Raw genomic sequence first — 56,941 nt, 5'->3', positions numbered from 1 at the left:
GTTTGGCGCATGGTTTCGATGACGGTATCGAGGCTCACCACATGCGTCCCATCACCCAGGTATGCGAGCTGAGCTGCGGTGACTGCAGTCGAGGCGGCTACGGCATTTCGTTCGATGCAGGGGATTTGGACCAGGCCACCAACCGGATCGCAGGTCAGCCCCAGATGGTGTTCCATGGCAATCTCAGCTGCATTCTCGATTTGTCGTGGTGATCCGCCCATGACAGCGCACAAGCCGGCTGCCGCCATCGCGCAGGCAGCTCCGACTTCACCCTGGCACCCCGCCTCCGCACCCGAGATCGAGGCATTCGCCTTGATGATCGATCCGATTGCGGCAGCAGTGAGGAGAAAGGTTCGAACGTCGTGAGCGCCGGCGCCCGTCGCACGTATGTGGTGATAGAGCACCGCCGGCACGATGCCCGCAGCGCCGTTCGTCGGAGCCGTTACCACGCGGCCACCTGCTGCATTTTCTTCGTTGACCGCCATGGCGTAGACGGTCAGCCACTCGCGTGAGGAGGGGTCGCAGTTACGTTGTTCCAGTTGAGTGTTCGCAGACCGTGCTCGTCGGCGAACTCCGAGACGCCCGGGCAATACACCTTCGGTCTGGGTGCCGCGTTCGATGCATGCGCGCATCGCGGACCAGATCGCGTCGATGCCGGTGAATGCTCGATCCTGGCCATGCATCGCGATTTCGTCCGACAGTGCCAGCTCGGCGATGGTTCCGGAGCCGCATTCCGCCAGTAGCTCTTTCGCGGTTCGATAGCGTGAGTTGATCGAATGCGCGCTTGCTTGCGTCTCCGTTCCGGCGCGCAGTACGAATCCGCCACCGATCGACAGATATGTACTCGTACAGACGATTTCGTTACCCTTGAAGGCTGTCAGTGTCATCGAGTTGGGGTGCCCGTGACGGCGAACGAGTGGCTCGAACACCATGTCCTCGCGAGTGAACACTACGTGTTCGAGTGAGCCACCGACGAGCATCACCGATCCGCCGTCCGACAGTTCGGCCCAGCGCCCGTGAACGTCGGTCGGCTCGCACGTTTCAGGATCCAACCCACGAAGTCCCGCAATCACCGCGTCGGGAGTGCAGTGACCTATTCCGGTGGCGGCGAGAGAGCCGTGCAGGTAGCAGCGAATTCGGTCGACCGACGCGGTCAAGCCGGCGGCGGAGAGCTCGCCGCCGAAAGTGTGGGCGGCGCGCATCGGACCGACCGTGTGTGAACTGGAGGGTCCGATGCCGATGGAGAAGAATTCGAGAGCGGAAACGTAGACGCCGGTGGTGCTCATTTGGCGCTCGTGACGGTGGTCGCTCCTGACTCGCGCTGGGCCGCAATCGTCAGGAGGTTGGAGCGCGAGTCCCCGGTTGCGGCTCGGATCACTGTGCGCGCCATTGCGATTGCTCCGTGCAGAACAGCTTCGTCGCCCGCTGCGGAGCGGGCATCAGCGGCAAACTCGATAGTGTGAGGAACTCCGGTGACGCCGCGCAACGCGATCATCGGGTGGATCGAGGGGACCACCTTCGACACGTTGCCCATGTCCGTCGAGCCGCCGGTCAGGGGAGTTCGGGCGGCCGCGGTGCGGCCCAGGCTCGCGATCTCCTCGTCCCAGATCGTCGCCAGCACGCGATGTTGAACAAGCTCCTCGTAGCGCGGTTCGGCGCGTTCGGTCGACCAGGAGCAGTCGCTGGCCACAGCTGCGCCCTCGAAGCAGGCGAGCATGCGACGCTTGGCGTCCAACAGCACGTCGAGTTCTGCGGCCCGAACTTCCGCTCGCACCAACGTCGAGGCCGGAATGATGTTTGTTGCTTCGCCGCCGTGCTCGACGTAGGCGTTGAGCCTGACGTCGGACGGAAGTTGTTGACGGAGAAGTCCGATGGCGACCAAGGCGATCGTGGCGGCGTCACCTGCGTTGATGCCCTTGTGTGGCGCAGCGGCCGCGTGTGCGGCTCGTCCGGTGTAGGTCACGTCGAACCGGTCGACTGCCTGCGTTCCGGTGACCGTGCAACTGACGTCTTCACCTGCAGCACCGTGGACCATGATCGACATCGCCGCGCCCTCCCATGCGCCACGTTCGAGCAGCAAGACTTTCCCGCCGCCATGTTCTTCGGCCGGCGTACCGAGAAGGACGACGGTCAGGCCGTGTTCCTCCGCGACCTCTCCGAGCGCGATCGCTGCTCCCAGTCCGGCAGCGGCGATGACATTGTGTCCACACGCATGACCGATGTCGGGAAGGGCGTCGTACTCAGCGCAGACTACGACGCGGAAGGGGCCGGAGCCTCGCACAGCTTCGAATGCCGTCTCGAGGCCGTAGGCGGCGCGAGTAACCGTGAAGCCGGCTTCCTGTGCGGCGTCCGCCAAGAGGGCGGACGCCCGATGCTCTTCGAATGCCAGCTCTGGGTGAGCATGGATCGTGTGGCTGACATCGATGAGGCGTGATGCCCACTTCTCGATCGTGCTCGAAACCGAGTCTGTGTGGGTGAGGGTGTCAGCGATGGACATGGGTATTGCTTCCTTTCAACATCTTTGGTTCTCTGTGTCTTCGGATCGCGGTGTCTTCGGTTCTCAGCGTCTTCGGGTGCAGTTCTAGTGCCAGAGGCCCAGCGCGAACTCCGCGACGACCACGGAAAGTAGGTAAGAGGCGAGGATCGCGACGATTCCGACGGGCACGATCTTCCAGCCGATCGTCTTGAGCAAGGGAAGGTCCTTGCCGAGGCTGAGACCTGCGACAGTCAAGGTGAGGGTGCAGATCGAGAGAAAGTCGACAGTCCCGACGGTGCTCGAGACGAAATCACCGATGGGGGACCACGGTGTTGTCGCCAAGGCGCCGATGGTGATGATTGCGATCATCGCCGCGATCTTGCCGCGCGTCAGGCGGGCCACGCCGACGCCCAGGAGCAACAATCCGGTGAGGATCAGGTAACCGACGATGATCGATCGAGATACGCCACCCGCTGCGATTGAGGAGACGATGACCCCACCGACGAACAGAATCGGAACGATGGTGGTCAGCGGCACGGTGACGCTCGGCGCAACCGCTCGTGGGGCAGTGTCGGCTTTCCGTTCGCTGGTCGTCTTCGAGCGCTTGGTGAGTGCGCCGTAGATTCGATCGGCAAGGGGGAGTGCGACATACATGCCGACATACACGCCGAGGAGGCCGGTGATGATGTTGGATGTTGCCGCTACGGCGAGTACCTGGTCGGCCATCTCGGGGTGCGCCGAAACGACGCTGGCGGCAGCGGCAGCCATCATCGAGCCGGATCCGACCCCAGCACCCATCGCCAATGCAAGGGGGTCGAAGATGTTGAAGGATGTCGCCAGCGACGCAATCAGGCTGATCAGCACGGCACCGAACAGAGTGCCGAAGACGTACATCGACAGGACACCACGGTACTGGTCGGAATCGGGACCGTAGCGTTCACTGACCATCGCGAAGGACCCCTCGCGGTCGATGGAGAAGGTGGCTCCGACGGTGGCCGGTCCCATCCGAAGGAGTACCGCCAACGGGAGTGCGAGAGCGATAGTGCCGAACAAGTGCCCCAGTTCCTGCAGTAGCAGGGCGGGGCCCGCCTCGAACAACAGTTGGATGTTCGGGCCGATGGTGAAAGACAGTCTCGCGCAAAGCAAGAGAACAGCCAGCCCCATGATTGCCGAGGCTGCGGCCTGAAGATCGAGGCCGAGAGGTTTCCACTTCTGACTCGAGACGGCACCGCCGGCAATCAGTCCCCACACCATGGGCAAGATCGTGATGGCGGCAGCGCCGACAGGAATCACTGCGGGGCCGATCAGTTGAGCGCCTGCCGCAAGCGCGAGGAGCAGAATCGCCACGATCCACAGCCGTGGCGACCTCAAGGCGAAAACGATCTTTTGCGTCGGGGTTTGATCGCTGACCGGAGAATCGTCATGCGAGACAGGGAATGCTTCGGTCATGTCGGTGTCTTTCTCGAGGGGGCGAACGAACGCAAGAAGCAAGCGTTCTCGAGGTTCAGGATTTGGTGGACTATTGATGTGATGAAGTTAGGATCGATGCGTTTCGATCCTGTTTCGGTGCAGCATTCTTTTGAAAGTGAGGTCCTCGGTGCAGGATCAGGTGCTCAAGGACGAAGATCTTCGGCTGTTGAACGCACTGCAGATCAGGCCGCGAGCCTCGTGGTCCGAGCTTTCACGCGCGATCGGTTCCGACCCGGTCACCCTGACCAGGCGTTGGGAGCGTCTGCACTCGCAAGGGATAGCGTGGATCGCTGCGTACCGTGGGGGTCCCATCGTGTCGGCGACCGCACTGCTCGAGATCGAATGCGCACCGGCACAGACCTTGAGCGTGGCCGAACAGATCGCGCACGATCCCGAAGTTCTCACAGTCGATCTCACAACCGGCAATCGGGATCTACTCGTCACGCTCACCTGCACTGACCTCGATCAATTGTCCAGGTATGTCTTGGAACGAACACGATCGCTGCCGATGGTCACTGCGATGCGAACTCAGATCGTGTCCTCGGCGAATTCCGACGCACGAAACTGGCGTCTACGTGCTCTCGATGCGGAAGAAATTGCCGCGCTCGAGTCGGCCCCGGCGGCGAAGAGTCGTGGGGTACGCGCCAGCGAAGAGGAACAGTCGAAGCTGTTCGACATCCTTTCTCGCGAACCACGAATTACCGTCTCGGCCCTCGCTGCAGCCCTCGGCGTCACGCCGGCTCGCGCCGGGGCGCTCCTTTCTCACGAGCTGTCGACGGGGCGCCTGGTCGTCCGCACGGAGATTGCTCGGCCCTACTCCGGCTGGCCGGTCTACGCCTGGTATTTCTTACGTCTCGAGGGGCGAAAGGAAGCCATTGCTCAGCGCCTTTCCCTCCTGCGTGAGGCGAGGCTTGTTGCTTCGACGATCGGCAGCTACGACATCGCATTGGCGGTGTGGCTGCGCTCGATCGACGACGTGCAGCGTTTGGAAGGTTATCTCGCCGAGCAGTTTCCGGGCGTATCCGTGGTGGACCGGTCGATCGTCCTGCGTACGCCGCATCATCTACATCGAACAATCGATGTGTCGGGTCGAAGCATGCCGAAGCACGGGTGATCCGTAACGCGTTCGCGCGGATCGGGTGCTCTCCGACTACTGGGGGATCGCCACGTCGACGATCAAGCCGTAGTGATCGGAACCTTCGATCTCGATGCGCTCGAGAGTCTTCGCCTGTGCACCCCGCAGAAGTACATGGTCGATGCCGACGATCGCGGGAAATTTTTTGTCCGCCGGGTAGGTGCGAACGATGCCGACTCCCAATTGGTCTGCGGTATCGGAGTAGCCGACGTCGAGAAGGTCACGGAATTGCTTGTGCGTGAAGGTCGTGTTGAAATCGCCACTGACGACGACGGTTCCCTCCGCGGCAGCGGCGTCGAGCGCGTTTCGCAAAGTGCTCAGCTCGGCAGTCCACACGTCGGGCGGGGTCACGTACGCCGGTCCGGGGTGAACCGCCAGAAGGGTGAACGGGGTTGAGAATCCCACTTCGGCAACAAGATTGGTAGGTCCGAAGCCGTTCAATTCCCGAGTTTCCGTCAGCGGATAACGACTGTAAATACCTGCGCCACCCCCGCCGGCCTCGTCCGGTACCAAGTAGTGATGCGGCAGCAGTTGCTCGAGCCCTTGATCTCTCAGAGAGCCTTCGAGTGATGTGGTCAGTTCCTGAACCGTCAGGACATCGACTGCCTTCTCACGCACCGTCGCAGTCAAACTGACGGGGTCTGCCTGCCCGAAGAGAAGGTTCGCTTGCATTACACGCAGAGACGGCCCGTCGATTTCGGAACTGTTTGCTACATACAATGGACTGATCACCGACGCGCCCACCGCTATCAGTACCACCGAAATCGCCAGCAGGATCCAGCGGCGAAAAACCAGGCATATCAGGGACGCTGCGAGTGTGACTGCAAGCAGCATCGGGACAAAGGAGGCCACGGCGATCAACGGGTTGATCGGCTTGGTGGAGTACAACGAGATCAGCGCAATGACACCGACGGCAATCCCACCCACCCCGGCGACCTGAGCGATACGGCGAGCCGGAACGTTGTCCGTCGTGAATCCCATACCAAACGGTACCTGATGCAGCTTAGGCTCCCGATTGCCTGGCGTTGTCAGTCGCCGGTTCGGGTGCGGAATGCGTTCACGGCCGCTTCGATGGTCGGGTAGAAGTGCGTCGAATCGAACCTGTCGCCGACCCCGAATCGGATGAGTCGATCCTTGATCGGACCTTTCATCTCCGCGAATGCCAATCGAATTCCTTTGCCCTCCAAAAATGTATCCAGATCGACGAGTTCGTCGACGGCGGTCGTGTCGAGTCCGGTGATCGGCTCGGCGGCAATGACCACCCATTCGACCGGGTCGGGTGCCTTGGCGACGACGGAGCGAACGTACTCGTCGAAGATCTCGCCGTTCGCGAAAAACAGTGGTGCGTCAAATCTCACCAACACGAGGCCGGGGATGCGATGTCCGTCCGGGTGGCGTTCGACGTCGTGGAATCCCGCGGGTTCGCCCGTCTCGACGAGTTCGGTTCGATGTGGCTGCCATACCTGCGCGATGACCGCTACGAAGGAGAGTCCGATCGCAACAAGGATGCCTTGAAGCACCCCGACCAGGGCAACGCCCAGAAACGCCGCGACGGCGAGGCCGAATTCCACGGTGCTCATGCGCCACATGCGGACCATGCCGCCCACGTCGATCAGTGCACACGCGGCGACGATGACGACGGCGGCCAGTGTTGCATCGGGCAGATATGCCGTCAGTCCGGGAGCGACGAGGACAAACACCAGGACGGCGAGTGCTCCGACGACACCGGCCAATTGTGTATGCGCCCCACTCTGTTCGGCTACCGGCGTCCGTGATCCGCTCGCCGATATCGGAAATCCGCCGAACAGTCCGCCGGCCACGTTCGCGACACCGATCGCCTTCATCTCGGTACTGCCGTTCACGTCCTCGCCGTGTCGGGCGGCGAAGGTGCGCGAGAGAACGCCGGTGTCGGCGAAGGCAATCAGCGCGATACCGGCCGCCGGTCCGATCAGGTGCCCGACGTCTTGCCAGGTGACTCCACCGAGAGAGGGGAGGGGAAGTCCTTCCGGCAGTGCGCCGACCATGCCGATGTCATCGGTGAGACCGGCGGCGGCGGACAAGACTATTGCCGCGACGACGGCGACCAGCACACCGGGTACAACAGGTACCCAGAGCCGGAAGACCACAATGACAATGAGTGAACCCACGCCGACGACGGCAGCGAGGGGATCGACATCTCCACCGGCCAGAGCCTTTCCGATCTCACCGATTTCACCGAGGAGGCCGGACGCGTCGACGGAGAAACCGAGCAGCTTGGGAATCTGACCGATTACGACGACGAGCGCGATGGCGTTGAGGTAGCCGAGGCGGATCGGTTTCGAGAGGAGTTCGGTCACGAAACCCAGACGCAGGAATCCGCCGATCACCAGGATGAGCCCGACAAGGACGGCGAGAACCCCGGCGAGTGCAAGCGCGTTCTCCGAATCGCCGACCACCGCCAGCGGTATGACTGCGGCGGCGATGAGCGGTGCCAGCGACGAATCAGGCCCGAGTACAAGAATCTTCGACGGTCCGACTACCGCGTACGCGAGCAACGGCACGATGGTTGCGTACAGACCGGCGTACGCGGGCAATCCGGCGGCCTCGGCGTAGCCCATCCCCGCCGGGATCAGCAGGGCCGTCAAGACGAGCCCTGCTGTGATGTCGGTTCGCAGCCATTCGCGGCGGTACCCGCGGGCAGTCGCGATCCCCGGTAGCCGACCTAGACCCTCCGTCCACGTCATCGTGTGATTGTCCCTCCCTCAGCGGAGTGACGGGCGCGCTCGGGGGCAACTGCAGTGGTCGCGGTGATGGCGACAGGTGTCGGTGAGAGGCGGCGGCGTCGGATCGCCTTTTCCAACTCGACGACAACCGGGATGATCAGCGACCAGCCTAGGCAGACGAGCCACTGGGCGCCGGTCAGTGAGGTTGTCATGAGGAGATCCTGGAGAACACCCGCCTCGACGGCAAATACGGTCACGACCGTGGGGATGGTCAAGATCTTGATGGCACCGAGAACCGGCGGAACAAGGCCGGACTCGGGATCACGCCGCATGGTCAACCCAGCGAATATCGAACCGAGAGAGAGCACTACGAATGCGGTGGTCATGGGGACATTCGCCTCAGTAGTGCTCATTTCGCCGGGTGCGAGAAGCATCGCTGCGAGTGTCACGGCAAATTGCAAGACGCCGTACGCGAGCCACTGAGCGACTGCGCTTCGATGTGCGATCGGCATCTTGGGATCGCGTGGCGGCTTGTTCATCAGATCCGGTGGCGGCGGGTCGAGCATGATCACGGCGACGGGGAACAGTGTGATGAAGAAGTGCTGGAACAGCACCATCAGCGGTGTCAGTGCCACACCCTCGTTGATGTTGAAGATGCTCGCGGCGAGGAAGAGGAGAACCAACGAGAAGAGTTTCGACATCTGGTAGCGGATGTACGAGACGATCTTCCCGTAGATGTTGCGGCCCAGGGTGATCGCGGTGATGAGGGTTCCGAAGTTGTCGTCGGTGAGCACCATCTTGCCCGCCTGTTTGGTTACCTCACTGCCCGAGCCCATGGCGACGCCGATATCGGCCTTCTTCAACGCGGCGGCGTCGTTGACAGCATCTCCGGTCATCGCGACCACGGCGCCACCGCTCTGCATGACATCGACCAAGCGAAGTTTGTCCTGCGGAGTGACTCGGCCGAACACGTGCAGGTTCGGCAACGCGGCCGAGAGTTCGTCATCGGTCATCGCTTGCAATTCGGCTCCGCCGACCGCGCCCGGGCCGAGTCCGAGTTCGGCACCGATCGCGGCGGCGGTGATGGCATGGTCGCCGGTGATCATGCGGACCTCGATGCCGGCCCGGTGTGCGGTTCGCACCGAATCGACCGCCTCCGGACGCAGCGGGTCGATGATGCCTGCCATACCGACAAACGTCAGGTCCTCGACAAAGGACATAGGGTCCGCCACGACAGCGTCTTCCCGTCCGTCGAGTCGTCTGACCGCGAATGCCAGCACCCGAAGACCCTTCTCGGACATGGACTGATTTGCTGCCGTGAGTTCGTCTCGGACTTCCTCGATCGGTACCTGCCGGCGGCCGGGGAGAAAGGCCGAAGAACAACGAGCGAGGACGACATCGGGTCCGCCCTTGACCAATCCGACGAACTGACTTGAGCCGTCGACTTCGAGATGGTGGTACGTGGCCATGAACTTGTACGCGGAATCGAACGGAACCGTCGCCACCCGCGGGTAGGTCCGTCTGGTGAGTGGGGCGTCGGCACCGATCTTTGCCGCGAGCACCACGAGTGCGGCCTCGGTCGGGTCGCCGACAACTTCCCCGGAATCGGAAACCGTTGCATCGCTGTCGAGACACAGTCCGTATGCGAGAAGGGTGAAGTCGGGCGGTGCCTCGCCGGCAACCTGCGTGATCCTTCCCGCTTTGGCGTAGCCTTCGCCGTCGACTGTGTACCAACGGCCGTGGACGTACAGCGATCGGACGGTCATCTGGTTCATGGTCAGCGTGCCGGTCTTGTCCGAGTTGATTGCACTGGTCGCGCCGAGAGTTTCGACGTCGGTCAGGTTCTTCACGACGGCCTTGGCGTCGGCCAGTTGACGGGCCCCGTAGGCCAGCATTGCCTGGACGAAGGTTGGCAGGCCGGTCGGAATCGCGGACACTCCCATCGCGATACCAAGGAGCAGAAGCGTTGTCAGGTCCTGACCACGAATGAGTCCGATGACGACGATGACGATCACGGCTGTCCACGCGATGATGCCGAGAAGTTTGGTGAGAGAGTCCAATTCTCGTTGCAGTGGCGACTTGCCAGGGGCGACGGCCGACAACATCGACGCGATCTGGCCGATCTGCGTCTGCATTCCGGTCTCGGTGACCACCATGGTCGCTGTGCCGCGGGTGACCGAGGTGTTCTGGAACACCAGATTGCTGCGGTCTCCGAGTGGAATATCCTCATTGCTCAGCGTTTTCGGGTCCTTCGGGATCGGCGCGCTTTCCCCGGTCAATGCGGCTTCCTGTGTCTCCAGGGTGGTCGAGGCGAGCAACCGCCCGTCGGCAGCGATGATGTCTCCGGCCTCGACTTGGACGACGTCACCCGGCACCAGTTCGGTAGCGTCGAGCTGAATCAGGTTCCCGTCACGAATGACCCGCGCTTGGGGTGTCTGCATCTTGGCGAGCGCGTCGACGCTGGCCCGTGCCTTCAACTCCTGTCGAGTTCCGAGGACGATGTTGAGCACGACGAGCACCGCCACCACGATCGCTGTCGGCACTTCACCGATGGCGATGCTGACCGCGGCCACGGCGACGAGCATCAAGTTCATCGGATCTTTCAGTTGCAACAGTGCGATCGACCACGTCGACGGCGGTGGCGTCGAGGTGATTTCGTTCGACCCGTAGCGTTGTCGACGTTGGTCGGCCTCACTCGATTGCAGTCCGCGCTGCTGGTCCGACTGCAGTACGGACACGACTGATTCGCCACTCTGCGCATGCCACGGCGTGGGGCTCATGACCGCACGTCCTTTCCTTGGCGATCGTCAATACCGGGTCGGAATCCAGTGAAGCGGTTGTTTGGGCGTCTGGTAGCCGTGGGCCTTCTGCCGTTTCGGCAGGGTGATGTCAGTGGATTGCACGGGCTCGTAGGGGATCTGACTCAAAATGTGACTGATGATGTTGAGTCGTCCGCGTTTCTTGTCGTCGTTGTTCGCGACATACCAGGGCGCCCAGCCGGTGTCGGTGAAGCGAAACATCTCGTCGCGGGCACGCGAGTAGTCGTACCAATGACTGAACGACTTCAGATCGAGATTCGACAGCTTCCAGATCTTTCGAGGGTCGTCGATCCGGCTCTGCAGACGTAAGAGCTGCTGTTCTTCGCTGACCTCGAGCCAGTACTTGAGCAGAATGACTCCCGATTCCACGATCGCGCGTTCGACGGTCGGAATGAGCTGGAGAAATTGATGAGCCTGTTCTTCGGTGCAAAAGCCCATCACTCGTTCGACTCCGGCACGGTTGTACCAACTTCGGTCGAAGATGACGATCTCGCCCGCCGCCGGGAGATGTGGGACGTAACGCTGGACATACATCTGCGAGTGCTCTCGCTCGGTCGGCGCCGGTAGAGCAACCACCCGGAACACTCGTGGACTCACGCGTTCGGTGATGGCTTTGATTACTCCGCCCTTCCCCGCGGTATCTCGGCCTTCGAACACGATGCAGACCTTGGCGCCAGACGATTTGACCCACTCCTGCAAAGCCACGAGCTCACCGTGCATCGGCTTGAGTTCGTGGCGGTATACCTTGTTCTTCATCGGTTTTTCTGCGACGAGTGCCGCGTCGTCGTGAAGAATCCGAGCGTTCTTTCCCACTTCCACTCCTTGGAGACGTGAGCGCGCGGGGCATCGTCCGCTCGTATGTGTATGCCCCGTATTCGGTCAACCTATTCTCTCCGGGATCGCGACTCGAATCGTGTTGTTTTCGAGCCCGTTTCGAGTCTTGACGGTGTCAGCGATCGGCGCGAGTATTAATTGATGACTGGCGACGAAGAGTTGCTCCACGTCGAGCGGGTGATCACTCGCCTGATTTCCCGGTATCCGAATGTTCCTCCACCGGAGATCGAAAACAGAGTGCGAACAATTCACCAACGTTTTGCGGGGTGTCGGATACGTGATTTCGTGCCTCTCCTTGTCGAAAAGGCGGCCAGACACGAGATCTCGAACCGGATGATCGTGATTCCGATAATGGATGAACGGTCCGCAGTGCTGAACCCTCTCGAACTGTAGCCGGAACGGACGTCGTCGGCGCATACTGAAATGACCTTGGACCAGGGAGTTTTGGCCGACTGCAGATTTCAGGCGCGGAATGTCAGCCTCCCGAACTCCTTATGTGTAAACCGAGTACAGGGAGCGTTGACATGGAAGGTTTCTGGGAATTCTTCTGGTTCATCTTCGTCTGCTTTGCCTTTGTGGCGTATTTGAGCGTGTTGTTCTCGATCATCACCGACTTGTTCCGTGATCACGAGACTTCGGGTTGGGCCAAGGCGTTGTGGATGATTTTCCTCTTCGTCATTCCATTCTTGTCCGCGATGATCTACGTGGTTGTCAAGAATGACGGAATGACTCGGCGGTCGATGGAGGCCGCTCAACAGCACATACACGCGCAGAGTGACTACATTCGAACCGTCGCCGGCAGGTCTCCGACTCAGCAGATTGCCGACGCCAGAGAGCTTCTCGACTCCGGCGCGATCAACGAAGAGGAATTCCAGGCAATCAAGGCAAAGGCGCTGGCGTAGTTTTTGTATCTTCTGCCCCAGGCCTGGCGTCGTCGGTTCCGGCGTCGTCAGGCCGGGCGTCCTGCGCGGCGGCGCGTGCGGGACGAACCAGCACTTCGAGAGCTACGAGTGCAACCAGCGCAATGATGACGATCCAACCCACGACCAGACCGGTGGGGTAGCGCCAGAAGAGCAGCAACAGTGCGGCGATGCCGATGATGGCGCAGCGCAGCGGAACACGAAGCTGATTGGCCCACCGCTCCACCTGATTCGGCGTACGGCCGCTTGAAGAATGCCGGACGAAGTCCAATGCCTGCCCGTAGCCTCGTCGAACGGCGATCGCCGACGACGACCCACCGACCAGGTAGGCCCCGAGCCCTATCACCACGCCGAGGACCGCGACCGCTCGCAGGCTCGTGCGCAGTGGTACCAGAACTGTGTCGATGACGGCAGTCGCGGCGTCTGGCGAGAGGATATCGGTGGGCACACTGTCGAGGTAGATTGCGCGTCCGATGAGAATTCCGATCGCGAGAACCAGCATTCCCAACGCAATCGACAGGCCGACCAGGGACAGTGCGCGGAGCCTGCGACCGGTTGGCGCAACGGCGACAGCGGCTGCCGCGCAAGCGATTCCCAACCACGGCAGCACCGCTGAGACCTTGTCGAGTGCCGAGACGGCTCGCTGAGCCTTCACCAGCTCGGGGGACTGGAAGAGAACAAATTCCTTGTCCACGGAGGGGATTTTGTCTGCGAAGGCGAAGCCGCGGTCGATCAAAGCTGCTTTGACCCTGTCGATGATCGTACTGAGCGAAATGCTGACGGTTCCGCTCTGATCGACTTCGACGGAATTGGGGCCGTAATCTCCGGTCATGACCGAGACCAGTGCGTTGTGCGCCGATCGGTTCGCTTGAATCCACAAGTCCTCGAACTGTTGTGACCGAACGAGCGAGCCCACCGTGTCATGAACAAAGCTCTTTGCCTGGCCGGCGATCACCGGTGCCAACCCCACTACGGCTTGATCCAGACGCGGCGCGTTGGCCGCAAGATTCGACACGTCGGTCAGTGCGGTGAGTGCGTCGGTGGTGAGCCCCTCGACGTCGACACGATCGAAGATCTCGTCGGTGATCTGATTCGTGATCTCGGCCTGAACGGCGGGGTTCTCGCCCAGTGGCGCGACCGTACTGACGTAGCGGTCCGTGTCGAGTATCTGACTACGGGTGAAGCGGGTGGTCACGGACAAGACGGCAAGGAGCGCGACCAACACCAGCAGTATCGCCACGGCAGTCCACCGCAGTCCGTGTCGAGGTGGCCGGGAGACTTGCTCGACGGTCGTTTCGCGGGCGCTGGGAGTCTGCTCGCGGAGCGTTGCAACCTCTTGCCGCAACCTGGATAGTTCGGCACGTTCGTCCTCCTGGAGTGGGCCGTCGTTCGTGCCGTTTGCCATCATGTTCCTCTCCGGAGGGAAACTGCTGCCGCACAGATGAAAACGCTGAATTCGATGGGTGGATCCGGAGTCGAGACCTCAGATCACGTCGGGATTCCATGTCGCGACAGCCCAGATGACGAATACGTCGAGCGCGATGATGGTGATCGACCACCACGGAGAGTGGGGTAGCCACAGGAAATTCGCGAGGATCGACAGCGAACAGAAGATTATCGCGCCTACCCGTGCCCACGTCGCGCCGGTGAAGAGCATGATTCCGACAGCGGTGACGAGCACGCCGAGTACGAGGTGAATCCATCCCCAGGAGGTGAGGTCGAATTGGTACGCGTATTCAGGGCCGACAACGGTCACATCGTCCTTGGATATCGCCGAGATGCCTTGGAGAATTTCGAGCACGCCGACGGTGACGAGAAGAACGGCTCCGCCCAGCGCGCTTCCTTTTGCCACACCTTGCTTGACCAGTGATTCCTCGGCCATGACCGCCCCTTGGTATCAAGTGCGAAATTGCCTGGCGTAACTCCGTATTGCGACTATTTACGGTGGTGAAGTATCCCGCCACGGGGCAAATCAAACATTGAGCGCTGGACATCCTCGCGATATTCGCTCGCTCACGAATCCGAGAGGATCTACCGTGACGGCATGGATGTGGAGGACGCAGGCATGACGCCGACGACTGCGCCGGTAACAATTCGGACGGATCGACTGGTGCTTCGTACCTACCGTCTCGGCGATCATCAGGACCTTCTCACCTTCTACGGGCGTAGCGACGTGTGCCGGTATTTGTTCAACGAACCCTGGAGCCCGGACGATGCGCGAGAGGCAGTGCAGACCAGAATGTCTCGCCGCGACCTGGCAGCGGGCGCGGTGGCTCTTGTTGTCGGATACGAGGGCCGGGTTGTCGGAAGCGTGAGTGCCTGGCTAGTCGAGGAATCGGGTTGCACAGCCGAAACCGCGCACACGGCAGAAGTCGGGTGGGCATTCTCGCCCGAGTACGGCGGCCGAGGATTCGCGACGGAAGCTGTGACCGCTCTGATCGACCTGGCGTTCGCAACACCCCGATTGCGCCGCGTGGTCGCGCAGATGGATGCGAGAAACGAATCCTCGGCGCGACTCGCGCGGCGAATCGGGTTGCTGCGAGAGGCGCATTTTCGGCAGAACGCGTGGATCAAGAACGAATGGACCGACACTGTGGTTTTTGCAACGCTGCGCAGTGAGTGGCCTTCAAGTCTCTGATCAGGAGGGCCGTGCTGCTACTTCGCAACCAGTTCGGTCAACTGGGGGACCAGCTCGTCAGTTGCCCATGGAACGCTCAAAACGCTGACGTACATTGTGGCGGCTGTCAGGCGATTGTCGGTGATCCACAAGTCCTTCCCGTTGGCGATAACCGGCCACCGTGCGAACAGGGTGTTGGCCAACGTGCTGTCGACTTCCGACTGATCGCTTGCCCATCCGAGATATACGTCGGTGTTGATCGTGTCGAGCTTTTCCATGCTGATGCCGAACAGGAACGAGTCGCCTGCAAAGTTCTTGGCACCGTTGACCACGTCGGGAGCGACTGTGAGTCCGAGGTTTTCGACGAACTTCACGCGCGGATCGTCCGGGCCGTAGATGGCGGTCTCGGTTTCGCCTTCGCGGATGTAGGACCCGAAGGCGAACGTGACTCCATTGAATTCAGGATGGCTGGTCTTCGACTCTTCCACCGTCTTTTCGACGGACTTGATCAAATCCGCGGTCTGGGCCGGGCGCCCCAAGGCCTTGCCGACATCGGTGGCGAGGTTTTGCCACGAACTCGGCTGGTACGGCTTGGTGTCGTAGGGGAGTGTCGGGGCGATCGAGCTCAGACGCGAATAGTCCTGCTCGGAGAAACCGGAGTACGGGGCCAGAATCAGGTCAGGTGCGGCATTGAGGATCTGCTCGAACAGAAGCTCACCGCTGTCGGAGTAGTACGGCGCCGGTGTGGGCAGCGGCTGGCCCGACTTCTCGAGTTCCGCGCGCGTCCAAGGGAGGAAGCCGTCGGCGTCGCCGGCCCACGAGTCCTTCTGCATTGCAATCGGAGTGACGCCGAGGGCGATGACAGTGTCGGCCGCTGCGGAATCGAGGGTGAGGATCCTGGTCGGTTCCTTGTCGATGGTGGTGCCGCCGAATGCGTGCTCGATCGTGACGGGGTATGCGCCGTCCTCGACAGCAGATGCCGACGAACTATTTTCCTGGGCGTCCGATGACGACTGCGTGCAGGCGGTCAGAGGCAGTGCGGCCGCCACCATCAGCGCAACGACAATTCGCCTCTTCCGTTGGGGACGAATTCTCTGACGGGCAGATCTGAACACGCGAAACTCCTCGGGATTGATCGGGGAAGTGCTTGCACGACTCAGCGCGGTACGCACATGAGAGCAGGCTTACCTAAGTGAATGTAGGGCGCGTGCGTGTAGCGAAGGGGCCAGCAGATGTCGACAACAGGTCAGGCTCGAGTCAGTTGACAGCGGCGAGCGCATTGCCAGGGGTGTAGCCGACCGTCTTACGAAAAGCGGCGATGAACGAGCTCGACGTCCCGTACCCGACTCGACGGCTGACGGCGTTCACACTCATCCCGGTCCCGAGCATGCCCAGTGCTGTGCTCATGCGAACCAGAGTGCGCCATTGCGCAAAACTCAGCGCAAGTTCCGCGGCAAAAATCCGGGTGACCGTGCGTCGGCTGAGGTTGAGAACGTGCGCCCACTGGTCGAGTGACCGATCGTCGGCGGGATCCGACAACACTTTGTCGACGAGTTGTCGAAGCCGGGGATCGCGGGGGATCGGTACGTCGAAGTGAGGTACCGATGCCGGGGTGAGGAGATCGACACAGACCTGCTGTGCCCGAAGGCGTTGTTCTGCAGGCATTCCGGTATGGGCGAGGTGTATCAGCAGTACCCGGGCTGCCTCACTCAAGGTCACGATGCACGGTTCGTTCCAGGCGGGAGTCCACAACTCGGGGGTGAAGAGAGTGGCGCGGAATGCGACGTGCGGATTGGCCTGACCTTCGTGGAGGACCCCGCGAGGGATCCACAGGCCGACGCCGGGCGTGACGGTCCAGAGTTGATTGTCGATGATCATGTTGACGACGCCGCGGTCGGACCAGATGAGTTCGTGCTCGGCATGAGCGTGCTGTGGCCACTGGGTGATGTGGTCGGTCTCGACGATGTACGTCGTCAGTTGGAACGGCGCCGGGACGGCGCGCGCCATCGGAGTGTGGCGGTCGGAATCCGACAGGTGGAGGCCACCGTCGATTTCACGAAGGGCAGGGATCGGCACCGCGGACTACCTCCAAAGCAAAGTTAGGTAAACCTTACACCCTGTTTGCTGGGCTCAGTGGCCCGCACCGAGTTCGATGAGAAGCACGCCTGCCGCGATAAGGCCGATCCCCACGATCATGAGCTTGGTCAGCGGTTCGCGAAAGAGAATGCGGGATGCGATTGCTGTTAGCGCCACCCCGCAAGCAGTCCAGATGCCGTACGCAACGCCGATTGTCAGGCCCGCGTCGAGTGCGAGCGTGAGGAAAGCGAAAGCGGCGAGGTACCCCACGGTGACAACCGCGAGCCATCGTTTGTCGCTGCCGTCCTGCGACGCCATCCGTAGTGACAACGTCGCGGTGACCTCGGAAATAATTGCAGCGATCAGAAATACGAAAGTCATGCCGGGTCCGCCGGCCCGCTGTCGGCAGCAACCTGGGAACCGAGTTCAACGCAGAGGACTCCGCCGATGACCAGGGCAATGCCGACGCCCATCGTGGCTGTCAGGGGGTCGCCGAAAAGGAAAGTCGCGAACACCGCGGTCAGGACAACTCCGGTTGCGCCCCAGATTCCGTATGCAACACCGAGTCCCATGCCCTCCCGCAGGACGAACGACAACGCGGTGAATGCTGCGAGATATCCGCCGACGACCACGACGTACCAGGCGGGGTGATCGAGGGCCGCGCGCAGAGACAGAGTCGCAGACACCTCGGTCAGGATCGCGGTGATCAACAGGAGCCATTTCTTCACGGTTCGGATTCTGTCAGGCTCCACCGATTCCGGTCGCGCACTACGGTTGAGACATGACGTGCGTGCTGCTCGGCGGAATCCGCCAAGGTGACATCCGCCACGATGTGTCCGGTGGCGATATAACCGCGACGCCGATTCTCGACTGGGGCCACGATGACGTGGCTCGCCTCTACGAGGACATTGCAGAAGGTGCGATCCAGTCGGCGCAGGAGTTCCTGGTGTCGGCGCATCGCAGCGTCGCTGCAAATATTCGGCCGGTGTACGGCCTCGACGACCGGCAACCCGTCTCGGTGACATTGAGCCGAGGACGCGGATCCTGCAGTCAGAGACTGGCTATCGTCGAAGCGTTGGCTCGCCGCCGAGGTATCGCCACCCGAGTTCGCGGTCTCGTACTTCGTGGGGAGTTCTGGTACCCGAGATTTCGGCGTCTACATGCGGTGATTCCGAAGTCAGTGCTGCTGGCGTGGCCGGAATTTCTGGTCGACGGACGCTGGCAGGACATCTCCGAGATCGTTTCACCTGCGGTGGTCTCAGCGCTCGAACCGTTCACGAATACCGGCGAGGAGACACTGTTCGACGCGATCGGACGCGCTCCGATCAGTTGGGGCAAATCAATTTCGTGCGATTGCTTGGACTTCTCCGAATTCGTCGACCGTGATCTGGGCACCTTCGAATCTCGCGACAAGCTCTTCGAGGAATTCGGACAGACGATGTCGACCCCCATCAGAATTCTCGTCGATCCGGTTTTCCGGAACTGGAGTGCATCCGGCTGACGCGCGACGCGAGGTCTAGGCTGTTCTGCATGTCTGTGCGTACCCCATTGGTCCCTGGAACCGTCTCTCCCGTCCTCGCTGTGCCCTCGAAGATCGAGCGGCCCGAGTACGCGTGGAAGCCGACCGCCAAAGAGGGCAACGAGCCCTGGGTTCAGACGCCGGAGACGATCGAGGCGATGCGCATCGCCAGCAAGATCGCTGCCGGCGCGCTGCAGGAAGCCGGCAAGGCTGTCGCTCCCGGTGTCACGACCGACGAGCTCGACCGCATCGCACACGAGTTCATGCTCGACCACGGCGCATACCCGTCGACGTTGGGCTACAAGAGCTTTCCCAAGTCGTGCTGCACGTCTCTCAACGAGGTGATCTGCCACGGAATCCCCGACTCGACCGTGATCCAGGACGGAGACATCGTCAATATCGACGTCACCGCATACATCAACGGAGTGCACGGGGACACCAATGCGACGTTCCTCGCCGGTGACGTGTCCGAAGAGAACCGCTTGCTCGTCGAGCGCACACACGAGGCAACGATGCGGGCCATCAAAGCCGTCAAGCCCGGCCGCGCGCTCAACGTGATCGGACGCGTCATCGAGTCCTACGCCCATCGGTTCGGGTACGGCGTCGTCCGGGACTTCACCGGACACGGAATCGGCGAGACCTTCCACAACGGCCTCGTGATCCTGCACTACGACGAGCCCGCGGTCGAGACGATCATCGAACCGGGCATGGTCTTCACGATCGAACCGATGATCAACCTCGGTGGTATCGACTACGAGATCTGGGAGGACGGCTGGACCGTCGTCACCAAGGACCGTAAGTGGACGGCGCAGTTCGAGCACACCTTGGTGGTCACCGAGACCGGTGCAGAGATTCTCACCCTGCCTTGAGTTCGGCGATGCGCGGCGCTCTGCTGGTAGCCGGCACTACTTCCGACGCAGGCAAGAGCGTTCTGGTAGCCGGATTGTGTCGCATGTTGGCGCGTCGAGGCGTCCGAGTGGCGCCGTTCAAGGCACAGAACATGTCGAACAACTCCGTGGTCACGCTGGACGGCGGAGAGATCGGCCGTGCGCAGGCACTTCAGGCGCGGGCATGCGGTCTGGAGCCGAGTGTTCGATTCAATCCCGTGCTGCTCAAGCCGGGGAGTGATCGCACTTCGCAACTGGTCGTTCGGGGCAAGGCGATGACCACGGTGGGTGCTCGCGATTACATGCAGCATCGGCAGTGGCTTCGCGCCGTCGTGGCCGAAGATCTCGAATCGCTTCGATCCGAGTTCGACGTCGTGATCTGTGAAGGCGCCGGTTCACCGGCCGAAATCAACTTGCGCGCAACGGATCTTGCCAACATGGGATTGGCTGAGGCTGCGCAGATTCCGGTCGTCGTCGTCGGTGACATCGATCGCGGCGGCGTCCTGGCCCATCTGTTCGGGACCGTTGCTGTGCTCTCGCCGAGCGACCAGGCATTGATCGCGGGATTTGTGATCAACAAATTCCGCGGTGACGTTGCACTGTTGGAACCCGGACTGGATCAACTGCGCAGCCTCACCGGTCGACCCACTCTCGGAGTGATCCCGTTTGCCGACGATCTTTGGCTCGACGCCGAGGATTCGCTTGGCGTCACCGGCAACGCCCCGGTAGGGCGCCCTGGCCCACCCGTCGGTTCGGCCTGGCTCACCGTTGCTGCGGTTCGGCTCCCGCGCATCTCCAACTCGACGGATGTCGAGGCGCTGGCATGTGAACCGGGCGTGGCAGTTTCGTGGGTGACCGATCCGTCGCGGATCCGCGACGCAGACCTCGTGGTGATCCCCGGTAGTAAGTCCACCGTGAGTGACCTCGAGTGGTTGCGGAGTACCGGCCTGGCTGACGAGATCATCGCCCGAGCGGGCCGCGGGCAGGCGGTGCTGGGAGTCTGCGGCGGATACCAGATGCTGGGTAATTCGATCGTCGACGAGGTCGAATCAGGATCAGGGATCACCGCAGGACTCGGTCTGCTGGACCTCGACATCGAATTCGCTTCGGACAAAGTGCTGGCGCAGGTAACCGGTTCCGCCGACGGTATCTCGTTGTCGGGGTACGAGATTCATCACGGACGCGTCGTGCACAACGGGGACCGTCCATTGCTGGCGGACTCGGGCGGTGTGCCGGAAGGCAGTGTGCGAGGGTCTGTTCGAGGGACACACTGGCATGGTCTCCTGGAAAGTGACGACTTTCGGCGCAGCCTGCTGCGTGAGATCGCGGTTCCCGGTTTTGTTGCTGCACCCGACACCTCGGTTGCCGCGGTGCGAGAACAACAACTCGACCTTCTCGCTGATCTCGTCGAGCAGCACCTCGATCAGGATCTACTCGAGAAACTGATCAACGGTGGGGCGCCGATCGGGCTTCCCGTCATTGCCTCCGCACTCGAAGCCTGAGAGCGCTCCCGCGGGCGTCGACGTGGACGCGGTAGAATAGCCAGGCCTCACTCCCGCGACGGCTCCCTAGTAGGAGTGTGCGCGGTGACAGATCAATTCGACGGCTTGCTTACCGACTTCAGTGACGAGGTGCTGGTCGACTCGGCAATGCTCGGCGATCATGCGGCCTTCGACGTCATCGTTCGCCGATACGGCCCGCACTTGTATCGATTTGCCCGTCGACTCGTCACCAGTGAGAGTGACGTCGACGACATCGTCCAGGAAACCTGCGTTGCCGCCTGGCGCCAACTTCCGGGGTTTCAGCGGCGCTCGAGCATCAAGACCTGGTTGTTCGCGATCTGCTCTCGCAAGATCGCGGATGTCCATCGAAAAGTCGGCTCCTGCGCCGCCGATGTGGACGGACTTCGGGACGAAGTCGATACTCGATTGCGCGATCCGAGCGAGGAAGTATGCGGCACAGCATTTCTCGACGCTCTTGAAGCCGAACTCGATCGTCTACCGCTGCGTCAGCGCGCCGCCTGGGTCTTGCGGGAAGTGGAGGGCATGACGTATCCACAGATCGCAGTTGTCCTGGAACTGAGTCCGGACGCGGTTCGTGGCCAACACACTCGGGCGAGGCGGAATCTGGGTCTCGCGCTCGACCGATGGCGATGACGACTCGGCGGTTTGCCGGGTTCTGTCACCGAACTCACTCTCCTGACGGCCCGGGTAGCTGGAAGAATGCTTCGTCGTGGATACCGCTTTCGACCCCAGAGGCTTCGACCCGAGAACCGAGGATTCGGTGCCGTCGGTAATGCCGGACGATGCGACGGCAACGGGTGCTGACGTCGCCGTCGAGGCTGCGGAAACTCGGCTGACTGCAAGCGCGGTCCGGGAGTTGCTGGCAGCGCTCGGAGGAAGTATCGGCGACGAGGACGAACTCGTGGTTTTGCTCCAGCGCGCCGTCGAAATCGCGAACGACGCCATCGAGGGCGCCGACAGCATCGGCGTCACCATCGATCTGGCCGGGCAGACCTACACCGCCGTTCATACCGATTCGCGGACTCTGCGTGTCGACATCGAGCAATACGACGCCGGCGACGGACCATGTCTGCACGCCGCTCGAACCGGTGAAACCGTTGTCGTCGATGCCGAGACCAGCGCGGAACGCTGGCCGCGGTTCGCGGCGGCGGCGAAGGACGAAGGGATCAAGTCGTTTCTCGCGGCGCCGCTCTTCACGCCGGATCAGCGACTGGGTTCGTTCAACCTGTACGGACGCGCCTCAGCGGCATTCGACCGGGTCGACGCGGATGTCATGGAGATTCTCACGACAACGGTCTCACGCGCGATCGGCGACTTCTCTCGTTTCAAGTCCGCCAAGGCGGTGGCTGATGCCTTGCAACGTGCGCTCGAGACCCGGGCGCCGATCGAACAGGCCAAAGGCATGCTGATGGCCATCCATCGGATCGACGCCGACACCGCATTTCACATGCTGCGCAAGCAGTCTCAGACGACGAATACCCGGTTGCGCGACGTGGCAGCCGAGATCGTCGAGACGTATTCGGCGCCGCCTACCGCTGTCTAGTTCGAGGGGACCGACGTACAGCCTCGAGCGCGACGACGACGCCCGCGGCGACAACCACGTGCATCAGCGCGAGCATGACCGTGCTGGCGGCGTCGAAGTCTGCGGCAATGGTCAGAGCGATGGTGCCGAGCGCCACGACTGCCCCCACGATCTGGGCGATGCGGATGATCGGCTCCCACTTCAGTGAGATCAACATTGCGACCGACAAACCGACCAGCAGTGGCACCACCGTCAATGTGATGACCCCACCAGGCGCGACGCTCGCCGGCTTTCCCTGATCTGTCATCTCGAAGGATCCGCCCAATGCGAGGCCGATCAACCACAGGATCAGATTGACGACGAGAGCAATTACCGTGGCGCCGAGTACGGCACGTGGCTTGGTGACGTGGAGGTTGTGTGCGGTTGACGTGATTGCAGACATGGTGTTCTCCCGGCTCGATGCGATGGTCTTGTGACGTCGCTCTGGTGAATAGACCCGCCGGCGGGCAGAAACTCATCGCTGAGGTTGACTATTGCCCGTTGACGACGGGCACTGCGGTGCCGGTGACCGAGATACCGCCGTCGACTGGGATGTCGACCTCGAGCACACTGGGACGCCCGACGTGTCGGCCCTGGTGGATGGTGATCCGCCGCGGAGTGGCCGCGGGTTCGAGTTTGCGCAGGTAACCGCCGGTCGACGCCGCTGCGGACCCGGTTGCAGGATCCTCGACGATGTTTCCCACCGGAAACAGATTTCGGGCTTCGAAGGTGTTGTCGTCGAGGGGGTGCAGGATTGTCACCGTGCCGGCCCACCCCTGCGCGTCCATCAGGGTTCTCATCGCTACGGGATCGAAGGTGAACTCGTCGAATGTCGACTGATCACGAAGTACGACGATCGGGTGAGTGTTGCCGGCGTACGAAAGCATTGCGGGATACCGCGCGTCGAGCGCAGACGAATCGACGCCGATGAGCCCGAGCAGCGCTGTCAGCACGGCGTGATCGATCGGCGAGACCGACGGTTCGACGCTGGTGAAGGTCGCGGTCGACCTTCCGTCCTCGTCGGTCGCCGTGTCGATGGATACCGGTCCGATCGGTGTTTCGAATGTGAAGGTTCCGTCGCCGTCTCGCTCGGTGAGAGCGATGGCCGTCGCAATAGTGGCATGACCGCAGAATGGTACTTCGGCGATAGGGGAGAAGTACCGGATCCGGCTGTGGCGCGGGTTGCCTCCGAGTTCCGGTTCGATGAGGAACGCAGTCTCGGCATACCCGACTTCGGCTGCAACGGATTGTAATTCGGGGTCGTCGAGCCCGCGGGCGTCGAGCAGCACGCCGGCGGGATTACCGCCGGCCGGATCCGAACTGAACGCAGTCAGTCGGAGGATGTCGTGAGAAGTTGCCATGCCGACCATCTTTGTCCGCTGTCGTCCATCGGGGGAAGAGACATCGCGCGATTGCGGTCCGCGATCTTCGAACTGGACTGCCTCCGGAACAAACCGGCCGCACGGCGTCGTTGGTGCAGATATGAGCAATGACACAGACACCGCCGAAGCGTTGTTCGCACTCGTGGCCCAGGGAAAACAAGGCGTGCTGGCAACCGTCAAGCGTGACGGCCGCCCACAGTTGTCCAACATCATTTACCGCTGGGACGTCGAGTCGAAGACGGCTTCCGTGTCCATCACAGCCGATCGCGCCAAGAGTAAAAATGCGATCCGCGATCCGCGGGTTTCCCTTCACGTCAGCGCGCCCGACTTCTGGAGCTACGCCGTGATCGAAGGACTTGCCGTGGTGACACCCGTGGCGGCCGATCCTCACGACGAAGTGTCTGACGCACTGGTCGAGCTGTACCGGGACATCAGCGGCCAGGAGCATCCTGATTGGGAGGAGTACCGCGAAGCAATGGTTGCGGAGCGTCGACAGATCCTCACGGTGCGCGCTGATCACGTCTACGGAATGACGAGGCTCCCCAAGCCGTCCGGCACCTGAACTGCGTTCGTTCAGGTAGGAGATAACGTTACGAGTTAATATGTAATGGTGAAAACCGAGTCTCCCGCCCGTATCGGACGACCACGCGACCCAGGCAAGGACGAGGCTGTGCTGCTTGCAGCTCGCACACTGCTGGCCGAAGTCGGGTATCAGCAGACGACCATTTCGGCGATTGCCAGGACTGCCGGTGTCAATACGCCGGCCATCTACCGTCGCTGGTCGTCACGGGAAGCCCTGATCGAAGAAGCAGTGCATGGACCGGGCGGACATCCGTTGCCTCGGTCGACCGGTGATTTGCGGGTGGATCTGACGACGTGGGTGCACATCTTCCTGGTCCGCGCTGCCCGCCCCGCGGCGCGGGCCGGAGTTCCTGGCCTGCTTGCCGATTCGCGGACGGCGGAGGCGCGACAACGTCTGTTGGCTATCGGTGCGCCGGTTCGTGCAGCGTTTCAGGATCTGCTGGACGACGCGGTGAGGCGTGGTGAGATCCCGGCAGGTGCAGACGCGATGTTCTTGTTCGATCTGCTGGCCGGAACGACGACAATGCAGGGGCTGACCCGTGGGCGCGAGGGTCAGGACCGCTTTGTAGATGCCCTCGCACGATCTCTGTACGTCCTGGCTGCGCATCCGGCCGACGCCGTCGGGACGGAAGCGGTGGGGCAATGATCTCGGTTTCGGTGGACGGCGGCGTTGCCGTCGTGACCCTCGACAGGCCTGACAAACGGAATGCCTTCAACAAGCGCATGGGTCGAGAATTGGGGCAGGCGTACCGAAAGCTCGACGAAGACGATTCCGTTCGCGTGATCGTGCTGACCGGTGCGCCACCAGCATTCTGCGCGGGTGCAGATCTTGGCGACGGTGCCGGCACCTTCGATTCACCTGACGGCGAGCAGTTTTCGTCATCACCGGTGGATCCGCCGGCGTTCGAGTTGCGAAAGCCGGTCATCGCAGCGGTGAACGGACATGCGATCGGAATCGGCCTCACCATCGCGATGCAGGCCGATATCAGAATCTTTGCAGCTGACGCCAAGTATGCAATTCCGCAGGTTCGCCTCGGTGTGTTGCCGGATGCGATGGCGCATTGGACGGTTCCGCGCATCGCCGGAATGGCTGTGGCCGCCGACATCCTTTTGACTGGAAGGACGTTCGACGGAGCCGAGGCAATCGCGCTCGGGTTGGGTAGCCGTTGCCTGCCCGCTGACGAAGTCCTTTCGGCGGCGTTGGTGATCGCCCGAGACATTGCGACGAACACTGCACCGATGTCGGTGGCACTCTCGAAGCGACTGCTCTGGCAGAGCCAGAGCAGCAGCTGTCGACCAGAGACGGTGGCGGCCATCGAAACGGACCTGCATCTACGCGTCATGGGGAAGCCGGACGCGGTGGAAGGTGTTCGTGCATTAATGGAACGGCGCACGCCTGTGTGGGTTTCGCGCTTGTCCGCCGAGTGGCAGGAAATCCCGTCGGAATGATTCGGGAGCCTTGCGGAAAATCACACGCGGACGACTACGCGTCTCGCAGCAACTGTTCGAGACGATGTTTGCAGAACGCGGTGATATCCGTATGTTCGCCGAGTTGGAGATGCGTGGACAGGCGCAGGAGCGGAACAGCGAGTAGAACCGCAGCGAGTACCTCGTTGAACAAAAGGTTCTCGACCCTCCAGCCGGTCAGTTCCTCGTAGCGGGCAATGGTCTCTTCTCGGCTGGGAGTGCCTGGCAAAGGTGTGTGTCCCTCGAATTCGCTACACGCCCAATCGAGAAACAACAGCCAGGCGAGGTCGGCCTCGTGATCGCCGAGGTAGGCCATCTCCCAGTCGAGAACCCCGGCGATCGACTGGTCCGGACCATAGAGGATGTTCGACATCCGGGCATCGCCCCAGCACAGTGTCACATGTTCGGGTTGGTAGATATTCTCCCTCAGCCAGGCCAGTGCTTTGTCGAATATCGGCGGTAGGTCCGGCGATGCCCAACGAACGGCCCAGTCGAGGTAGTTCACCGCCTGTTCGACCGGATGGGTGCCGAACTTGGGGTAGGCGAGGAATCCGAGTTCGAGCTTGTCCGGGTCCAAGCGATGAATCTGCGCAATCGTCTCGACGCATCCCCACCACATCTTCGCTCGGCCTGCCTCATCGGCTTCGAAGTAGGTTCCGGCACTGTGATACGACGGAAAGTCGCTGGGCGCCTCGGCATTACCGATGCGGTCCATGACGTAGTAGGGGCTGCCGAGTGGGTTGTCGCCGCTGTCGATCCACCGAACGTGGGGGACTGCGAGGTCGGACTTCGCGAGCCTTTGTGTCACGAGGAACTGGCGGCGGAGATCGTAGTCGGGGAACAGCGAAACCTCCGGTGGACGCCGGAAAACAAAACCACTCGACTCGCCAGTGGCGCCATCGAGGTCGAACAGGTATGTCTCCGTCGAGAATCCGCGTTCGGTGCGCTTGAAGTTGACGATCTTGGCGCCTCGAGTACCCGGAATGTGCTCCCGGACAAGTGGTTCAAGGGCGGGTGCGATGTCTTCTGCGGCTGTTCGGTCAGTCATTGTTCGTACCTGTCCGTGTGTTGCTCCAATCGGTGTACCCGTAGCGGGGATTCACGCCCATGAAGACCATTTCCACGAGCCCGTATCCGACTTTGTCTCCCATGCGGACCTCGCACAGCGTCTCGCTGAGCATGCTCACCTGCCGGATTTCATCGAGGTTCGTGATGTCGACGGTGAAGCTGTCGCTGAAGTCCTTGCCGCGGTACATGCCGGAGGCGTATCCCCGGTACTCGTCGTAACCGGCCAGTCCGGGCCAGAAATCGCACACCGGATTCACCTCGATCACGTCGGTGGTCCGGTCCGCTCGGTGCACGGTGAAAGTGCCGGATTCGACCACCCGCATGTCGTCACGGAATTTCAGGTCGTGCTCGACGTCGATGATCGGTAGCGCGTCCTTGCCGGAACCGATCGGGAAGAGCACCTCGCCCTCGAACTGCCAGCGCGCGCCGGTACTGGTTTCGCGCTGCGCGAAATGCACTACCTCGTCGTCGAATTGGAATATCCCCATGTAATAGAGGACTCCGTCCGGAACCTCGGACGGCTGCAGGTTCGCGCCCTCGGACAGACTGCCGCCGCCACCGCCGTGTCGTACGCCCCACGAGTGATCGCGGCCGAACCACCAGTTGTCGGGATCGATGTCGATGCGGGTGCCGTCGATTTCGATCCAACCCGTGATGGTGCCGTTCTGGTAGAAGCGTCGGGCGTCTTCGCGAACGCGGCCGCGCGTGCGATGGAACGCTGCCGTCTGTTCGTACACCGGGAAGTCGCCGTGGAAGTCGAGTTGCAGGCTTAATCCGTGTTCGTTTGCGTCGACCGTGGAACGTACCTGGCGGAGTGGTTCGACGATTTCATAGGTGTACGGCCCCACACTCCACGCTGCCAGTCCTCCGGTCTGAGGGTTCAACTCGGTGGACAGGCGCACCACGCGGGCTTCCTCACCCTTGCGCGTCACCATCGCGTAGGCGTCGAGGACGTTGCGGTTCGGGTATTTGGCCAGTCCCGTCATGATGCTGATCTCGCCCGTTTTGTCGAAGCCGTACATCACGATGCGTTCGGTCCAGCGCAGGTCACTTTGGGAGACGTGGTCGAGTGTCGTCGGGAGTTGATGAATGAGTAGTTCGTCGTGCGGTGTGATCACAGTCGGTCCTTGTGTCGACGGAGTGGGGTGTTCACAATCTATTACGGAGCGCTACGCAACGTAATGGTTTTCGGCGAAACAGGTCGGGTACTGTCCGCAGTTGTGGACGAACGCAGAGATCGACGTATCGGCACCGTCGGAGTGGGGCGCCCTCGAGATCCGCAGGTGGACGACGCCATTCTCACCGCCGCCCGCGAGTTGCTGGCGGAGCAGGGTTACCAGAAGACCACGATCACAGCCATCGCGCGACGGGCTCAACTGGGCACTGCCGCAATTTATCGGCGCTGGGCGACCAAGGAATCCATCATCGAGGATGCGGTCTTCGGAATGCAGGATGCTGCGCTACCGGTGACCACGTCGAATTTGCGTGACGACATGCAGGCCTGGACGAGATGGTTCCTCGCGAGAGTTGCCGAACCGGCAACGCGCGCAGCGATTCCCGGCCTGCTGTCGGCCTACCATCAGGAAGACGGCGCCTACGAACAACTGGTTCGGAGATCGGAAGACCCGGCCCGGCTCGCGCTCGCCGAGCGCGTGCGTGTCGAATTTCCCGAGCGGTCCGACGCGGAAATCGCGTCGACCGCCGATGTGGCCTTCGACATTCTCGTTGCAACCACCATCGTGCGGGGCCTCACGAGTGGCCTCGCCGACGGTGACGCGTTCTGCGCGCGCACTGCGGACGCACTGGTTCTGCTGGTTACGTCGACGGGAACCGAGATCAGCCGGCAATGAGGGGCTGACCGAGGCGCTTCCTCCGGTCAGGCGCTCGTTGCTTCGCCCACCCCCCACCTCGAGCGAACGGTACGTCGGTCGCCTCAGATGCGCCGAAAGCCACTTTCGCTCAGGGGAGAGGCGGTGCAGAGCGAACAAATCGGACTCGCCGGCGGTGGTGAGAATGTATGAGTGGTCATACTTCTGTCGACTCCAGGGTCCTCCACAGTGTGGATCGCGTACCGTTTCCAGACATGGAATTGACTCGAGTAGCGGTGGGCAGTGGTTCGTGCACCGTTCGGATCGACGGGCCGGTCAGCAAGCATGCGGTACTCCTGCTCCCCGGCAAGGGCGACCCCGTCGACTTGTACGACGATGTGTGTGAGCGACTGCACCATTCGGATCTGCGGACCGTCGCGGTGGAATCGATCGAGAATCTCGACGAGACCTCGGCAGTGGTACTTCTGGACGAGTTGAACATCGCCTGGGTGAATCTGGTCGGTCACCGGGAGGGCGCCGATCTCGCGTGGCTGTTGGCTGCACGTCAGTTCGGCCGCTTCGCGAGTTTGATCGCCGTGGACCGTGGGCATCCGTCGGCCAGCGATATTGCCGGCGTACCGCCGGTCGAGGTTCCGACCACCGTAGTCGTGGGCAGTGGAGGTCGGGCCATCGCCGACGCCAGCGGTCGTTTCGTGTACTCCGACTTCCGCGTGACGGAACTTCCGGGTGTCGACGACGTCGTCAAGTCGGCACCGGCCGAACTCGCAACCGAGATCGTGCTGCGTACCAGCCCCTGGTGAAACTCTGACCTACGAAAAGGCGGGCACTCCCACTGCGCGGAGTGCCCGCCTTTTCGGCGTCATTAGGGCTGCGGGGCTCAGATGTCGAGGCCGAGCAGCGCGTTCTCGACCACTTCGGCCAGGGCCGGGTGGATCCAGTACTGGCCGCGTGCCATGTCCTGAGCTGACAAACCGAAGCTCATCGCCTGAATGAGCGGCTGGATGACGGTCGGAGCCTGCGTACCCATGACGTGGGCGCCGAGTATGCGTCCGGTGCCGCGTTCGGCGATCACCTTGCAGATGCCCTCCTGATCCTCCATCGCCCAGCCGTACGCGACGTCGCCGTATGCCTGCACCTTGACGGTGATGTCGAGTCCGGCGTCGCGAGCCTGCTTCTCCGTCATTCCGACGTCGGCGATCTGCGGGTCGGTGAACACGGCTGCCGGCACGAAGCGGTGATCGGTGCTGCGAAGCCCGGACGTGTCCTTCCAAGCGTCCTGGAGCAGGTTGTGCTGAACAACGCGCGCTTCATGGTTGGCGACGTGCTTGAGCTGGTACGGCGACGAGACGTCACCGAGTGCGAAGACGCCCTCGGCGGTGGTGCGTTGGTATTCGTCGACCACGACCGAGCCCTTGTCGTCGAGTTCAACGCCGGCCTTGTCGAGACCGAGTAGGTCACCGTTCGGCTGACGACCCACCGCGACGAGGAGAACGTCACCGGAAACGACTGTGCCGTTTGCCAGTTCGACGGCAATGTTGTCGCCGTCGCCGCGTACCGACGTGAGGGGGGAGCCCAGATGGACGTCCCACTTCTGTTCGGCCAACTCGGTGAAGCGCTCGGAGATCTCGTCGTCGAGGTGCCGCAGCAGTCTCTGGCTGCGACCGATGATCGACACGCGAGAACCCAACGCGGAGAACACGTGTGCGAACTCGGTGGCAATGAATCCTGAGCCGACGATCACCAGGTGCTCGGGAAGTTCGGGCAGTCGCATGATGTCTTCGTTGGTGTAGTACTTCACACCACTCGACGCGATCTCTTCCGGGATGATCGGACGCGAACCGGCAGCGATGACCACCTGGTCGGCGGTGATCGTCTCGCCGGTTCCGGTGTCGATCGTCTTGTCGCCGGTGAACGTGGCGTGGCCGCGGTAGACGGTGGTGTTGGGACTGTCTTCGCTGCGGTACCGCTCACCACCTGCGGAAATGGGATCGATGCGGCCGAAGACGCGCTTGACGATGTCGGACCAACGGACGCCGTCGAGCGTGGCGTCGACGCCGTACTTCTCGGCAGTGGTGATGGTGCGTGCCACCTCGGCGGCGTAGACGAACATCTTGGTCGGGATACACCCGACATTGAGACACGTTCCGCCGAAGGTGCCCTCTTCGAGGATTGCGATCTTCTTGCCGTCGAACCGCTCGTCGGGCAGCGAGTTTCCGGATCCGCTGCCGATGATTGCAAGGTCGTAGTGCGTCACTGCGCGATCTCCTGTGTGTTGCTTGCTGTGCTTGCCGAACTTTCTGCGGCCGGAGTGAGGTGGCCGTCGAGCCACTCCAGCCACAGGTCGAGTTCGGAAAAGGCTGTGGCCAAGGGCTTCTCGGTCGAAAGAAACACGTCGTGACGGGCGCCGTCGATCGGGACGATGGTGGTGCGATCGCCGAGGCAACCCGCCCAGCGTGCGATCTGCTTGACGTCGAGAACGGAATCGGCGAGGTCGACGCTCGGGTTGTACGCCTTGGCGAACTGCGACTTCTTCGAGCGCAGAATCAGCGCAGGCACTCCGATGTCGAGGCCGCGGTGAAGTTTCGCGTGACCCGCTCGGACGGCCCGCATCCAGCCGAAGGTGACGGGGCAGCCGGCCAGCGGCTTCCAGTCGAGGTTGTAGTCCCACACTCCGTTTGCCGAAACATGAAGGCTGGAACCGTAAGTCGGTAGTCCGGTTCCCGGGATCACCGTCTTCGCCGATACCCGTCCGAGGGCGTCGATCGCGGTGGTTCCCACGTTACGCACCACCGAGGGGCCCTGAAGATCGAACCAGGGACTGTTGAGCACCAGCCCGCAGATTCCGGCGCCGTCGCTGCCACCGGGCTTGCGCTGCAAACGGTTCAGCCACAGCGGGACGATCAGACCGCCGGTCGAGTGCGCCATGAGCAGCACCTCGCTCCCGTCGGTCTCGCTGCGGACGATGCGCAGCGCCTCGTTCAGTTCGGCGTCGTAGAGCGCAAGGTCGGAGACGTAGTGCGCCGTGTGTCCCGGCTTGAGGGATCGCCCGCACTTGCGCAAGTCGAGTGCGAAGAATGCGTAGCCCTGCTCGGCAAAATGCTCGGCCAGGTGCTTCTGGAAGAAGTAGTCGGTGAATCCGTGCACGTACAAGACGGCACGACGTGTCTTCACCGCCTCCTTCCGCGGTTGGTAGCGGACCAGTGTTGCGTCCACCTCGCCTTCGCCGTCCGGATCCGTTCCGAGCGGGATCGTCAGCTGCTGATATCCGTCACCGAGGACGTCTGGAACCCAAGTAGTCACAAATCACAATCTAATCGTCGTTTCGGGTGCGCGTTGTAGAGCACAATTGGGGGTGGTGAACCGCGCGAGTACGCACGGGTAACCTATTCGGCGTAACACAGCAGGCGGATGCGCGCACGGCTAATGACAAGGAAGTCGATTCTCCAGTGTCGAATCAGAACGCGGTAGAGACGAAGACGGATGTAGTGCTCGTGGGCGCAGGCATCATGAGCGCCACGCTGGGTGCATTGCTGCGCCAGCTGCAGCCCGATTGGTCGATCTCGACCTTCGAGCGGCTCGATGCCGTCGCAGCCGAGAGCAGCGACCCCTGGAACAACGCGGGAACCGGTCACTCCGCCCTGTGTGAGCTCAATTACACCCCGGAGAACTCCGACGGCACGGTCGACATCAAGAAGGCCGTGAACGTCAACGAGCAGTTCCAGGTGTCCCGCCAGTTCTGGGCACACGCGGTCGAGCAGGGCGTCCTGACTCAGCCCAAGGAATTCATCAACCCCATCCCACACGTGAGCTTCGTTCACGGTGAGGCCAACGCCAAGTACCTGCGTGCTCGCTACGACGCACTTGCCGGCCACACGCTCTTCCGCGGCATGGAGTACATCGACGATCCGGCCGAGTTCAGCGAGCGTTTGCCGCTCATGGCCAAGGGACGCGACTTCTCCGATCCCATCGCCCTGAACTGGAGCCAGGACGGCACCGACGTCGATTTCGGAGCGCTCACCAAGCAGCTCATCGGCTACATCGGTAAGACCGGCGGCAAGATGTACTTCGGCCACGAGGTCACCAACCTGACCCAGAACTCGGACAAGTCCTGGACCGTCAAGGTCACCAACCGTCGCACCGGTGAAAAGCGCACCGTTCGCTCGCGCTTCGTGTTCGTCGGTGCCGGTGGCGGCGCCCTGCACCTGCTGCAGAAGTCCGGCATCAAGGAAGCCAAGGGCTTCGGTGGCTTCCCGGTCAGCGGTGCTTTCCTGCGATGCACAAACCCCGAACTCATCGACCAGCACAGCGCCAAGGTCTACGGCAAGGCTGCCGTCGGCGCCCCGCCCATGTCGGTGCCGCACCTCGACACCCGTGTCATCGGCAACAAGCCGGGTCTGCTGTTCGGCCCCTACGCCGGATGGTCGCCGAAGTTCCTCAAGCAGGGTCGCGTCACGGACCTGCCCGGCTCGGTCAAGCCGAACAACATCCTCTCGATGCTCGGCGTCGGCGTCAGCGAGCTCGGCCTGGTCAAGTACCTGGTCAGCGAACTCGCCAAGAACGAAGCCGGTCGCATCTGGGATCTGCGTGAATTCGCGCCCAAGGCGCAGGCTCAGGACTGGGAGCTCATCACCGCGGGCCAGCGCGTCCAGGTGATCCGCCGTGCCAAGGGCAAGGGCGGCGTCCTCGAATTCGGTACCGCTGTGGTCGCCGCTGAGGACGGCTCCATCGCCGGCCTGCTCGGCGCCTCGCCCGGTGCGTCCACGGCCGTCCCGGCGATGCTGGACGTACTAGAGCGCTGCTTCCCGACCGAGTTCCAGGGTTGGAAGGGCAAGCTTCGCGAGATGGTTCCGTCCATCGGCGTCAAGCTCACTGACAACGAAGGCCTGTTCAACCAGGTCTGGGATTGGTCCTCGAAGGTTCTCGAGCTCGATTCCGCTGGTGCTTCCGAATCGGCTCCGGTCGCGGATACCGTCGCGACTGTGTGATAGTCCAACCCATGACGGCAACAGCAGCTTTGAAGCGTTCATGGGCACTCGACCTCGACAACAAGACGTTCTACGAGTTGTTGAAGCTTCGAGTGGAGGTCTTTGTCGTCGAGCAGGCCTGCCCGTATCCCGAGTTGGACGGGCGGGACCTGCTGACGGAAACACGCCACTTCTGGCTCGAGCAGGACGGCCAGGTGGTGTGCACACTCCGTCTGCTCGAAGAGCACGACGACGGAAACAAGAGCTTCCGAATCGGACGCCTCTGCACGTCGCGTCAGGCTCGCGGCCAGGGCCACACGACCCGCCTCCTGCAGGCCGCACTGGCCGAGGTCGGCGAAGCGCCGTGTCGGATCAACGCCCAGACCTACCTGGTCGAGATGTACGCCAAGCACGGATTCAAGGCTGACGGCGAAGAGTTCATCGAAGACGGCATCCCGCACACCCCGATGCGCCGTGGCGGGGGAGAGCCTTTCGTGGCTGTCAGCTAGTTTGTCGGAGATTTGACCCTGGTCGGCTCGTGGAAAAGCGAGCCGACTAGGGTTTTTTCGATACCGAATGTTCGCGGGGAAGTCCTGTTCGATCCAGGCGCGGTCCCGCCACTGTGAAAGATCTCTCCTCTACCGACTGACCGGGAGATCTCAGCCAGGTTGCCGCGACATTCGAGTGCAGCCAAATTCTCGGCGAGGAAACCGAGAGGTGGAGGGATATCGACGTGCGAAGTGAAGAAGATCGACCAGTGGCGGGCTTCCCGTTCAGTGCTGTGGTCGGCCAGGATCAATTGCGGTTGGCGCTGATTCTGTGTGCTGTGCATCCGGGGATCGGTGGAGTTCTGGTCCGCGGTGAGAAGGGAACTGCCAAGTCGACGGTCGTGCGCGCGCTGACTGCGCTGCTGCCCGCGGTCGACGACGCCGGAACGACACGACCGGCCCGCTTGGTGGAACTGCCCGTCGGCGCCACCGAGGACCGAGTGATCGGGTCCATCGACCTCGAGAAGGTTCTCCGCGACGGTGAGCGCGCTTTCCAACCTGGACTGCTCGCCGCGGCTCACCAGGGAGTTCTGTACGTCGACGAGGTGAATCTGCTTCACGACCACCTGGTCGACGTGCTTCTCGACGCCGCGGCGATGGGTCGCGTTCACATCGAGCGTGACGGAATCTCCCATTCGCACCCGGCCAAATTCGTACTCGTCGGCACGATGAATCCCGAAGAGGGAGAACTGCGTCCGCAGCTGTTGGACCGTTTCGGACTGGCGGTCGATGTCGCAGCTTCCCGCGACGTCGACGTACGCATGGAAGTGGTGCGTCGCCGGCTCGACTACGAGCGCGACCCCGAGGCGTTTGTCGCTCGGTACGAATCCGCCGATGAGGAGCTCGCGGCCGAAATCCTCACGGCGCGTGAGAAACTGGACTCGGTCGAGCTGAGCAACCGCGAGCTGCGTCGTATCGCCTCACTGTGTGCGTCGTTCGACGTCGACGGTATGCGCGCGGACCTGGTGCTGGCGCGCACCGCGACCGCCCACGCTGCCTGGCGAGGCGACAGTGAGGTCACTGCGGAGGACGTGCGAGTGGCTGCGGAACTGACGCTGCCGCACCGCCGCCGCCGCGATCCGTTCGACGAGCCCGGCTTGGATCAGCAGCAGTTGGACGATGCACTCGAGCAGGCCGATCAGGACGCCCAGTCGCAGGTAGAGGACGACGCGCGCGACGGAGAGCCCGAACCTCCCGAGAATCCCGAAGACCGTGGCCCTGACGAAGACCGTGGCCCGGAAGATGGTGGCCCCGAAGACGGCGGTCCGGACGACGAGGGTCCGGACGACGACGGCCCGGAAGACCCTGACGGACCTGGTGGGGGAGTACGCGCTGCCGATCGCCCCTCGGCGCCACCGGCCGGCGAATTCAAGGCCAAGCTCCTCGAGGTTCCTGGTGTCGGCGAAGGTGCACCGGGACGCCGCTCGCGGTCCATGTCGTCCCGTGGACGAGTCGTGCGGTCCACGCGGGAACGTGGCCACGGATTGCATCTGACGAGCACGGTCTTCGCCGCAGCCGAGTCTCAAGTTGCGCGCGGCCGCACTGCTGGACGGCTGCGGCTGGCACCTGCTGATCTCCGCGGCGCGATTCGTGAAGGGCGAGAAGGCAATCTGATCGTCTTCGTTGTCGACGCGTCGGGGTCGATGGCAGCACGCGACCGCCTCTCCGCGGTCACCGGTGCGGTTGTCTCGTTGCTCCGCGACGCCTATCAGCGCCGCGACAAGGTCGCCGTCATCACTGTGCGTGGTCGTGAAGCGGAGCTCGTACTGCCGCCGACCTCTTCGGTGGACATCGCCGTCCGTCGCCTGCAGTCGATGCGTACCGGCGGCAAATCCCCACTCGCAGAGGGATTCCTGCGTGCTCGCGAAGTGGTTCTGCGTGAACGGCTTCGTGACCCGCAGCGCCGCGCCCTCGTCGTCACGCTCACCGACGGCCGGGCTACCGGAGGCAAGGACGCGCTGCACCGCGCCCGCGTCGCCGCGCATCTTCTTGCCGACGCGTCCGTCGCTTCCATCGTCGTCGACTGCGAGACCGGCCTCGTGCGTCTGGGGCTGGCAGCCGAGTTGGCCCGAGAACTACGTGGCGGTTACGTCCGCCTTGCCGAATTGTCAGCGCAGCAGGTCGCGGGTGTCGTCCGCGCCGCAGCCTAGATCCCAGCTCAGGAGTTCACGATGCCCAAGGGTGTTCCCGAGACAGTTCCCGACGACGGTCTGACCACGCGTCAGCGTCGTAACGCGCCGGTACTTGCCGTGCACACCGGCCCGGGAAAGGGTAAGTCCACCGCCGCTTTCGGTATGGCGCTGCGTGCCTGGAATCAGGGGTTCGACATCGGCGTGTTCCAGTTCGTGAAGAGCGCCAAGTGGAAGGTCGGCGAGGAAGCCGCGTTCCGTGCGCTCGGAAACCTGCATGACGAAACCGGCGTCGGTGGGCCGGTGCAGTGGCACAAGATGGGCGAAGGTTGGTCATGGACACGCAAGGCCGGTAGCGAGGAAGATCATGCTGCTGCCGCTGCGGAAGGTTGGCAGGAGATCGCGAGAAGGCTTGCAGGCGAGGAGCATCGATTCTATGTCCTCGACGAGTTCACGTACCCGCTCAAGTGGGGTTGGGTGGACGTGGACGAGGTGGTGCAGACACTGCGCGATCGCCCAGGCAACCAGCATGTCGTCATCACGGGGCGTGATGCCCCGCAGGCACTGATCGACGCCGCCGACCTCGTGACCGAGATGACGAAGATCAAGCACCCGATGGATGCCGGCCGAAAGGGTCAACGGGGCATCGAATGGTAAGTCCTTCCACTCCGGCCGTAGTGATCGCCGCTCCTGCCTCGGGTAGCGGAAAGACCACGGTGGCAACGGGATTGATCGGTGCGCTGCGACGGTCCGGTAGCAGCGTTGCCCCCTTCAAGGTGGGGCCGGACTACATCGACCCGGGTTATCACGGACTCGCGGCAGGGCGGCCCGGACGCAACCTCGACACTGTTCTGGTCGGCCCGGATCGCATCGGACCGCTCTACCGGCATGGAACCGCCGGCTGTGACATCGCCGTGGTCGAAGGCGTCATGGGTCTGTTCGACGGAAAGATCGACGAGGCCAACTCGCAGCCGTCGGCGGAGGGATCGACGGCGCAGGTAGCGTCGATCCTCGGTTCGCCGGTAATCCTCGTGATCGACGCCCGTGGGCACAGTCAGAGTCTGGCCGCCGTACTCCACGGCTTCGCGACCTACGACGCAGGTGTGCGCATCGGCGGCGTCATTCTCAATCGCGTCGGGAGCGCTCGTCACGAGCAGGTGTTGCGTCATGCGTGCGACAAGGTCGGCGTCGCAGTGCTCGGAGTTGTGCCACGGTTGACGGAACTCGAAGTTCCCTCCCGGCACCTCGGTCTGATTCCGGCAGCCGAGCACGGCGCCGCCGCTGTGGCCGCAGTGGACGCGATGTCCGACTTGATTGCCTCGCACGTCGAACTGGACGCTGTTCGCGCACTGGCCGCCTCGAACGTGGGTGCAGCTGCATGGGATCCGGTTGCCGAGGTCGGCGCACACGCAGTGTCTCGCCCTGTGGTTGCCATGGCGGGCGGCCCGGCCTTCACCTTCGGCTATGCCGAGCACCGTGAACTCCTGACTGCCGCCGGCGCGGACGTGCAGGTGTTCGACCCGTTGCGTGACGAGCTTCCCGCGGGAACTGCTGCTCTTGTCCTTCCTGGCGGGTTCCCGGAAGAGCATGCGGTGGACCTCGCGGCCAATACCGTTCTGCTGCAGCAGGTTCGTGACCTGGCGGACGGCGGTGCGCCGATCCACGCCGAGTGTGCCGGTCTGCTCTACCTCGCTCGCAGCTTGGACGGTCACAGCATGGCCGGTGTTGTCGGGGTGGATGCCACATTCGGGAAACGCCTGACCCTCGGGTACCGCGAAGCAGTGGCGATCAGCGACTCCAGCCTCTTCGACGCAGGCTCCCGCGTCACCGGTCACGAGTTCCACCGAACGTCTCTCGTCTCGGCAGACGCGGACGGTTGCGGAAGTGCGTGGGGATGGCGGCCCTGGGACGGCGGCAGTGTCCGCGAAGGATTTGTTCGCGGCGGCGTCCACGCGTCGTATCTCCACACTCATCCGGTGGGGCAGCCCCAATCGATCGCGAAGTTCGTCGATGCCGCACGGGGATGACCTCTGTATAGGCGTTGGATTCACGACGAGCGCCACCGCGAAGGACATCGTCGCTGCGGTGAACGCGGTGCTGCAGGAGCGAGCGAGGATCGTGGTCCTCGCCACTGCGACCGGCAAGGCGGCGTCTGCAGCTCTGCTCGCTGCCGCCGATGAACTGAACGTCCCGATTGTGAGTTTCGACCCGGACGTACTTGGGCGAGTTCAGGTTCCGTCACCGTCGACTCGCGTCGAGCACGCGATCGGGACGGCAAGCGTCGCGGAAGCGGCGGCGATCCTCGCTTCCGGGGGCGGGCCGCTCCTAGTGGCCAAGACTGCCAGGGATGGAGTGACCGTGGCGGCGGCCCGTAAAGTTCCCTCCAGCTTGAACAATTCTGACGACGAAACGGAGTGCGAGTGAGCGAGTCCACCGCAGACGAGACCAACTACTTGGTCGGCCTCAACCTGACCGATCGACGCGTGGTCGTGTTCGGTGGCGGCACTGTGGCTCAGCGCCGACTCGGACTGCTGGTCGCCTCTGGTGCCCGTGTTCACGTCATCAGTCGCGCGTTCACTCCAGCCGTCGAAGGTATGGCCACGGCCGGGCAGATCACGGTCGAAGAGCGCCCGTACGCCGACGGCGACCTCGAAGGTGCGTGGTATGCCATCGCCTCGACCGACGAGCCGGAAACCAATGCAGCGATCGTCGCCGAAGCGGAGCGTCGCCACATCTTCTGCGTGCGCGCCGACAACGCGAAGCACGGCACCGCGGTAACTCCCGCCAGCGCCGAGTACGACGGTATGAGTATCGGAATTCTTGCCGGCGGCGATCACCGTCGTTCGGCAGCAGTCCGCACCGCGGTCGTCGAAGGTCTTCAGTCGGGCGTGCTCGCCGATACGGCCGAGCCGGCCGCTGCGGGCGTTGCTCTCGTCGGTGGTGGCCCCGGTGACCCCGACCTGATCACCGTGCGCGGACGCCGTTTGCTCGCACGCGCTGACGTCGTCGTGGCCGACAGATTGGCTCCGCCGGAGTTGCTCGCCGAACTGGGTCCCGACGTCGAGGTGATCGACGCCGCGAAGATCCCGTACGGCCGTGCCATGGCTCAGGAGGCCATCAACGCCGCGCTGATCGACAACGCGAAGGCAGGCAAGTTCGTGGTCCGCCTCAAGGGCGGGGACCCGTACGTCTTCGGGCGGGGATACGAAGAACTCGAAGCGTGTGCCGCTGCCGGCGTTCCCGTGACCGTAGTGCCCGGAATCACGAGCGCGATCTCGGTCCCGTCGGCCGCGGGCATCCCGGTGACCCACCGCGGTGTCACCCACGAGTTCGTCGTCGTCAGTGGGCACGTGGCTCCGGATCATCCGGATTCGCTGGTCGACTGGTCGGCACTGGCCAAGTTGCGCGGCACGATCGTGCTGCTCATGGCGGTCGAGCGCATCGATCAGTTCGCCAAGGTACTCGTCGACGGTGGACGCCCGGCAACCACGCCGGTCACCGTCATCCAAGAGGGCACGCTGCGCACTCAGCGTGAACTTCGGGCCGATCTGGCGACCGTTGCTCAGCGCGTCAAAGACGAGGAGATCAAGCCTCCGGCGATCATCGTGATCGGGCCGGTCGCGGGCTTTTCCGTCGACGCTGGGTAACGTGAAGTCTTGTGTCTGATTCCCCAACATCTGAAACCGCTTCGGCGAATGCCCCGGTAGCCACTCGAGTCATCGGGCTCGCCATCATCGTCCTGAGTGGTTTGCAGATGATGGTGGTGCTCGACGGCACCGTCGCGAACCTCGCGCTGGCGCCATTGCAGGCAGACCTCGGGCTGAGCGACAGTGGTCGTAATTGGGTGTTGACCTCGTACGCGCTTGCGTTCGGTGGGCTCATGCTCCTCGGCGGTCGCCTCGGTGACGCGTACGGGCGCAAGAAGATGTTCATCGCGGGAGTCTCGCTGTTCACGGTGGCGTCGTTGCTCTGTGGTCTCGCCCTGAACGAGGGCATGTTGATCGCAGCGCGGGCGCTTCAAGGTGTCGGCGCAGCCGTAGCGTCGCCCACCGCCTTCGCACTTGTTGCCACGACTTTCGCCGCGGGTCCGGCTCGTAATCAGGCCATCGCGATTTTTGCCGCCATGACGGGCGTCGGATCGATCGCCGGTCTGATCATCGGCGGCGCATTGACCGAGGTGTCGTGGCGTCTGATCTTCCTCATCAACGTCCCGATCGGCATCGCGCTCGTCGGCATGGCGTTCCGCGCCCTTCGCGAGACGAATCAGACGCGTCTGGCTTTGGATGTCCCCGGCGCGATCCTCGCGACCCTCGGTTGTACCGGTGTTGTTTTTGCTCTCACCGAAGGCCCGGAAATGGGATGGGGGAGTATCGCCGTCATCGGTGCATTGGCGGCCGGATTGGTCGCCCTCGCCGCCTTCCTCTTCGTCGAGCGAACTGCGGACAACCCGCTCTTGCCCTTCTCGTTGTTCGCCGATCGCAACCGTGTCGCGACGTTCCTCGCCATCTTCTTCGTCGGTGGCGCGATGTTCAGCATGACGGCCTTCGTCGCACTGTTCGTGCAGGACATCATGCAGTATTCGCCGTTGCGTGCCGGTATCGCGTTCATTCCGTTCGCGTTCGGATTGGGCGCCGCCGCGTCGGTTGCTTCCAAGCTCGCCGTGAAGGTTCAACCCCGTTGGCTGGTCCTCACCGGCGTCGTGATCATGATCGTCGGACTCCTCTACGGATCTACTCTCGATTCAGATTCCACCTACCTGGCCAACTTGTTCGTGCCCGTGATCGGGATCGGATTCGGTATCGGCCTCGCGATGGTGCCCTTGCCACTGTGCGCGATCGCCGGTGTGCCGGAGACCGAGATCGGCCCGCTGACGGCCATCGCTCAGGTTGCCCAGACGCTCGGTGGGCCACTGGCGCTGTCGGTGATCGGTGCGATGGCGACGTCGAAGACGCTCTCGCTCGGCGGCACTTCGGGCAAGGCAGCGGACATGAATCCGGCGCAATTGATCGCACTCGGAGAGGGATACACCTTCGCACTTGTGGGCTGCGCGGTCTGCGCGGTGTTCGCCGGTATCGCGGCGCTGTGCATCAGGTTCACACCTTCTCAGGTAGCCCAGGCTCAGGCTGCGGAGAAGGCAGCTCAGGGAATCGCCTGATCAGTCCTGTTTTTCCGCTTCGCTAGCCGATACGATCGTTGCAGGACGTGCCGAGAGTCTCGACGAATCGGGGTGCCGTGATGCGGATCGCGGACATATTGCGAAACAAGGGCAACAGCATCGTCACGATCGACGCCCACACGACGGTCAACGGGTTGCTGTGCGATCTTGCCCGCCACAACATCGGAGCCATGGTGGTGGTCGACGACGACGCGGTGGTCGGCATCATCTCCGAACGCGATGTCGTTCGACGCCTGCACGAGCGTGGCCCGGACCTTCTCGGGATCCAGGTTTCCGAGGTCATGACCGCACTGATGTACACGTGCGTTCCGGCAGACGCGGTGGACAGCATTGCCGCGATCATGACCGAGCGTCGAATTCGGCATCTGCCGGTGATCGAGGACGGCAACCTCCTCGGCATCGTCAGTATCGGTGACGTGGTGAAGAGCCGCATCGACGAGCTCAAGAGCGAACGCGATCAGCTCGAGTCGTACATCGATCAGGGCTGATCGATAGGTTGTCGCACGGTGACTACTCTCGTGTGATGGCCGCATTCCAGGAATCCACAGCAGACACGGTCACCATCGTGGCCGGCCTCGAGAGCACCTTCGCCGACGAACTCGGCGCTCTGACGGTGCCGTGGCAAGGTGCTGCCGCGCCCGACCCGCAGTTGCTCGTGCTGAACGAGCAGTTGGCTGCGTCGTTGAGATTGGACGTAGCAGCGCTGCGAAGTGTGGACGGGATCGGCGTCCTGTCCGGGTCGACGGTGCCGGTCGGGGCCACACCGGTGGCGATGGCATATGCGGGTCATCAGTTCGGTGGGTACGCACCAATTCTCGGGGACGGTCGCGCTTTGTTACTCGGCGAACTCGTCAGCATTGACGGGCAGCGAGTGGACTTGCATCTGAAGGGCTCCGGGCGCACGCCGTTCTCTCGGGGCGGCGACGGGTATGCGGTCGTAGGGCCGATGCTGCGCGAATATCTCGTCAGTGAGGCGATGAATGCCCTCGGTGTCCCCACTACGCGCGCGCTGTCGGTGGTGGCGACGGGCCGAGACGTTCGCCGCAACGGCGCAGAACCCGGTGCCGTGCTTGCACGGATCGCGTCGAGTCACTTACGCGTTGGGACCTTCGAGTTCGCGGCCCGGCAGGGCGAGGTATTGCAGCCGCTCACCGATTACGCGATTGCCCGGCACTACCCGGAGCTGACCGAACTTCCGGCAACGGGTACACACAATCGCTACCTGAAGTTCCTCGAGGCGGTGGTCGAGGCGCAGGCATCACTGGTGGCGAGGTGGATGCTCATCGGTTTCGTGCACGGGGTCATGAACACCGACAACACGACAATTTCGGGGGAGACCATCGATTACGGTCCGTGCGCCTTCCTCGACGCGTTCGATCCGGCGGCAGTGTTCAGCTCGATCGACCACGGGGGCCGCTATGCATTCGGCAATCAGCCCGCTGTACTGAAGTGGAACCTGGCGCGCTTGGCAGAAACACTGTTGCCACTGATCGATTCCACACCCGACGAAGCAATTTCCGCGGCGTCAGCAGTTCTCGAGACCTTCGACGAGCGCTACGAGGGTCACTACGCGGCCGGTCTCGCGGCAAAGCTCGGTCTGGCCCAGCCGTTTGTCGATCGGGCGCTCGTCGACGATCTGCTGACGTTGTTGGCGGGACACGGTGCTGATTGGACGGGCAGTTTCCGCGCTCTCGCCGACGTATTGCGCGGAAATTCGGTGCCTCTCGACAACCTCGTGCCACGGGAGCACATCGCGCCCTGGTTGCAGCGGTGGCAGGGAGCCCTGACCGAAAACGGATACGGGGCCGCGGAGACCGCGAGCGCGATGGATCGCGTCAACCCGCTGTACATTCCGCGTAATCATCGGCTCGACGCTGCCCTGCGCGCCGCGACCGACGGCGACCTCGCTCCATTCGAGAAGCTGCTGGAGGTTGTCACGCACCCGTTCGGCCGACGCGACGAGTGGGCTGACTACACCGAGGCGGCTCCGCAGTCTTTCAGCGAAACATTCCAAACCTTCTGTGGCACTTGACAGACGAAGCCATCAATCCGTCAGGATGATCAATTCGCGCTCCGACGCGATTTCGACGCGCAAGCCCGCCTTCGACGCCACCCGCGCAACACCCTTGATGTCGGTCGGTTCGCCGCGCGAGACCACCAGCGCACGGGCGAGCAGACCTTTGTGATGCTTGTTGAAGTGACTGACGACAGTGCGGGTGCCGTCCGGCTTCTCGGTGAGGACCGTTGCGATCAGTGCGTCCGGAACCGGTCCGAGGTCTTGGTAGGTGCCGGACCGTAGATCGATGACAAGGCCGTCGGCTTCGGCCGCCAAGGCCTTCGGCAACTCCGGCTTCCACAGTGAGCGGAGCGTGCCCATCCCGGGCAGCTTGGACCCGCCGGAAAGGCGGTAGGCGGGGATCAGATCTCCCGCACGGACTGCACCGAACAGAGCGGAGCCGATCGCGATCCGATCGAGAGCCTTGGCCTTCTGGGCGCGGGTGAACGACTTGGCGTCGAGGGCGTCGAAGAGCACCCCGGTGTAGCGCTGCAGCGCGGGCCGCGTCGCGGACACCCACAGCTTGGCGTTGCGTTCCACTTCGTCTGCTTGCGTCGGACCGAGCCCGAGCGCTTCGCACGACGCCTCGACGTCAGCGGCCAGATCGACCAGCGTCTGAACCAGCAATTCGCGCGTTTCGGTCAACTGTGGCATCGACAGTTCGGCCAGATCGAGGGGCGCATCCTTGCCGCCGTCGGACTTGGTTTCTGAGGGAGGCAGCAGTACAAGCACGCTGTAACCGTACCGAGGCCCGCTCGGCCGACTGCGGCGACTATCCTTACACCTCGTGATTACCCGTCTGTCCCACCTGTTCCTGCGTACCCTGCGTGACGATCCCTCGGACGCCGAAGTTGCCAGCCACAAATTGCTGGTTCGTGCCGGCTACGTGCGTCGTATCGCTCCAGGCGTCTACTCGTGGTTGCCGCTGGGATTGCGGGTGCTGCGCGAGGTTGAGCGTGTTGTCCGCGAAGAAATGAATGCCATTGGTGGGCAGGAAATTCTGCTGCCTGCTCTGCTCCCGCGCGATCCCTACGAGGCGTCGAACCGCTGGACCGAGTACGGCCCCAACCTGTTCCGCCTCAAGGACCGCAAGGGCAACGACTACATGCTCGGCCCGACGCACGAGGAGCTCTTTGCTCTGACGGTCAAGGGTGAGTACAACTCGTACAAGGACTTCCCGGTCACCCTGTACCAGGTGCAGACCAAGTACCGCGACGAAGAGCGTCCGCGTGCGGGCATTCTGCGTGGTCGCGAGTTCCTCATGAAGGATTCGTACTCCTTCGACCTCAGCGACGAAGGTCTGACGGAGTCGTACCAGGCGCACCGCGGCGCCTACGAGAAGATCTTCACGCGTCTGGGCGTCAAGTACGTCATCGTCTCGGCGACCTCCGGTGCGATGGGCGGCAGCGCGTCCGAGGAGTTCCTTGCCGAGAGCGAGATCGGCGAAGACACCTACGTGCGCTGCCTCGAATCCGGCTACGCCGCCAACGTCGAGGCCGTCAAGACTGTTGTTCCCGACTCGATTCCGTTCGACGGGCTGCCCGAAGCCAAGGTGTACGACACCGCGAACACACCCACCATCGACACTCTCGTGGACTGGGCGAACGGTGCCGACCTCGGCCGCACGATCACCGCCGCCGACACTCTCAAGAACATCATGGTCAAGACCCGCCTGCCCGGCGGCGAGTGGGAACTGCTCGGTATCGGCATCCCCGGCGACCGTGAGGTCGACGAAAAGCGCCTCGAAGCTTCACTGGAGCCGGCCGAGTTCGTGATGATCACCGAGACCGACTTCAAGAACAACCCGTTCCTGGCCAAGGGTTACATCGGCCCGAAGGCTCTGCAGGCCAACGGTGTTCGCTACCTTGTCGACCCGCGCGTCGTCGACGGCACCAGCTGGATCACCGGCGCCGACGAAGACGGCAAGCACGTGGTCGGCCTCGTTGCCGGTCGCGACTTCACCCCTGACGGAACCATCGAAGCCGCCGAGGTTCGTGACGGCGACGCCTCGCCCGACGGAGCCGGCACGCTGGTCTCGGCTCGCGGTATCGAGATCGGGCACGTCTTCCAGCTCGGCCGCAAGTACACCGACGTCTTCACCGTCGACGTCCTCGCCGAGAACGGCAAGCCTGTCCGCCCGACCATGGGTTCGTACGGCGTCGGCGTCTCGCGTCTGGTGGCCGTCATTGCCGAGCAGCACCATGACGAGAAGGGTCTGCGCTGGCCTGCCGAGGTTTCACCGGCCGACGTCTACCTCGTCATCGCGAACAAGGACGAGACCGCGCGCGAAGGCGCCGAAGGCCTCGCCGCGCAACTCGACCGTGCCGGACTCGAAGTGATTCTCGACGACCGTAAGGCGTCGCCTGGCGTGAAGTTCAAGGACTCCGAGCTGATCGGTGTTCCGCTGATCGTTGTCGTCGGCCGTGGTTGGGCCGACGGCAAGGTCGAGATTCGCGACCGCTTCACCGGCGAGAGCCGTGAGATCGACGCCGACTCGGCGATCGAGGAGATCATCAGCGCAGTTCGCGGCTGATTCGAATAGTCGTCAGGGCCGCCGCAGCCACCTCCCGAGGTGTCTGCGGCGGCCCTTCTTTTCTGCCACAATCGTGGCTATGGAACGCGAACCGGATTGGGCAGAAGTCGACGGCTATCTCGTTTCCACGTTGGTAGGTGAAGATCGGGTTCTCGACGCGGCACTCGCCGCCAACTCCGAGGCCGGTCTCCCGCCCATCGACGTGGCGCCGAACCAGGGCAAGCTCCTCAACCTTCTGGCGCGAATGTGCTTGGCGCGCAATGTCCTCGAGATCGGAACGCTCGGCGGATACAGCACGATCTGGCTCGCTCGCGCGGTCGGCCCCTCGGGCCAGGTCATCACGCTGGAATTCGATCCCACTCATGCGGATGTCGCTCGGGCGAATATCGAGCGCGCCGGCTTGGCTGACCGTGTCGACGTCCGCGTCGGGGCCGCGCTCGACAGCCTCCCGTCGATCGCGAAGGAAGAGTTGGGACCTTTCGACTTGGTCTTCATCGACGCCGACAAGGAGAACAACACCGAGTACGTGCGGTGGGCGTTGGCCCTTTCGCATCCCGGAACCGTCATCATCGTGGACAACGTGGTGCGTGGGGGACATGTGTCCAACCCGGATATCGACGACGAGCGCGTCAAAGCGAGTCGAGCGGTGTTGGAGATGATCGCGGCCGAGCCGAAACTCGACGGCACCGCCATTCAAACCGTGGGTTCGAAGGGGTGGGACGGGTTTGCCGTTGCAGTAGTGAACGAGTGAGCGCAGACTCGAAGCGGTGAGGATGCTGGGGGCAGCAAAGGCGGCATGGCGATGGGTGCGCAGTGCTCCCGGTACCTATGTCTGGTTGCTTGCCCTGCTGTTCACCACGCTGTTCCTGCGGCATCTGCCTGACAATGTCGAGGAGCGTTTTCTCGGCAAGCGCTCGACCAATCTGCATCACCTGGCCGAAGACCCGCTACGAGTCCTGTTCTCGAGTGCCTTCTGGCTCGAAGGTGGCGGTTGGTTGGGATACCTGGTTCTCTTCACCATCTTTCATGCAACGGCTGAGCGTTGGCTCGGGACGTGGCGGTGGCTGTGTGTTGTCGTCATCGCCCACGTCGGAGCCACGTACATCAGCGAAGGTGTTCTGTACGAAGGTATTCGGCACGGATACGTGGCGGAGTCGGCGGTCAACACTCTCGACGTGGGAGTGAGCTACGGTCTGGCCGGCATCATGGGGATTCTGGTGTACCGCATCGTCGATCCGTGGCGATACGTCTATCTCGCGGGGCTGTTGCTCTTCTACGGTGTACCTCTGATTTTCGCCACCAATTTCACCGCCATCGGCCACATGTCTGCGTTGTTGCTGGGATTGGCGTGCTATCCGATCACGCGTGCTCGGGCGGGCACGTGGAATCCGATGGACCTGTGGCATTCGCGAAGAATCGCAGGTCTTCCATGAATCGCACCGCGGAAAGTTACCCGCTGGTAGTTTAGCGTCATCGACGAAAGGTAATGACGTGTCTGGCACCGATGGATTGCTCTTCAACCCCCATACTTACGACCCCGCTCAGTTCGATCCGGAGACCCGCCGTTTGCTGCGAGCCACCATCGAATGGTTCGAGAGCCGCGGCAAGAAGCAACTGCTTCAGGACGACCTCGACGCCGTGTGGGTCTCCGACTTTCTCGAGTTCGTCGGCAAGGAGAAGTTGTTCGCGACGTTCCAGACTCCGGCGGCATTCGCCGACGGTGACGAGAACCGTCGTTGGGACGGTGCCCGCAACGCGGCCTTGAGTGAGATCTTCGGTTTCTACGGACTCGCTTACTGGTACGCCTGGCAGGTCACGATCCTCGGACTCGGACCGATCTGGATGAGTGACAACGACGCAGCGAAGAAGCGCGCAGCGCAGGAACTCGTCGACGGTGGTGTCATGGCGTTCGGCCTGTCCGAGCGTGATCACGGCGCCGACGTGTACTCCACCGACATGCTTCTCACTCCCACCGACGGCGACGTCGCCTTCCGCGCGAGCGGCGAGAAGTACTACATCGGAAACGGCAACGTAGCCGGAATGGTGTCTGTGTTCGGGCGTCGTACCGACGTCGAGGGTCCCGAAGGCTACGTGTTCTTCGTCGCCGACAGTGCACATCCGAACTATCAGCTTGTGGACAACGTCCTGCGCGGGCAAATGTACGTCAGCAATTTCCGCCTCGACGACTACCCGGTGCGCGAGGAAGACATTCTGCACACCGGCGTCGCCGCATTCGAGGCCGCGCTCAACACGGTCAACGTCGGAAAGTTCAACCTGTGCACCGGCTCCATCGGGATCACCGAACATGCGTTCTTCGAAGCAATCACTCACGCGCAGAATCGAATTCTCTACGGTAATCCGGTCACGGACTTCGCCCATGTACGCGCCGCCTTCGTCGACGCGTACTCACGGTTGATCGCGATGAAACAGTTCAGCGCGCGGGCGGTCGACTACTTCCGCAGCGCCAGCCTCGAAGACCGTCGCTACCTGCTGTTCAATCCCATGACCAAGGCCAAGGTCACCTCGGAAGGTGAAAAGGTCGTCACGTTGCTGCACGACGTGATCGCGGCAAAGGGGTACGAGAAGTCCACGTACTTCCGTGAAGCAGCGCAGATGATCGGCACGCTGCCCAAGCTCGAGGGCACCGTCCACGTCAACGTCGGCCTGATCCTCAAGTTCTTGCCGAACTACCTGTTCAACCCCGCGGAGTTCCCGGAGATCGTCACGCGCGACGACGCAGCCGACGACGAGTTCTTCTGGAATCAGGGACCGACCCGCGGCGCTGCGAAGATCCAGTTCCACGAGTGGAAGCCCGTCTACGAGAAGCACTCTTCGATCCCGAACGTCGCTCGTTTCTACGAGCAGGCGATCGCACTCACCGAATTGCTCACTGCGGCAGCGCCGGACGCGCAGCAGCAGAAGGATCTCGATTTCATGCTCAATGTCGGGCACCTGTTCTCCCTCGTCGTCTACGGTCATCTGATTCTCGAGCAGGCCGAGATCAGCGGACTCGACGCCGACGTTGTCGATCAGATCTTCGACTTCCAGATTCGCGACTTCTCGGGATACGCGATCGCACTGCACGGAAAGCCGTCGTCGACGCCGGAGCAGCAGAAGTGGGCCTTGGCCGCAGTGCGGAAGCCTGTTGTGGACAGTGAACGCTTCGACCGGGTGTGGCAGCAGGTCAAGGCGTACGACGGTGCATACGAGATGCGCGCATGACCGCGCCGGTGGTACGTGAGCAGTTGATGGCCGTCGTGGAGGGATCCCCGAAAGCCGTCGGCGCGCATGACCGCTCGACCTGGGTTGCGCTGTTTGCCGAAGACGGCCAGATCAACGACCCTGTAGGTTCACGTCCGCATAACGGGCAGGTGGCGATCGAGAGTTTTTACGACACGTTCATCGCCCCCAATTCGATCACCTTCCACGTCGAGCGCGATATCGTGTGCGGCCGCACAGTGTGGCGCGATCTGAGCCTCGCTACCGAGATGTCGACCGGAGTCGTCCTCGACGTGCCGATGCATTTGCGCTACGACTTGGTGGGGGAGCCCGATTCCTTGCGGATCGGAACCCTCTATGCGCATTGGGAATTGGCAACGATGCTGAGCCAGCTCGCTACCGCCGGCGTTGCCGGGGTGAAGGCGGCCGCGAAATTGACCCCGCAGCTGCTCTCGAACCAGGGGATCGGCGGTGCGCTCGGATTCTCGCGCGGCATCTTCGGAGTCGGAGACAAAGGCAAGAAGGCGGCTTCGCGGTTCCTCGATGCGGCCGCTGTCGGTCGAACGCCGCCGGTACCCGTCGAGCTTCCGGCGGGGACGCAGTTGTCCAATGCCGACGTCAACGCTCTGCTCACCGGCGTGACGAAGAGCAAGATGCTGGTTGCCGGTCGCACCGTGACGGCGAGCGTAATCGTGTGCGGGGAACCGGCCATCGCCCTGTTCGGCTTCGAGGCGAGCGGTCATCGCCTCAATCGGGTGCGCTTCTTCACCGAGAGCTGATACCGAGAACACTCGAATGCAGGTCAGGCTCGGCGCGCCACTCCGGCGCGCCGAGCCTTCGCTTTTCTGAGAATTGTCAGATCGCCCCGAGATCCGCAGACAGCCAGTGCTGCGGATTCATATAGATCGCTACCTGCTCGCCCAACTGCGATCGCGCGAATTCGAGATATCCGTCGACCTTGTCCGGGGTCAGGTATCGCCGCGAGACTTCGACCAGCATCTCGTCGGTGCCCGGAACGATCTTGTCGACGGATCCGCTGACGCTGACGTAACGGATTGTCGGATCGAGCCTTTCGGCCATCAACGAGAAATGCCCGGCCGACTCGATGAGTCGTGCCTTTCGTGAATCCTTGCCCGTGAGGATCCATGGTTTGCCACCGGGTGAGTACAGGTACCAGATCGGGACGGTCAACGGACCGCGTTCGGTGCCGTCCGCTACGGACAGCGCCCCGATGTGGGGTTCGGCCAGGAACTGTTCACGCTCATTTTCGGAGAGTGCCATTCCTCGAGATTACCGCGACGTTTGACATGGCGTTGTGACTCCGTACACAATCGATGTGCTCATTATGAACATGCGTTCGCAATGCGAACAGATCTCGATCTGGACTACTGGATCTGAACCGGTAGCGAACGCCCACAAGCAGTGAATGTCGAGGATCCGATGACCGCACCGCATACGCAATCGAGTTCGATCACCGGTTCGCCTGGGGCGCGTGCCGCAATGTGGGTAGCACCGCTGTGTTGGATCGCTGTGCTTCTGGACGGATTCGACCTGGTCGTACTCGGTGCGGTCATTCCTTCGCTTCTCGACTACGACGCGTGGGGATTGAGTACCGGCACGATCACGATGATCTCGACCTTCGGGCTCATCGGCATGACCATCGGCGCCCTCGTCATCGGCACTCTCACTGACGTCATCGGTCGACGCCGCGCGCTGCTGTACGCCGTTGCCGCATTCTCGATTCTGACTCTGTTGTGCGCAATTGCGCCCAATCCGTTCATCTTCGGTCTGCTGCGCTTCCTCGCCGGGGTGGGACTGGGTGGCGCCCTTCCGACGGCATTGGCTCTGGTCAACGAATTCTCGAAGAAACAAGGCGGTGGATCTGCGTCGACCATGCTGATGACCGGCTATCACGTCGGCGCCGTTGCCACCGCCGCGCTGGCGCTCGTCGTGATCGAACCTTTCGGTTGGCGGGCGATGTTCGTTGTCGGCGCACTTCCTGCCGTCGTCCTGATTCCACTCATGTTGCGGTATCTGCCGGAATCCCCGTCGTACCTTCTCGCTCACGGAAAGCGTGCCGAGGCCGAGGAAATCGCTGCCCGCTACGGTGTCGAGCTCGAGGCTGCGCCTACGTCCGAAGCTGGGCGCGCCGAAGCCGCCAATCCCGTTCGCGCACTGTTCTCTTCGAAGTTCCTGCGTAACAGCATCGCCATCTGGATCACCAGTTTCATGGGCTTGCTGCTCGTCTACGGATTGAACACGTGGCTTCCGACGATCATGCGCGAGGCCGGTTACAACCTCGGAGCCTCGTTGACGTTCCTTCTGATCCTCAATGCCGGAGCCGTCGTCGGGCTGTTGATCGCCGGGGGCGTCGCGAACAAGATCGGCCCGCGTACCGCAGCAATCGTGTGGTTCACGGGAGCAGCGTTGTTCCTGGCGCTTCTGAGTGTGAAGGTGTCGTTCGGAATCTACGTGATGGTCTTCCTCGCCGGATGCTTCGTTTTCAGTGCACAGGTACTGGTCTACGCCTTCACGAGCGCCAATCACCCACCGCAGATTCGCGCGACAGCGCTCGGATGGTCGGCGGGTGTCGGCCGGGTCGGTGCGATCTGTGGCCCGATTCTGGGCGGAGTTCTCCTGGGTGCGGGTTACGCCGTGCCGTGGGGTTTCTACGCTTTCGCGCTCGTCGGACTGCTCGGTGCAATTTCGATCTCCTGCACACGGGTTCGCACCTGAAATACCAGTTTCGCAGGTTGGTGCGCTACTGCTATCGTTGAATATGAGTATGAAGAGTAGCGCTATCGTCACGTCACGGGCACCGCTACCGATGCCATCGTCTCGATCCGGTTTGTGGTGGGGCTTGCTCGGTGTTCTGGCGTTCTCGTTCACCGTTCCGCTCACGAGGGTCGCCGTCGCGGATCTCGACCCCCTGTTCGTCGGCGCGGGCCGCGCCGTCGTTGCCGGGGCCCTTGCGATTGTGATGCTGTCGGTTACTCGCGCGACGCTTCCGACGCTTCGGCAGTGGTTGCGCATCGCACTCGTGACCGTTGGCGCGGTACTGGGGTTTTCACTGTTCACCACGTTTGCGTTGCAGACATCGCCGGCGAGTCACGCGGCAGTCGTGATCGGGCTACTTCCCGCTGCGACCGCGGTATTTGCCGTCGTCCGAGGAAAAGAGCGTCCCAGTAAGGGATTCTGGTGGGCAAGCGCCGCCGGTGCGGTATCGGTCGTAGGGTTCGTGGCCGTCGCAAACGGCGGACTCGGCTCGTTCCATCTCGCTGATCTTCTTCTGTTCGCCGCGGTTGTCTGTGCAGCGCTGGCATATTCGGAAGGTGCGTTGCTGGCCCGCGAGATCGGGTCGTGGCAGACGATCGCCTGGGCATTGATTCTCGGACTGCCGGTCACGATTGCGTTGACGGTGGCGTCCATGGCCCAGGCTCCGGTCTCTGCCGATGTGAATTCGTGGCTTTCGTTTGCCTACCTGGGATGCGTGAGTATGTTTCTCGGGTTCTTTCCCTGGTACCGGGGTCTGGCGATCGGTCCCATTTCCACTGTGAGCCAAACACAGTTGGTTCAACCGGTGCTCAGCATTGCCTGGTCGGCGCTGATCCTCGGTGAGGCGTTGTCACCCTCGATCGTGGCCGGCGGCGTCGTCGTCATCGGGTGTGCCTGGCTTGCCCTGAAGGCGCGAGTGGCAGCGCCGCGTGCTGTGCCGGCACGCGACGCGACCACTGCGACCGATGATTCAGAAAAGCGGGCCGCCACCGAAGGCACTGCGGTGTGACGCAGGTTGTTTCCCGTTGGCGTCGGTGATTCCGTACTCGACGGCCGTCTCGGCGGTGATCAGTGTGTGACCGCTGCGCGCGTTCACTTCTGGATCGTTGGCCAATGCAGTGATGACCTGGCCGACGAATTCCGGGGTTTCGGCCTCGGCCAGTGAGAAGCCTTCGAAGCTCTCGATCCCACTCGCCTCCATCCGCTCGTTGCGGATCAACCCGAGCCAGAAGGAAAGTGCGGTGACGCCGGTTCCCTTCAAATCGACAGCCATGTCGGCGGCCATCTTGTCCAAACCTGCCTTCGACATCCCGTACAGGACAGAGTGCAGGTACCCGCGGGTGCCGAATGACGAGATATTGCCGATCACTCCACTGCCCCGGGGGACCATCAACTTCGCCGCTTCCACCGAAGCAACGTAGTGGGCGCGCAGTCCGATTCCGATCAGCGAATCCCAATCGTCGATCGGCCTCTTCCAGAACGGATCGGCGAAGCCGGCATAGCCCGCCGGGTTGGCCCAGACGTTGTTGACCAGAAGATCGAGGCGGCCTGACTGTTCCTCGGCGATGCGTGCAAACAGGTCGACGATCTGTTGATCGTCGGCGTGATCGCACTGCACGGCAATGCCGTGACCGCCGCGCTCGGTGATCTCCGCCGCGGTGCGATCGAGTGGGCTGTCGGCGCCGACGGTGCCTCGGGCCGTCACGTACACCGTCCAGCCGTCGCTTCCCAGTGCGAGGGCAATGCCTTTACCGACGCTCCTACTCGCGCCGGTCACGAGCGCTACTTTGCCGTTTGTCGACGTGGTCATCGGGGGCCTCCCAACGAACCCTCGGCGATATCAGTGTCGGGGGACAGGGGAGTGGTGATCGACCACGTCTCCGTGAAGTGGCATTGACTCATTTTCCACACACCGTCCTCGATCACGTATTTGTCGTCGTATTCGCCGGTCATCAACTTCTCGGTGCGTCCGACAGTGTCGACCTGGCGGAACTGCAGAGTCCATCGCCCCACCGCCGACGTCTCCGAGGTCAGTGTGATGTCGGGATGCAACCCGTGATGCATGTCGAGCACCGCGTACCGGCCGTCGACCTTGCGAAGAGCGATCTTCTCGAAGATGTCCGCCATCGGCCCGGCGTCGTCGAACGCGCCGAGACGGCCGTAGTCGATCGACGCTCCTGAACGGATGAAGCTGCTGCGGAACCGAACCGGATCCTTGGCGTCACATGCTCGCCAGTAGCCATGTTTGAGCTTCTTGATTTCCTCGATCTGTTCGAGCGCGTCGAGGCGTTGTGCGAGATCCACTACCGTCGGTCCTTTTCGTCTGGGTTTCCCGGAGACATGTCGGATCGACTGTAGGGTGTCCTCAGTCACATGTGTGTAGTTTTTCCCAGTGACCGGTCAGGAAACGGTGTCGGTTTCGCTCGAGGATTCGTCGCCGGTGAGAGTGATTGCAGTCGAGTCGCTGAAGACGCTGCCCCAGAGTTCGCCGAGGGCCGGATCTTCTTCGGCGTGTTCGGGTGCCATCATTGCGAGCAGATTGTTGATCAGCATGCCGTTCGCGATGAACAAGCGTGCTTGCTCGGGCGTGCAACCGGTGCGCTCGCGCAGCAAGGTGTAGATGCCGGACATGGCGGTCCGGGACACGGCGGCGACGTCGTCGGTGCTGGTTGCGAAGCCGTGCAACATGACGAGCAGCAGATCTCGATCGAGGACCAGCTCGCCGTAGGCGGATCCGAGTTCGGCCCAGAACTGCGGATTGCTCGGATCGATTGTGACGGTGTCCAATTTGTCGTTGAAGGTGCGGACGATTTCGTCGAGCGCACGCGTGAACACCGCGTGGAACAAATCTGCCTTGGTTCCGAACATGCGCACGACGTAGGGCTGCGAGACGCCGGCTTCCTTGGCGACGGCGTCCGTGCTGGTGCCGGAGTATCCGCCCTTTGCAAATGCCCGCGTTGCCGCGGCAAGGACCAGTGCGCGACGTTCCGGTGCGCTCATCCTGCGGGTACGTGGTTCAGCTGCACCGATCGACATATTGACACGTTATCACCGGATAGCTTAGTTTCGACTTAAGTAATCAATCGATGCCTTAAGGCACCTTCACATCGAGGAATCACGATGACCGTTTTGACGAAGTCCGGATCGGACGCCGCATCCGGGTCGGAAAACAGTGGAGGACGTAAGGTTCCGATCGCGATAGCGATGGTTGCTGCTTCTCTGCCCATGTTCATGGCTACCCTCGACAACCTCGTGATGACGAGCGCGCTGCCGGTGATCGAGAAGGAACTGAACGCGTCCGTCGGGCAGCTCCAATGGTTCATGAATGCGTACACGCTCTGCTTTGCGACGCTGATGCTTTCGGCGACGACGCTCGGCGATCGGTGGGGACGCCGCCGGATGTTCGTGTTCGGAATCGGGCTGTTCACGGCTGCATCGATCGCTTCGGCGCTGTCGACAACTCCCGCCCTGCTGATTGCGGCCCGGGCATTTCAAGGCGCGGGCGCAGCCGCGATCATGCCGCTCTCGCTGACCCTCCTCGTCGCAGCCGTACCGGAAGCCAAGCGCGCCATGGCAATCGGTGTCTGGGGTGGCGTCTCCGGACTGGGAATCGCGATGGGTCCCGTGGTCGGTGGAGCGGTAGTCGACGGGTTCTCTTGGCAGGGGATCTTCTGGATCAACGTGCCGGTTGCGATCGTTGCCGTTCCTCTCGCGTTGTATGCGTTGCGTGAATCGACCGGTCGCACACAACCTCTCGACCTTCCCGGTGTCGCACTCGCCGGACTCGGTGTGTTTCTGGCGGTGTGGGGGATCGTTCACGGCAACGACGACGGCTGGGGATCGCTTGGAGTGGTTGCGTCGTTGGTCGGTTCCGCAGTCGCGTTGGCGCTGTTCGTTCTTCGCGAGATGAAGACGTCACATCCGGTCATGCCACTACGTCTGTTCCGTTCACGCAGCTTCTCGATGGCGAACGTCATCGGCTTGACCTTCTCGATCGGGATCTTCGGAGCGGTGTTCCTTCTGTCGCAGTACCTCCAGATCGTGATGGGCTACAGCCCGTTCCAAGCAGGCCTGCGGACGCTTCCGTGGACGGCAGCGCCGATGATTTTCGCTCCTCTCGCCGGTTTTCTGGCGCCGAAGGTCGGGCTCCGTTCACTTCTGCTGACCGGTCTACTTCTCCAGGCCGGAGCATTGTTCTGGTTGGCCGCGTTGATCGGTCCCGACGTGACGTACGGTTCGCTGGTTCCGGCGCTACTGATGGCGGGCATCGGCATGGGCCTGACCTTCGCGCCGAGTTCCACGGCGGTCCTCGTCGACATGGACGAGCCTGATCACGGAACGGCCAGTTCGACCAACTCGACGCTTCGCGAGATCGGTGTTGCGCTGGGAATCGCGGTTCTCACCGCAGTCTTCCTTGCGGCCGGGGGTGCGCTCACGCCACTCGGTTACGGAGATGCGCTGACACCTGCCCTGCGCGTCGGCGGTTGCTTCGTATTGGTGGCCGTGGTTGCGGCTTGGTTCGTGCCCTCGCATCGCAAGAGCTGAGCACTGCTGTGCGCCTTTATTAACCGCCGGCGGTTAATAAAGGCGCACAGCAGTTTACGAAGCCGGGTCCCCTGGGAACGCTGATGTGGACGGAGCGGTTCCCAGTGCGGACCGCCATCCGGCGCCGCG

At 62.6% G+C, this 56,941-nt stretch carries 57 protein-coding genes (2 of these 57 only partly in view); 32 read left to right on the top strand and 25 right to left on the bottom strand.

Going from position 1 to position 56,941, the window contains the following annotated elements; genetic code table 11:
- The 3 genes from EEB12_RS03375 to EEB12_RS03365 form a co-directional block, all read right to left on the bottom strand.
- Positions 1-1,286, bottom strand: the 5' portion of a protein-coding gene (locus tag EEB12_RS03375; RefSeq protein WP_141487404.1) for an L-serine ammonia-lyase. It extends 73 nt beyond the left edge of the window; the window shows 1,286 of its 1,359 coding nt (coding positions 1-1,286); it begins with the start codon at positions 1,284-1,286; its stop codon lies beyond the left edge, outside the window.
- Positions 1,283-2,497, bottom strand: coding sequence for an amidohydrolase (locus tag EEB12_RS03370; RefSeq protein WP_019748013.1), 1,215 nt, complete (start codon positions 2,495-2,497; stop codon positions 1,283-1,285). Before EEB12_RS03370 ends, EEB12_RS03375 begins: the two co-directional genes overlap by 4 nt.
- 84 nt (positions 2,498-2,581) lie before the next feature.
- A complete protein-coding gene (locus tag EEB12_RS03365) occupies positions 2,582-3,925 on the bottom strand; it encodes a DUF3100 domain-containing protein (protein ID WP_020969365.1) in 1,344 nt (447 codons plus the stop codon).
- 136 nt (positions 3,926-4,061) lie between these two features.
- On the opposite strand from EEB12_RS03365, the gene EEB12_RS03360 reads away from it, so the two are divergent.
- On the top strand, positions 4,062-5,060 hold the full coding sequence (locus EEB12_RS03360; protein ID WP_223257884.1) for an Lrp/AsnC family transcriptional regulator: 999 nt from the start codon (positions 4,062-4,064) through the stop codon (positions 5,058-5,060).
- A gap of 36 nt (positions 5,061-5,096) precedes the next feature.
- On the opposite strand, the gene EEB12_RS03355 is transcribed toward EEB12_RS03360, so the two are convergent.
- Genes EEB12_RS03355 through ppk2 form a run of 4 tightly spaced genes read right to left on the bottom strand, consistent with a single transcriptional unit; the run spans position 5,097 to position 11,358 of the window.
- The gene (locus EEB12_RS03355) at positions 5,097-6,062 is read right to left on the bottom strand and encodes an endonuclease/exonuclease/phosphatase family protein (protein WP_092764519.1); all 966 of its coding nucleotides are present in this window, start codon (positions 6,060-6,062) and stop codon (positions 5,097-5,099) included.
- Positions 6,063-6,109: 47 nt separating this feature from the next.
- Entirely contained in the window at positions 6,110-7,804 is a 1,695-nt protein-coding gene (locus EEB12_RS03350; protein ID WP_021343951.1) for a SulP family inorganic anion transporter, read from the bottom strand.
- Positions 7,801-10,563: a cation-translocating P-type ATPase gene (locus tag EEB12_RS03345; RefSeq protein WP_097387477.1), complete on the bottom strand. Its 2,763-nt coding sequence runs from the start codon at positions 10,561-10,563 to the stop codon at positions 7,801-7,803. Before EEB12_RS03345 ends, EEB12_RS03350 begins: the two co-directional genes overlap by 4 nt.
- Positions 10,564-10,590: 27 nt before the next feature.
- Positions 10,591-11,358 (bottom strand): polyphosphate kinase 2, encoded by a 768-nt coding sequence (gene ppk2, locus EEB12_RS03340; protein ID WP_153212522.1) that lies wholly within the window; start codon positions 11,356-11,358, stop codon positions 10,591-10,593.
- Positions 11,359-11,577: 219 nt separating this feature from the next.
- Between ppk2 and EEB12_RS30730 the strand changes: the two genes are divergently transcribed.
- Together EEB12_RS30730 and EEB12_RS03330 are read left to right on the top strand one after the other, a co-directional pair.
- Positions 11,578-11,829 carry a three-helix bundle dimerization domain-containing protein gene (locus EEB12_RS30730; protein ID WP_019748020.1) on the top strand — a complete coding sequence of 84 codons (252 nt, stop codon included), beginning with the start codon at positions 11,578-11,580 and terminating at the stop codon, positions 11,827-11,829.
- Positions 11,830-11,960: 131 nt separating this feature from the next.
- Positions 11,961-12,338, top strand: coding sequence for an SHOCT domain-containing protein (locus tag EEB12_RS03330; protein WP_020969370.1), 378 nt, complete (start codon positions 11,961-11,963; stop codon positions 12,336-12,338).
- On the opposite strand, the gene EEB12_RS03325 is transcribed toward EEB12_RS03330, so the two are convergent.
- A complete protein-coding gene (locus tag EEB12_RS03325; RefSeq protein WP_046379885.1) occupies positions 12,316-13,761 on the bottom strand; it encodes an ABC transporter ATP-binding protein in 1,446 nt (481 codons plus the stop codon). The two genes, EEB12_RS03330 and EEB12_RS03325, sit on opposite strands and share 23 nt — an antisense overlap.
- A gap of 78 nt (positions 13,762-13,839) precedes the next feature.
- Complete coding sequence (locus EEB12_RS03320; protein ID WP_019748023.1) at positions 13,840-14,238, bottom strand: hypothetical protein; 399 nt, start codon at positions 14,236-14,238, stop codon at positions 13,840-13,842.
- 162 nt (positions 14,239-14,400) lie between these two features.
- Here EEB12_RS03320 and EEB12_RS03315 point away from each other — a divergent pair, with 162 nt between their 5' ends.
- A complete protein-coding gene (locus EEB12_RS03315; RefSeq protein WP_141487403.1) occupies positions 14,401-14,994 on the top strand; it encodes a GNAT family N-acetyltransferase in 594 nt (197 codons plus the stop codon).
- 17 nt (positions 14,995-15,011) lie between these two features.
- Here the strand turns inward: EEB12_RS03315 and EEB12_RS03310 are convergent, their stop codons facing one another.
- From EEB12_RS03310 to EEB12_RS03295, 4 genes are all read right to left on the bottom strand, one after another.
- The gene (locus EEB12_RS03310) at positions 15,012-16,088 is read right to left on the bottom strand and encodes an ABC transporter substrate-binding protein (protein ID WP_225989566.1); all 1,077 of its coding nucleotides are present in this window, start codon (positions 16,086-16,088) and stop codon (positions 15,012-15,014) included.
- Between the two features lie 142 nt (positions 16,089-16,230).
- A complete protein-coding gene (locus EEB12_RS03305; protein ID WP_141487402.1) occupies positions 16,231-17,049 on the bottom strand; it encodes a helix-turn-helix transcriptional regulator in 819 nt (272 codons plus the stop codon).
- A gap of 54 nt (positions 17,050-17,103) precedes the next feature.
- Positions 17,104-17,430: a DMT family transporter gene (locus tag EEB12_RS03300; protein ID WP_019748027.1), complete on the bottom strand. Its 327-nt coding sequence runs from the start codon at positions 17,428-17,430 to the stop codon at positions 17,104-17,106.
- Positions 17,427-17,777, bottom strand: coding sequence for a DMT family transporter (locus EEB12_RS03295; protein WP_019748028.1), 351 nt, complete (start codon positions 17,775-17,777; stop codon positions 17,427-17,429). The genes EEB12_RS03300 and EEB12_RS03295 overlap by 4 nt, the downstream gene beginning before the upstream one ends.
- Before the next feature lie 53 nt (positions 17,778-17,830).
- On the opposite strand from EEB12_RS03295, the gene EEB12_RS03290 reads away from it, so the two are divergent.
- The 5 genes from EEB12_RS03290 (at position 17,831) to EEB12_RS03270 (ending at position 22,521) form a co-directional block, all read left to right on the top strand.
- On the top strand, positions 17,831-18,550 hold the full coding sequence (locus tag EEB12_RS03290) for a transglutaminase domain-containing protein (protein ID WP_020907403.1): 720 nt from the start codon (positions 17,831-17,833) through the stop codon (positions 18,548-18,550).
- Between the two features lie 29 nt (positions 18,551-18,579).
- Positions 18,580-19,437: a type I methionyl aminopeptidase gene (gene map, locus EEB12_RS03285; protein WP_007734970.1), complete on the top strand. Its 858-nt coding sequence runs from the start codon at positions 18,580-18,582 to the stop codon at positions 19,435-19,437.
- Positions 19,438-19,445: 8 nt separating this feature from the next.
- Positions 19,446-20,957 (top strand): cobyric acid synthase, encoded by a 1,512-nt coding sequence (locus EEB12_RS03280; protein WP_029255161.1) that lies wholly within the window; start codon positions 19,446-19,448, stop codon positions 20,955-20,957.
- An 84-nt stretch (positions 20,958-21,041) separates the two neighbouring features.
- Complete coding sequence (locus EEB12_RS03275; protein ID WP_020969378.1) at positions 21,042-21,611, top strand: RNA polymerase sigma factor; 570 nt, start codon at positions 21,042-21,044, stop codon at positions 21,609-21,611.
- 76 nt (positions 21,612-21,687) lie between these two features.
- Entirely contained in the window at positions 21,688-22,521 is an 834-nt protein-coding gene (locus EEB12_RS03270) for a GAF and ANTAR domain-containing protein (protein ID WP_019748033.1), read from the top strand.
- Here the strand turns inward: EEB12_RS03270 and EEB12_RS03265 are convergent.
- Together EEB12_RS03265 and EEB12_RS03260 are read right to left on the bottom strand one after the other, a co-directional pair.
- The gene (locus tag EEB12_RS03265) at positions 22,508-22,942 is read right to left on the bottom strand and encodes a DUF6069 family protein (protein ID WP_141487401.1); all 435 of its coding nucleotides are present in this window, start codon (positions 22,940-22,942) and stop codon (positions 22,508-22,510) included. The two genes, EEB12_RS03270 and EEB12_RS03265, sit on opposite strands and share 14 nt — an antisense overlap.
- Positions 22,943-23,030: 88 nt before the next feature.
- Positions 23,031-23,900: a PhzF family phenazine biosynthesis protein gene (locus EEB12_RS03260; RefSeq protein ID WP_258537433.1), complete on the bottom strand. Its 870-nt coding sequence runs from the start codon at positions 23,898-23,900 to the stop codon at positions 23,031-23,033.
- Positions 23,901-24,021: 121 nt separating this feature from the next.
- Between EEB12_RS03260 and EEB12_RS03255 the strand changes: the two genes are divergently transcribed.
- From EEB12_RS03255 to EEB12_RS03245, 3 genes are read left to right on the top strand one after another with little or no spacing between them, the layout of a single operon-like run.
- Positions 24,022-24,483, top strand: a complete 462-nt coding sequence (locus EEB12_RS03255; RefSeq protein ID WP_070386964.1) for a PPOX class F420-dependent oxidoreductase — start codon at positions 24,022-24,024, stop codon at positions 24,481-24,483.
- A 48-nt stretch (positions 24,484-24,531) separates the two neighbouring features.
- The gene (locus EEB12_RS03250; RefSeq protein ID WP_256922296.1) at positions 24,532-25,149 is read left to right on the top strand and encodes a TetR/AcrR family transcriptional regulator; all 618 of its coding nucleotides are present in this window, start codon (positions 24,532-24,534) and stop codon (positions 25,147-25,149) included.
- The gene (locus tag EEB12_RS03245) at positions 25,146-25,952 is read left to right on the top strand and encodes an enoyl-CoA hydratase/isomerase family protein (protein WP_020907411.1); all 807 of its coding nucleotides are present in this window, start codon (positions 25,146-25,148) and stop codon (positions 25,950-25,952) included. Before EEB12_RS03250 ends, EEB12_RS03245 begins: the two co-directional genes overlap by 4 nt.
- A 34-nt stretch (positions 25,953-25,986) precedes the next feature.
- On the opposite strand, the gene EEB12_RS03240 is transcribed toward EEB12_RS03245, so the two are convergent.
- Entirely contained in the window at positions 25,987-27,018 is a 1,032-nt protein-coding gene (locus EEB12_RS03240) for a phosphotransferase family protein (protein ID WP_020907412.1), read from the bottom strand.
- Entirely contained in the window at positions 27,011-28,156 is a 1,146-nt protein-coding gene (locus EEB12_RS03235; protein WP_021343973.1) for a hypothetical protein, read from the bottom strand. The genes EEB12_RS03240 and EEB12_RS03235 overlap by 8 nt, the downstream gene beginning before the upstream one ends.
- 102 nt (positions 28,157-28,258) lie before the next feature.
- Here EEB12_RS03235 and EEB12_RS03230 point away from each other — a divergent pair, with 102 nt between their 5' ends.
- Together EEB12_RS03230 and EEB12_RS03225 are read left to right on the top strand one after the other, a co-directional pair.
- The gene (locus EEB12_RS03230; protein WP_244891375.1) at positions 28,259-28,888 is read left to right on the top strand and encodes a TetR/AcrR family transcriptional regulator; all 630 of its coding nucleotides are present in this window, start codon (positions 28,259-28,261) and stop codon (positions 28,886-28,888) included.
- A gap of 233 nt (positions 28,889-29,121) precedes the next feature.
- Entirely contained in the window at positions 29,122-29,667 is a 546-nt protein-coding gene (locus EEB12_RS03225; RefSeq protein ID WP_003942671.1) for an alpha/beta fold hydrolase, read from the top strand.
- Positions 29,668-29,744: 77 nt separating this feature from the next.
- Here EEB12_RS03225 and mtr read toward each other — a convergent pair whose 3' ends face one another.
- Positions 29,745-31,121, bottom strand: a complete 1,377-nt coding sequence (gene mtr / locus EEB12_RS03220) for a mycothione reductase (RefSeq protein WP_020907415.1) — start codon at positions 31,119-31,121, stop codon at positions 29,745-29,747.
- Positions 31,118-32,167 carry an alpha/beta hydrolase gene (locus tag EEB12_RS03215; protein WP_020907416.1) on the bottom strand — a complete coding sequence of 350 codons (1,050 nt, stop codon included), beginning with the start codon at positions 32,165-32,167 and terminating at the stop codon, positions 31,118-31,120. The genes mtr and EEB12_RS03215 overlap by 4 nt, the downstream gene beginning before the upstream one ends.
- A gap of 146 nt (positions 32,168-32,313) precedes the next feature.
- On the opposite strand from EEB12_RS03215, the gene mqo reads away from it, so the two are divergent.
- From mqo to EEB12_RS03165, 10 genes are all read left to right on the top strand, one after another.
- A complete protein-coding gene (gene mqo, locus EEB12_RS03210) occupies positions 32,314-33,852 on the top strand; it encodes a malate dehydrogenase (quinone) (RefSeq protein WP_020907417.1) in 1,539 nt (512 codons plus the stop codon).
- An 11-nt stretch (positions 33,853-33,863) separates the two neighbouring features.
- Positions 33,864-34,340 (top strand): GNAT family N-acetyltransferase, encoded by a 477-nt coding sequence (locus tag EEB12_RS03205; protein WP_003942808.1) that lies wholly within the window; start codon positions 33,864-33,866, stop codon positions 34,338-34,340.
- Positions 34,341-34,564: 224 nt separating this feature from the next.
- A complete protein-coding gene (locus EEB12_RS03200; RefSeq protein ID WP_258537432.1) occupies positions 34,565-36,529 on the top strand; it encodes a magnesium chelatase subunit D family protein in 1,965 nt (654 codons plus the stop codon).
- A 21-nt stretch (positions 36,530-36,550) separates the two neighbouring features.
- Positions 36,551-37,165 (top strand): cob(I)yrinic acid a,c-diamide adenosyltransferase, encoded by a 615-nt coding sequence (gene cobO / locus EEB12_RS03195; protein WP_019748043.1) that lies wholly within the window; start codon positions 36,551-36,553, stop codon positions 37,163-37,165.
- Positions 37,159-38,535 carry a cobyrinate a,c-diamide synthase gene (locus EEB12_RS03190; protein ID WP_141487399.1) on the top strand — a complete coding sequence of 459 codons (1,377 nt, stop codon included), beginning with the start codon at positions 37,159-37,161 and terminating at the stop codon, positions 38,533-38,535. Before cobO ends, EEB12_RS03190 begins: the two co-directional genes overlap by 7 nt.
- Positions 38,519-38,932 carry a cobalamin biosynthesis protein gene (locus EEB12_RS03185; RefSeq protein ID WP_041814958.1) on the top strand — a complete coding sequence of 138 codons (414 nt, stop codon included), beginning with the start codon at positions 38,519-38,521 and terminating at the stop codon, positions 38,930-38,932. The genes EEB12_RS03190 and EEB12_RS03185 overlap by 17 nt, the downstream gene beginning before the upstream one ends.
- Positions 38,929-40,155, top strand: a complete 1,227-nt coding sequence (gene cobA / locus EEB12_RS03180) for a uroporphyrinogen-III C-methyltransferase (RefSeq protein WP_029255169.1) — start codon at positions 38,929-38,931, stop codon at positions 40,153-40,155. Before EEB12_RS03185 ends, cobA begins: the two co-directional genes overlap by 4 nt.
- Positions 40,156-40,166: 11 nt before the next feature.
- On the top strand, positions 40,167-41,663 hold the full coding sequence (locus EEB12_RS03175; protein ID WP_020907421.1) for an MFS transporter: 1,497 nt from the start codon (positions 40,167-40,169) through the stop codon (positions 41,661-41,663).
- Positions 41,664-41,743: 80 nt separating this feature from the next.
- Positions 41,744-42,172, top strand: a complete 429-nt coding sequence (locus tag EEB12_RS03170) for a CBS domain-containing protein (RefSeq protein ID WP_007735005.1) — start codon at positions 41,744-41,746, stop codon at positions 42,170-42,172.
- Between the two features lie 35 nt (positions 42,173-42,207).
- Positions 42,208-43,716: a protein adenylyltransferase SelO gene (locus tag EEB12_RS03165; protein ID WP_181447587.1), complete on the top strand. Its 1,509-nt coding sequence runs from the start codon at positions 42,208-42,210 to the stop codon at positions 43,714-43,716.
- Between the two features lie 12 nt (positions 43,717-43,728).
- On the opposite strand, the gene yaaA is transcribed toward EEB12_RS03165, so the two are convergent.
- On the bottom strand, positions 43,729-44,472 hold the full coding sequence (gene yaaA, locus EEB12_RS03160; protein WP_141487397.1) for a peroxide stress protein YaaA: 744 nt from the start codon (positions 44,470-44,472) through the stop codon (positions 43,729-43,731).
- A gap of 55 nt (positions 44,473-44,527) precedes the next feature.
- On the opposite strand from yaaA, the gene EEB12_RS03155 reads away from it, so the two are divergent.
- From EEB12_RS03155 to EEB12_RS03135, 5 genes are all read left to right on the top strand, one after another.
- A complete protein-coding gene (locus EEB12_RS03155) occupies positions 44,528-46,273 on the top strand; it encodes a proline--tRNA ligase (RefSeq protein ID WP_020969391.1) in 1,746 nt (581 codons plus the stop codon).
- Positions 46,274-46,352: 79 nt separating this feature from the next.
- A complete protein-coding gene (locus EEB12_RS03150; RefSeq protein WP_141487396.1) occupies positions 46,353-47,024 on the top strand; it encodes an O-methyltransferase in 672 nt (223 codons plus the stop codon).
- 22 nt (positions 47,025-47,046) lie between these two features.
- Positions 47,047-47,706: a rhomboid-like protein gene (locus EEB12_RS03145; RefSeq protein ID WP_021343988.1), complete on the top strand. Its 660-nt coding sequence runs from the start codon at positions 47,047-47,049 to the stop codon at positions 47,704-47,706.
- Positions 47,707-47,764: 58 nt separating this feature from the next.
- Positions 47,765-49,495, top strand: coding sequence for an acyl-CoA dehydrogenase family protein (locus tag EEB12_RS03140; RefSeq protein WP_099697915.1), 1,731 nt, complete (start codon positions 47,765-47,767; stop codon positions 49,493-49,495).
- Positions 49,492-50,271, top strand: coding sequence for a nuclear transport factor 2 family protein (locus EEB12_RS03135; protein ID WP_099697914.1), 780 nt, complete (start codon positions 49,492-49,494; stop codon positions 50,269-50,271). Before EEB12_RS03140 ends, EEB12_RS03135 begins: the two co-directional genes overlap by 4 nt.
- A 76-nt stretch (positions 50,272-50,347) precedes the next feature.
- On the opposite strand, the gene EEB12_RS03130 is transcribed toward EEB12_RS03135, so the two are convergent.
- Positions 50,348-50,773, bottom strand: a complete 426-nt coding sequence (locus EEB12_RS03130) for a pyridoxamine 5'-phosphate oxidase family protein (RefSeq protein ID WP_020907428.1) — start codon at positions 50,771-50,773, stop codon at positions 50,348-50,350.
- A 159-nt stretch (positions 50,774-50,932) separates the two neighbouring features.
- On the opposite strand from EEB12_RS03130, the gene EEB12_RS03125 reads away from it, so the two are divergent.
- Positions 50,933-52,228 (top strand): MFS transporter, encoded by a 1,296-nt coding sequence (locus EEB12_RS03125; RefSeq protein WP_020907429.1) that lies wholly within the window; start codon positions 50,933-50,935, stop codon positions 52,226-52,228.
- 91 nt (positions 52,229-52,319) lie between these two features.
- Entirely contained in the window at positions 52,320-53,276 is a 957-nt protein-coding gene (locus EEB12_RS03120) for a DMT family transporter (protein ID WP_070386731.1), read from the top strand.
- Here the strand turns inward: EEB12_RS03120 and EEB12_RS03115 are convergent.
- The 3 genes from EEB12_RS03115 to EEB12_RS03105 all read right to left on the bottom strand — a co-directional run bounded on the left by EEB12_RS03115 (position 53,238) and on the right by EEB12_RS03105 (position 55,303).
- Positions 53,238-54,077, bottom strand: a complete 840-nt coding sequence (locus tag EEB12_RS03115; protein WP_141487395.1) for an SDR family NAD(P)-dependent oxidoreductase — start codon at positions 54,075-54,077, stop codon at positions 53,238-53,240. The genes EEB12_RS03120 and EEB12_RS03115 overlap by 39 nt on opposite strands.
- Positions 54,074-54,571: a nuclear transport factor 2 family protein gene (locus EEB12_RS03110; RefSeq protein ID WP_029255178.1), complete on the bottom strand. Its 498-nt coding sequence runs from the start codon at positions 54,569-54,571 to the stop codon at positions 54,074-54,076. The genes EEB12_RS03115 and EEB12_RS03110 overlap by 4 nt, the downstream gene beginning before the upstream one ends.
- A 96-nt stretch (positions 54,572-54,667) precedes the next feature.
- On the bottom strand, positions 54,668-55,303 hold the full coding sequence (locus EEB12_RS03105) for a TetR/AcrR family transcriptional regulator (protein ID WP_020969397.1): 636 nt from the start codon (positions 55,301-55,303) through the stop codon (positions 54,668-54,670).
- 84 nt (positions 55,304-55,387) lie between these two features.
- Here EEB12_RS03105 and EEB12_RS03100 point away from each other — a divergent pair, with 84 nt between their 5' ends.
- A complete protein-coding gene (locus EEB12_RS03100; protein ID WP_141487394.1) occupies positions 55,388-56,812 on the top strand; it encodes an MFS transporter in 1,425 nt (474 codons plus the stop codon).
- 54 nt (positions 56,813-56,866) lie between these two features.
- Here EEB12_RS03100 and EEB12_RS03095 read toward each other — a convergent pair whose 3' ends face one another.
- On the bottom strand, positions 56,867-56,941 hold the 3' portion of the coding sequence (locus EEB12_RS03095) for a ferritin-like domain-containing protein (protein WP_080945658.1). It continues 381 nt past the right edge of the window; only the last 75 of its 456 coding nucleotides appear in the window; the start codon falls outside the window, past its right edge; it ends in the stop codon at positions 56,867-56,869.

Origin of the sequence: Rhodococcus sp. WS1 (genome assembly GCF_003797745.1) — a bacterium.
Lineage (GTDB): Bacteria > Actinomycetota > Actinomycetes > Mycobacteriales > Mycobacteriaceae > Rhodococcus_F > Rhodococcus_F erythropolis.
The sequence above is the reverse complement of the archived record's forward strand: the minus strand, read 5'-3'. Positions and strand labels throughout refer to the sequence as shown.

What these genes read in the sequence shown, in the direction of transcription:
- EEB12_RS03370 (WP_019748013.1), bottom strand. Translation starts at nt 2,497, where the DNA reads ATGTCCATCGCTGACACCCTCACCCACACAGACTCGGTTTCGAGCACG.
- EEB12_RS03365 (WP_020969365.1), bottom strand. Translation starts at nt 3,925, where the DNA reads ATGACCGAAGCATTCCCTGTCTCGCATGACGATTCTCCGGTCAGCGAT.
- EEB12_RS03355 (WP_092764519.1), bottom strand. Translation starts at nt 6,062, where the DNA reads ATGGGATTCACGACGGACAACGTTCCGGCTCGCCGTATCGCTCAGGTC.
- EEB12_RS03350 (WP_021343951.1), bottom strand. Translation starts at nt 7,804, where the DNA reads ATGACGTGGACGGAGGGTCTAGGTCGGCTACCGGGGATCGCGACTGCC.
- EEB12_RS03345 (WP_097387477.1), bottom strand. Translation starts at nt 10,563, where the DNA reads ATGAGCCCCACGCCGTGGCATGCGCAGAGTGGCGAATCAGTCGTGTCC.
- ppk2 (WP_153212522.1), bottom strand. Translation starts at nt 11,358, where the DNA reads ATGAAGAACAAGGTATACCGCCACGAACTCAAGCCGATGCACGGTGAG.
- EEB12_RS30730 (WP_019748020.1), top strand. Translation starts at nt 11,578, where the DNA reads ATGACTGGCGACGAAGAGTTGCTCCACGTCGAGCGGGTGATCACTCGC.
- EEB12_RS03330 (WP_020969370.1), top strand. Translation starts at nt 11,961, where the DNA reads ATGGAAGGTTTCTGGGAATTCTTCTGGTTCATCTTCGTCTGCTTTGCC.
- EEB12_RS03325 (WP_046379885.1), bottom strand. Translation starts at nt 13,761, where the DNA reads ATGGCAAACGGCACGAACGACGGCCCACTCCAGGAGGACGAACGTGCC.
- EEB12_RS03320 (WP_019748023.1), bottom strand. Translation starts at nt 14,238, where the DNA reads ATGGCCGAGGAATCACTGGTCAAGCAAGGTGTGGCAAAAGGAAGCGCG.
- EEB12_RS03315 (WP_141487403.1), top strand. Translation starts at nt 14,401, where the DNA reads ATGGATGTGGAGGACGCAGGCATGACGCCGACGACTGCGCCGGTAACA.
- EEB12_RS03300 (WP_019748027.1), bottom strand. Translation starts at nt 17,430, where the DNA reads ATGACTTTCGTATTTCTGATCGCTGCAATTATTTCCGAGGTCACCGCG.
- EEB12_RS03290 (WP_020907403.1), top strand. Translation starts at nt 17,831, where the DNA reads ATGACGTGCGTGCTGCTCGGCGGAATCCGCCAAGGTGACATCCGCCAC.
- map (WP_007734970.1), top strand. Translation starts at nt 18,580, where the DNA reads ATGTCTGTGCGTACCCCATTGGTCCCTGGAACCGTCTCTCCCGTCCTC.
- EEB12_RS03280 (WP_029255161.1), top strand. Translation starts at nt 19,446, where the DNA reads ATGCGCGGCGCTCTGCTGGTAGCCGGCACTACTTCCGACGCAGGCAAG.
- EEB12_RS03265 (WP_141487401.1), bottom strand. Translation starts at nt 22,942, where the DNA reads ATGTCTGCAATCACGTCAACCGCACACAACCTCCACGTCACCAAGCCA.
- EEB12_RS03260 (WP_258537433.1), bottom strand. Translation starts at nt 23,900, where the DNA reads ATGGCAACTTCTCACGACATCCTCCGACTGACTGCGTTCAGTTCGGAT.
- EEB12_RS03255 (WP_070386964.1), top strand. Translation starts at nt 24,022, where the DNA reads ATGAGCAATGACACAGACACCGCCGAAGCGTTGTTCGCACTCGTGGCC.
- EEB12_RS03245 (WP_020907411.1), top strand. Translation starts at nt 25,146, where the DNA reads ATGATCTCGGTTTCGGTGGACGGCGGCGTTGCCGTCGTGACCCTCGAC.
- EEB12_RS03240 (WP_020907412.1), bottom strand. Translation starts at nt 27,018, where the DNA reads ATGACTGACCGAACAGCCGCAGAAGACATCGCACCCGCCCTTGAACCA.
- EEB12_RS03225 (WP_003942671.1), top strand. Translation starts at nt 29,122, where the DNA reads ATGGAATTGACTCGAGTAGCGGTGGGCAGTGGTTCGTGCACCGTTCGG.
- EEB12_RS03205 (WP_003942808.1), top strand. Translation starts at nt 33,864, where the DNA reads ATGACGGCAACAGCAGCTTTGAAGCGTTCATGGGCACTCGACCTCGAC.
- cobO (WP_019748043.1), top strand. Translation starts at nt 36,551, where the DNA reads ATGCCCAAGGGTGTTCCCGAGACAGTTCCCGACGACGGTCTGACCACG.
- EEB12_RS03190 (WP_141487399.1), top strand. Translation starts at nt 37,159, where the DNA reads ATGGTAAGTCCTTCCACTCCGGCCGTAGTGATCGCCGCTCCTGCCTCG.
- EEB12_RS03185 (WP_041814958.1), top strand. Translation starts at nt 38,519, where the DNA reads ATGCCGCACGGGGATGACCTCTGTATAGGCGTTGGATTCACGACGAGC.
- EEB12_RS03170 (WP_007735005.1), top strand. Translation starts at nt 41,744, where the DNA reads ATGCGGATCGCGGACATATTGCGAAACAAGGGCAACAGCATCGTCACG.
- EEB12_RS03165 (WP_181447587.1), top strand. Translation starts at nt 42,208, where the DNA reads ATGGCCGCATTCCAGGAATCCACAGCAGACACGGTCACCATCGTGGCC.
- EEB12_RS03150 (WP_141487396.1), top strand. Translation starts at nt 46,353, where the DNA reads ATGGAACGCGAACCGGATTGGGCAGAAGTCGACGGCTATCTCGTTTCC.
- EEB12_RS03145 (WP_021343988.1), top strand. Translation starts at nt 47,047, where the DNA reads ATGCTGGGGGCAGCAAAGGCGGCATGGCGATGGGTGCGCAGTGCTCCC.
- EEB12_RS03135 (WP_099697914.1), top strand. Translation starts at nt 49,492, where the DNA reads ATGACCGCGCCGGTGGTACGTGAGCAGTTGATGGCCGTCGTGGAGGGA.
- EEB12_RS03130 (WP_020907428.1), bottom strand. Translation starts at nt 50,773, where the DNA reads ATGGCACTCTCCGAAAATGAGCGTGAACAGTTCCTGGCCGAACCCCAC.
- EEB12_RS03125 (WP_020907429.1), top strand. Translation starts at nt 50,933, where the DNA reads ATGACCGCACCGCATACGCAATCGAGTTCGATCACCGGTTCGCCTGGG.
- EEB12_RS03120 (WP_070386731.1), top strand. Translation starts at nt 52,320, where the DNA reads ATGCCATCGTCTCGATCCGGTTTGTGGTGGGGCTTGCTCGGTGTTCTG.
- EEB12_RS03115 (WP_141487395.1), bottom strand. Translation starts at nt 54,077, where the DNA reads ATGACCACGTCGACAAACGGCAAAGTAGCGCTCGTGACCGGCGCGAGT.
- EEB12_RS03105 (WP_020969397.1), bottom strand. Translation starts at nt 55,303, where the DNA reads ATGTCGATCGGTGCAGCTGAACCACGTACCCGCAGGATGAGCGCACCG.
- EEB12_RS03100 (WP_141487394.1), top strand. Translation starts at nt 55,388, where the DNA reads ATGACCGTTTTGACGAAGTCCGGATCGGACGCCGCATCCGGGTCGGAA.